Consider the following 57,671-nt stretch of genomic DNA (forward strand, 5'->3'; position numbering starts at 1 on the left):
TTCTTACGCGTTACTCACCCGTCCGCCACTGTCTCCTAAAAGACCGTTCGACTTGCATGTGTTAAGCATACCGCCAGCGTTCATCCTGAGCCAGGATCAAACTCTCCATTTTGTTTGAGTTTGCTTCGGCTCCGAAATTAATTAAAATCTCGAATCCTCTTTCTTAATTATCTTTACGACGAGGATTGGTTTAATCTATTCTTTCAAAGTATTATTTTTTCTCGGTTCAGTTGCCGTGAGTTGTTTTCTCTCCCCGGCACTTATCTAATATATCAATCCTTCCTTTTTCTGTCAAGGGGTTTTTTAAAGTTTTTTTGGGTAGGGGGTGAATACAAACTCTATTTTCGTCTAAAAGCTTTATATAGATAGGGTTTTGATGAATTTGGTTATCATAAATATCATCCATTCCCTAATTCTTGAGAGCGTTCTTTTGAGGCTTTGACGGCTTCAATGATGGCGGAACGAAAACCGGCTTTTTCTAGGGCACTGACACCAGCAATGGTTGTACCTCCGGGACTGGTAACTCTATCTTTAAGTTCGGCTGGGTGAATTTTTGTGTTTTGCAAAAGTGTGGCTGTTCCTAATACTGTTTGTACTGCTAGTTGTTGAGCGATGGATCTTGATAGACCTACAGCGACTCCGCCATCGGCTAGGGCTTCGATCATCAATGCTACATAAGCTGGTCCACTACCAGATAATCCTGTCACTGCATCCATGAGGGTTTCCGGGATTTCGACTACTTCGCCAACGGCGGTAAAAATTTGCTGTGCTATTTGTTGGTGATTAGCATTAGTATACGCGCCTAAAGAAATTGCTGTTATACCTGCGCCTATTGTGGCGGGAGTGTTGGGCATGGCGCGAATTATAGGGATTTGGGGGAAGCTGGCTTCTAATTGTTTTAAAGTTATACCCGCCAGTATAGAAATGATCAAGGGTGAATGCTCTATGGGGAGAATGGCTGCTAATTCTTGCGCGACGGTGGCAAATATTTGGGGTTTGATTGCCAACATTACGGCTGTTTTGGCTTTGCTCAAGACTAGGCTATTGTCTGTTGTGACAGCTACGCTATATTTCTGCTCTAAATGGTTGCGGCGTTCAGCCTGGGGTTCACTGACGATGATTTCTGAGCCTTGATAAGTGCCACTGATAATAAGGCGGGATAATAGGGCTTCTCCCATTACCCCACCGCCAATTAAGCCAAATTTTATATTCATTTTCATTAGTCACTAGTTAGTGGTCAATTAATTATAGGAACTAATGACTAATTTGGTTTACTGTGCCATCCGAGTGGGTTCATTCCCCCAAGTGGCTGCGGCTGCTGCGGGACGAGCGGGACGAGCTTGGCTGATAGGTACTTCGTGGATTAAACCGCCCTGAGTGCTAACTTGCACGCAACTAGGAGTAAACAAGAAGATACTTTCACCAATTCTTTCTTGATGTCCATCTAAGGCATAAGTACCACCGGCTACAAAGTCAACTGCCCGTTGAGCTTGGTCGGGATCCATAATTGTCAAGTTTAATACTACTGATTTACGTTCGCGCAGTGCTTGAATTGCCTGGGGCATTTCTTCAAATGTGCGAGGTTCTAGGACTAGAACTTCAGAGATTCCATTAATTGCGCCTGGCATACCAATAACATTACTCATAGGTTTGGATACTGTTGCAACTGCTTCTTCTGTACTGGTAGGTGGATTTTCCCGCCAACGCCGATTTGCAGGAGTGGTTTCCTGTGGGGCTGGTTGAGGGTTTTCTTGCTGATAGCTATTCTGATAATTATCTGCTGTATCAGCTTCTTCTTCGTAGTATTCGTATTCTACTTGCTCGTTTAAGCCAACAAAGTCTCTAAGTTTGGAAAATATATTACTCATGTTGTATGCTCCCGGATTAAAATTACCCTAATTTTCCTGGCTATCAGTTACATTTAAGTTTCTTCTAGGCAGCAGTGATGACTATATTAGATGTTTGATGTAGCAATTGTACTATTAATTTTCGTTTTTAGCACAAACCATCAATCATTGACAGATATTATTTATGTTAATGCCAGCACATTAATGAATCTGTAACAATGAGATAAAATTGTAGCCTAATGATCATTAAAAATAAAGGTGGTGAGACCCCCTGTTTTGGGATTCAGTATTACTTATGAAACTATTTTATTTTTTGACTATTATCAATAGTTGGTAAAATAAATTCGTGATCTATTATCAATCATGCTGTCTAGCACAATGCCTACAGCTATATCTAAACTCTTTGACCAAATAAAATTGTGCCTAATCGTACCATGGTCGCTCCTGCCTGTACTGCTAGTTGATAATCACCAGACATACCCATTGATAATTGCTGCATTGTAATATTTGCCCAATGTTGCGATTGGATAGTTTGTGCTAATTCATACGTACTATTAAATACAGTTAAAATTTCTCTATCCGCCAATCCTTGCGGCGGAATTGTCATTAAACCTTGAATTTGTAAGTTCTGACATTGATTAAGTGCTTCTAAGTCAGCTAATAATTCTGAAACCATCCAACCATATTTATTCGCGTCGGAGAGAATTTTGACTTGTAAGCATATATTCGGAGTCACTTTTAGTTCTTGCGCTAGAGTGTTTAAACGTTGTGCAAGCGGTAAGTTATCAACGGAGTGAATCCATGAAAATAGTTCTAAGGCTTTTCTGGCCTTGTTGGTTTGTAGATGTCCTATCAAGTGCCAGGTAATATCTGATAGATCTGATAACTCAATTTTTTTGCTGGTGGCTTCCTGGATGTGACTTTCGGCAAAATCACGAATTCCTGCGGTATAAGCTTCCCGCATTAATTCAGTAGATACTTTTTTTGTGACAGCAATCAACCTCACTGTAGATGGGAGTGAGGCGCGAATATTGCTAAGACTATCGCTAATTAAACTGCTCATTGGAATGTACACTGGAAAACATTTTGAAGCAGTTCGTACTCATGGGAGTTACCACTGCGGCGTAAAGTACGTAGGCGATTTTCCAGCACCATTCTGGCTTCAGTCCGGCCAATCGACTGAAATTTCAGGACTTTAAGTTCAGTTGTTACTAGAAAAAATAAGCGTTGGGCGTAGAGTGTGGTAAACAGATCCTGGTTCTCATCAACCATACAGATCCTATAGAGTAAACCCCAAGTTGGATGATTTATGTAAGTTTCTGAGCTTTCTGGATTCATTTCCTAGTCAAGGTTGGGAGTGTATATGGCCGGGGACGGTAACAAGCTTAAAAGCGATGAGGGTATAAGTTTGATGATAACTGGATGTTTTCATGTAACTGACAACCGCTATGGCTTGTTCTGCAACTAATCTTTTGAGGATAGTATACCCTTCCACTAGAATTTTTGTTGACAGTACGAAACTCACAATTGTTCTGGCGGTTTTTTGTGGGAATACTTTTTTGAGTCCGTGGTGTTGCACAGGCTTGTTTCTATCCTGCCACAATTATGTGCTAATGACGCAAAAATGGACATTTATCCGGCCGGCATACAGTAGGAGTTAGGAGGAGGGGTTATAAATAAGTAAAGAGGGATATTTTCCTGCTACCTCCTTGCCTTCTTACCTGTTACCGATTTTTCAGGGAGGGAAAATTTTTACCACCTAGTTCAATTTGTCCGGTTAGGCAACCGTTTTTGAGCCTATTTACTAAATATTCTAAATCTTTAGCAATAAAGTTTGTCCCATGATCTGGTTCTATTAAGCTAATTAAGTTGACATCATTTATGATTTGATTACCTAAATCAGCAATTCCTAGAAAATTGAAAACTCCTGATTCATAAGTTCCACAAGGTACGGAGGGATTATTCATGCCAACGCAGTATTCATTTTCTTGAAACCAATGAAAATCAGGATAGCCATGAAAATGAACAATGGGTGCGCCATTGGCAATTATTTCGGGTGTGTATAAGGCGGTAGCGAGGCTAATAGCTAACATGACATAGATATCATAGGAAGGTTTGATATCTGTTTTGTTTGAGCTACTTCCTAATGGTAATTGCAGATGTAATTTGTCTTGTAAACCAATACGCAGAATATCAGAATCAATATTTAAATTGGTTTTGTTTGCACCAGAACGGGAACTAACTAACCAAATGTCAGGGATTTGTTTAAATCTATTTTCTGCATTAATATTCAGTTTGATATAACGTCTACTTTGTTGATTTTGCCGAAGTTCATAACTACTAAATCCTGCGACAGGTAATAAATTTTCCCATTCATCAATGGTAATTTCTGGTTTACCTACATAATGAGGAGGTTCGATATAAGCGACAAAACCATAAGATACTCCTGTTCTACCATTAACAATGACATCAACTATATCTCGATGGGATTTTCTTTGAATAACTTCATCTAATTTAAATCCATTTGGAAATAAACCTGTTGATTCTAGATCTTGCCCTAATTTAATTAATTTATTGGCATAATTTGACAGATGAGGATTATATTTTCCTAGTTCAAAACGACTAATCAATAGTGGAGTAATTGGGACAAATACTTTAGGTATAAATGATTTTAAGGCAAAGTCTTCAATTTCATTATGAAGAAACTTAGAATCAGATAGATTCATATTCAGAATAGAAAATTCTTCGTTAGATACACCAATGACAATTTCTGAGAAGGTTTTAACTAGTGTATTTATGCCGATACGAATTTTTTCTGTATAGGGTGTAAGTGGACTAACAAATTGATTATCTATGTTAGTCAGAGTTACTACTTGTGTATTAGTAGGATCTTCAACATATTTAGCGGCATGATCTTCAGCCCAGCTACTCAATTTAGCAATTTGAATAACGGACATTTGTTGTTTTTCTTTTAGCCAATTATAAGATAATTTATACCAATTTTCAGCGATAATTATGCCTAATTTTCTTAACCATGAATTTGGTCTTTCTACATCTACAATAGCATCAATATCTGCTCTGACACTTTGGATTTTTAAAGATTTATGCCAGTTTAAAATGGGAATTTTAATGGTATGTTTTAATTCTGTTGTCGCTTCTTTCCAAGGAATTACTGTGACACCATGCTTTTGAAGATAGAAGATTAATTGTTGCCTAAATCTAACAATGACTTGATTATAATAATTATCTGGTAAAGGTCTAAAGCTAATTTTTAAGTTTTCAGCCATGAACTTAGGATTAATAATTGGTGGTTCATATCCTGTGGGTAATTCTCCAGAAAAGCCACCAATTAATTTACCAATAGTTTGTAAACTAATGCCTTGAATTAAAGGTTCTTGGGCATAGTTATTAGTAACATTCATTTCCTGGATTAATGCTAAAATATCTTCTTTATATGTGGCTATTTCTACTTGGATTTCTGGGGTAATTACTCCTTTGGGGGAACGAATATTCAGTTTGCTATTTTCTGACCAAAATAATACACCTTGTTGAGTGAGTTTTGCTAAAATTTCTGCTGCATTCATGACAAAATCTCCTGTGTTTAAAAATAAGAACTTAGGAAAGAGGACACCTAGCTAAATTAGGGTTGTCCCAATCTGGCAAAGTGTCCTAATAATCAAGGAGGAAAAACTGGATTGTCAGTAATTAAACAGAATTTGTAGAGCTTATATCTGGATAATTTCTGACTGAGAATTTTCTAATTCTTCAGATAGTCTGAGAGAAAGTTCTTCAATGGTGGGATAATACCAAAGGTGCATAAGTGATAATTTAAATCCCAAGAACTTTTCGGCTTTCCTAGCGATAATTATGGTTTGTGCTGAGTCTAAACCGTAACTATCGAGGGGTTTACGAATATTTATTTCTTCTGGATTAACTCCCAATAAGGAGGAAATTTCTGAGACTAACCAAGCTTGAATTTTAGTAGTGTTATCTTGGTTATCAGGTTGATAATTAGAAAGATGATTATTCATTTATGTTACCCCAGGTATTAAGCAATTAGGCGAAAATTTCATAATGTAATTGATACAATTATCTACGATTTTTTCCATGGTTTCTCGATGAAGTGAAGGTTGAGAAAATACAAAATTTAGGGTCATTTTTTCCTGAAAAGTAGCAGCATGAACAATAAACATTCCTGCGTATAAAGCATGAGAACCAACAAAACTAATTTCTTCTAGTTCTAATTGACCATAACTATGAGGAATATTAATTTTACCAACATTAGAAATGGAAACTGTAGCGGATACTTGATTAGGAAATAACAAGGAGAAATTTATTAGTTGTTTAGCTATAAGTATCATTTGAAAAATTTCTCCTTGGTTAATTTTTTTATTAAGAGTTTGTTTAACTTTCCGCGCTAATTCCCAAAAACATATATTATTAGTAATTCTATAAAATCCCATCAAAGATGCTGCTAAAACTGTCATATTTTCTTGACTAATTTCTGGTTGCAAATGTCTTCTTAAATCAAGATATGATAAACAACTAACTCGAATATTATCTTCATGGCTTTTAGTCAATTGTTTGGAGACTGTTAACATTAGTGCCGCACATAAAGCACTTTGTACTGTAGTATTTTCTTGTCGGCATTGCTGAATAAACTGCTGTGTTGATTCTTGATTAAGTTGTCTATGAATGATTTCGCAATGACGCTGAGAAATAGGAACATATTTTTCTACTCTTAAGGTTTTTAGTTGATTCCAGTATTTTTGAAAAGCGATATTTAATAATAAATAAATTCTACCTATCTTTCCTTTAAAACTATTTGTCCAAGTTGGTAATAGTTTTTCAATGGGTGGAAGTGCTGCTAAGGTAGTGGCTACTGGAATAGATTTACCTTCAGTAATTCTTTGACAATAGGTTAAAATTTCTGAATGTAGTTTGATGCTTGATAAACCGTCGGTAATAGCATGATGTGTAGTTGTGATCAGATAATTGATATTCCGCTGATTCAATATTTTTACAAGTACAACTCTTAGCAGATATTTACTACTATCAATTAATTGATTCATTTCTGCATTGACGACTGCTTCCCATTCCTGACTTTCTCCAATATTAACAATTTGCAAAGGAAGTTTTCCTGTATCTATAGACTGAAAATAGTAGGAATTTTTAGAATTAATAATGTGAGAATTAAGGGCAGGATGACGATATTGCAGAATATCTAAAGATTGCCTGAGAACTGTTTCTTGAAGATTTCCCTGAATACGGCTAATAGTAACTAAATTCCATGTTTTAGCTCGTTGATTCAGAATTTCCATTGTTTCTTCTAGCTGTCCTAATTTTCTATTTATAGCCATATTTATTACCATTTGCTAAATAAGAATTATTAAAATAGTTGGTAGTGAGGGATAAATCCCTCATTTACGATACTAAGGTGCTAACTATAAACTTGGTTGTTTATTTAAGTTAGATACTGGATGATATTGACTAAATTCCTCTGGCATTTGTAAACCTTGGATTTTTAAATTTTGAACCCGATATAAATAAGCTGCACCTGTCATAATTTGATCGGCTATATCAACTACTCGGCGATTATTAATATCTGCCAAATAAGAGCCACGTACCCAATTATTAAAACTGCCCATTGCTGGTCCACACCAAATTTGATAATCAATTTCTCGACCTTTTTCTCCTGTGTTAGACCACCGAGAAGACAATCCTAAATACCAACGAAATATTAATGCCATTTTTATTTTAGGATTGTTAGTTGCTTTGCTTAATTTTTCTGGGTTGCGTTGGGATAAATAAGTAGATGTTTCTTGCCAAATTTCAGAAATTGTTTTTCGCAGAATTTGTTTTTCTAATTTTTCTATTTCATCTGGAGGAATTTCTGCAATTGAATTATAATTTCTGTATAATTCCCATAGTTTTTGAGCGCGGAGAGGAAAAAGAGTTCCTCTTTTAAGAACTTGTAACTTTACTCCCATTTCAAACATATCAGCCGCTGGTGCCATCATTACATCAGTCATTTCTGCTTCAGATAGGAGCTTTTTTGTATATTCAGAAGTCCCAGCTTCAATGCAGGATTGATTAATAGAACCAGTGACAATATAAGCCGCACCCATCATGAAGGATGCTAGTGCTGATTGCGGTGTAGAAATTCCTCCAGCAACACCGATTCTTACAGGTTTTTCATAATTATATTTGCGTTGAATTTCATCTCTTAATTCTAAGATATAAGGTAATAAACAAACCAAGGGACGATTATCTGTATGTCCTCCTGAATCTGCTTCTATGGTAATATCATCAGCCATAGGAATTTTTGCCGCAAGATTAGCTTGCAATTCGCTAATTAATCCTTGTTCAACTAATTGGGTCAGAATTTTTGTAGGTGCAGGTTGGAGGAATTTAGTGGCAATTTCTCGACGGGAAACTTTAGCGATAATTTTATTGTTGATTTCAATTTGATTGGCTGAATTTAAACTTAATCCAGCAGCCCGATAGTAGACTATATTATCACTCAAATCTAAGAATGCAGAGGCTTCAATTATTCTGACTTGATGCTGTAAATACAAATTAATTAAACGACGTTCGATAGCAGGTTCACTAGGACTATGAAGTAAGTTAAATGCATAGGATTTGTTATGTAAAGCTTGTTGAATTTTATGAATTGCTGATTCCACACGGGCAGGTAATAAACCTCCTGCACCAAAGGAACTTAAAATATTAGCTTTTCCTAGGGCAATTACCATTTCTTCAGATGCAATACCCTGAGCCATTGCCCCAGTCATATATGCATATTTTGTGCCATAAAACTCTAGAAAATTTGGATCGCCTAATTGATGAAATTCGATAGCAGGAACAGTTAAAAGCATTTCTAACTTGTTACTTTTACCATTGGCACTATATGATAAACTACCTTTGTTGCTAATACCAATTTGTCCTTCTTTATTCAGAATATAGCAAGGAAAATTTAAATTCATCAGTTTATTTTTAATATTTTCTGCATCAAAAGAGACGGTATTTAAATCACCTTGCCATGCTTGATAATTATTATTCATTGTAGGGGAAAACTTGAGTTTTTGTTGATGTTTATTTGGCGTAATTTCTGAATTAAACACTTTATTTAACCTCTGATAATTGACTAGAGTATTGTAGGAAGGCAAGATGCCTATCCCATAATTAATTCAAAGAAATTTCTGTTTATTTTTACTTTTCTATTTGCATGATCATTTTTTTGTAAAATTCTAACTGCTGCTGAAGAAAGAGGCTAAGTTGTTGAAGTGATCTTTGTCGAGATTGTAATAAAAAGCTATGTGCTTTAGTCATACGGGCATTATTATTATTTAAACTTTGATAATTAGGGATAGACTTTATTTTCTGTTCATAATTTAGTAAAGAATTATTTTGTAAAAATGACTGATTTTTGCAAGCAATATCTTGATTAATCTTGGTATTAGACGAAGAATATAAAGGTGATAGATCTAACTCAATTCGATGACTAAATAGCTTCGCCAATGCTTTGATAATAGAAGTATGATCATCTACACCTCTTTTATTTAGAGACACTGTTAGATGTTCTTTATCTTTGAGAATTTCACTAATCCAACGACTACAATTACTACCAACACCAACTTCAATAAAGATTCTGATATTATCATTATAGACATGATTAACTAAGCGAGGAAAATCAAGTTGTTGACAAAGGGCTTTAGCGATATTTTTGCCAATTAAATGACTATCAATATTAATGGGTAAATATTCGGCGGCAGAATAGAAAATTGTAGCTGAATTTGCTTGAGTGGGCAATGTATTAACTTTCACTAATTCATCATATTCAGATTGCATTGGTTCACAATGAATTACATGATTAATTGATGTGGAAAAAGCATCACATTTTAAGGTTTCAATGACTCTTTGACAAGCTTGGGTTTCACCAGCAATAACTACTTCTTCGGGTGTATTAATTAAAGGCATATAAACCCAACTTTCATTTTTTAGAACTTCTTGAACTTTGGAAGGTGAGCATATTAAAATGTAATTACTCCAAAATTCTTCACTTTTACCTCCATGAATTAAAGGTAATCCCCAGTGGTGACGAACTGCATTTTTATGTCCAGATAACTGAGTTTTAAATAAAGGTGATGAGTTCAAATAATCGCTGGTACTTTTAAAACTAGTCCAGATGCCTTGGGCTAACATCATACTTGTTTCACCAAGGCTATAGCCAAAAGCATAGGGTGATTGAATTTGAAAATAGTTTTTAAGAATTGCTGTCATTAATCCCGCAATACCAACTTCTGATTCTAGCATGGAAACGGGATCATCTATTAATGTTTGTTCTATGTTTTCTAGTTGTCTTCTTGATAATTTGTTGATGCTTCGAGGATAGAGAATTTTTTCAATGTTGTCGACTCGATTATAAACATTTTTAATGATTACATCATTATGTAGTTGAGGAAAAAGACGAAAAATATTTCTTCCTAGTCCTATATAAGAAGTAAAAGAACCAGGATAAACAAAGGCAATATGACCTTTTTTACCTTGGGGATTAACTGTAAAATAACTACCAAGAGGAGTTTGCCAATCTTTGCCAGTAGCGAAAGCAATTTTTACACCCTGAATTGCCCTTTCAATTTCTCGTTTTAATTCCTCTGGATGTCGTGCAAGAATTGCTAAAGCGTAGGTTGATTTTTGATATTGCTGATATTTTTGGAAATAATCACTAGCAAGTTGTGATAGGGAGGAAATATCTGTAATATTTTGTTGGAGTGCGGTAATTTGTGTTAATAAAGAAGAACTATTATCAGCGGCAATGGCAAATAAATAATAAGGCATTTCTGCTAAATATTGACTATTACGTTCTATTTGGCTAATTTCTTCCGACAAAATTAAATGTCCATAAATATCATCTTCCTCTATCATATTTACCGCAGCAACTCTTTTAGTTGCACCAGGTTCTAAAAACCAAGGTTTTGATTCTACTGCTACATAAAAGGGACTTCCGTACCAAATCTCTGAGTGTTTAGGATTAGACCATTGGGGAACACCGGGAATATAACGATGATATAAACAAAGTGCGGTTTTGATGAGGCTAAATATACCAGCGGTGGCTTCTGTATTGCCAATATTTGCTTTAACACTACCCAAGGCACAACTAAGATTTCTTTTCCCTGTCTGATAAGCCGATATTAAACCTTGGATTTCTGCTTTATCTGCATTGGGATTTCCACTAGCAACAACTTCTAAATAACCAATATCTGAGGCTTTAATATTTGCTATTTGAAAAGCTTGTTGACAAGTTTGGGTAAGAGTTTCTGGGTGATTTAGAGAATGTTTTACAACACTCAAACTATCAATAATTGCATAAATACAATTATTTTGTTGCTTGGCTGTTTCATGCAGTTGTAATACTACTGCGGCTGCACCTGCTGTTTTAATTACATCCTTAGCATTCTCATCATAACTGAAAGTATATAGACCTGTATTAAGTTCTATTGAGTAATTTTTATCTATCCCCACAATTAAAACAGCTTCAACTTGCTGGGTAGTTAATAATTTTTGACTTATATCTAAAGCTGATAAAAGTGACTTTTCTTCAGTAAAAAATGCTAACTCAGCAGGAATATAATTAGCTAATTTTGCAGAATTTTCCGTGGGAGAAATGATGATTAATGCTATTTTTGTGCTTGGTTGAATTTTAGCATCTACCAGTGCCGAATTGATCACTTCTCGACTTAATGGAGTTTGCTGATAATCTGAAGATGTAACTGAATTTTGTTTACCTTCATAAATCAGGCGTTCAAATTGATTTAATGTTGGTGAATTACTCACAAAACAATCCATACCAACAATTGCTAACTTTTGATTTTGTGCGGTTAATTTCATGATCATTCTCCATTTTTTGGAACTGAACCTAATGATGTTTCTTGCAATTTCTCTTAGAGATTATGCAGGGTAAGTAAAAAGGAGCAAAGGCGCAAAGTTTTAGAATTTTAATTTTCCCTGCGCCTCTGCGTCTCTGGGTGAAAAAATATCTAAGCTTTGGCTATTGGTCTCGGTAAAATTGTTCCTTTTGCACCAATCATGCGATTGTAAATTTGTCCTTGGTGGTTATAGGTAATCACATTAGTAATTACTGATGATTCTGTTTTCGATTGCACTTCACAAGTAACATAAAATGTTTCCCCAAAGGGAACTTTTGCAAATTGTTCAAAGTTCTTTATTTCTGATGGTAAACAGCCAACTTGATGAAAGTATTGTGTCCAAATCCAGAGGGAATGAATCTGGACATCTGATATGTAAGGATTGAATGTTTGGAATGTAAATTGTCCCTTTTGTTGTGCTGTTGGTTCTGTTAAGTAACATTCAATCGTGATCTGATTATGACTGATATTTAAAACTGATTTTACACCTTGAAAAGTGATTCCATGAAATAGGCTACAATCATTTACTTGATACAATTCTTGATTAGTTTTTAGAAGTTCTTCATTTTGATTAAAATTCAGACTTCCATAACTGGGAGGTGTGGGAATTTCTCGTTTGAGAATCAGATTGGTACTGAAATGATATCGGATTTTTCCGTCTGATGTCTTACTGCTAATTTTAGCAGCAAATTCTATTTCTTGATTGTGATGTTTCGCAAGTTCTTGAATTTCTAAAACATATTCATTTATTAAACTTTCATCAAAAACTATGCCCTTTAAAACTTTAAAATTCGTAGAACTAAAGGCTGTAAATCCAGGATAGATTTGTTCACAAGCATTAGTCATCCATAATAACCCACAGGTAGCAGGAAGTACGGGACGACCTGCGATTACATGATCCTGCAAAAATGGGTTTTCTGCTAATGTTAATTGGCGTTTAATGCGATAGGTTTTTAACTCATTAGATAAAGTTGTGGGAACATATATTAATGGACTACCAATCACTAATTGAACTGCGTCTTGATTAGCGGTATTTAGTTCATCAATTAATATTTGTGTACCTGTTTCTACAGGAATAACCTCAATTCCTCTTTCCGCAAATGCTTTCTTTAATTCTGGTGATACCATCCCACTTTCCCAAGGTCCCCAGTTAATAGCCATAACATGACAGTTAGGGCAATTATGCTTAATTAAATGGGCAGATTTGTTGAGGATTTCATTGGCTATGGCATAATCAGATTGTCCTACATTCCCATAAAATCCAACTACAGAAGAAAACAAAACCAAGTATTGCAATTGACTTGCTGGTACACACCGCAGGAGATTTTCTAACCCTTTAACTTTGGCTGCATAAACATTTTCAAAATCTTGAATTGATTTTTTTTCAATGCGTTTATCAGCTAAGTTTCCTGCACCATGAATGATGCCAGTTATCACCCCAAAACGTTCAATTACATCTGCCAGTTTTGATTCTAATAATACTGTATCGGTAATATCTACGCTCAGATATTCTGCTTTTCCTCCTGCTTTTTCAATGGCTTTAAGAGTATTTTGAATTTCTCGCTGTGAGGAAATAACCTGATACTTTTTCTGTACCATTATCGGTGTTGGTTTTTCCCCTTGGGCTTGGAAATTTTCTAAGATTCGCTGTTTTAATTCGGCTTCATTTTTGCAGTTTTCCGACCAAACTGGTTCGGGTTCTGCACTCGAACGCCCTAGAATAATAAATTTACATTGATATTCTTGGGCGATTTTAATTACACATTGGGCTGTGATTCCTTTTGCACCACCACTTACTAAAAATACTTGATTTTTGGTAATTTTTCTTTGAGAATTATTAGTTGGTAATGGAGCGAAATCTGCGATTAAGTTAACTCTACCTTTGCGGCTATATCCTACTTCTTGAATTAACAAGTTTGGATCATAAATTTCAGCGAGGATATGTTTTACTGATGTTTCTGGGTCTAAGTCTGGATTTAAGTCAAGAGAACGACAAAATACATTTTCCCATTCTTGATTAATAGTCTTAATAAGTCCAAATAATCCTCCAGCAATTGCACTAAAGTTATGGGTTTCTGCTAATCCAAATTCACCATCTAAATGTGCAACGTTAATAAAACAACTGCGTCCGAATTTTGAGGCTTTGTTCAGTGGTTCTTTTAGATATTTAGCGATTAAGAAGACATGAAGAAGAATAGATTTATCTACATTTAATGGTGTTGCTGGCTGGAGGTGAATAAATGCAGCTACAGTACCATAATTATCTGCAATTTGTTTTAAATGCTGTTCTAAAGTTTCTTCATTCCAATCAGTCAAAACTACTTTATTGATATCTTCATTCACGGTCGAATCGATACCTGGAAAACTTAAAACTACAGTTTTCCAACCCTTAGCTATTAAATTTGTTGCTAATTTATTAGTAATATCAGAACCGTCATCAGTTATTAATGCAATGTGGTTTTCAGAAGGTGAAAATTCTAAACTGTCAGGTGTGGGAAGTTGCTGTAATTTTGCAATACTGCGGCGAATATTTGGCTGGAATTTGGTTGTTGATATCTCTAATATTTCTTCAGTCAATAACTTAGTCACTCCCTGGGCTTGCTGCTGCATATAATTTGCAATTTCCCCCAAAGTTCTTAATTGTCCTAATTCTTCAGGGTTGGGTTTAGGTAAGTCGGGATATATTTCTAATAAACCCCCTAAAATTTCTACTCTTTTGATAGAATCAATTCCTAAATCTGCTTCCATATCCATTGACAGTTCTAGCATTTCTACGGGATAACCTGTTTTTTCACTCACAATTGTCAAAAGAATATGACTTAGATTTTCGGGAATTTCTATTACTGGTTTCTGTTCCTCAATTTCAGGTGGAGATATAATTAATTCTGGTTTGGGAACTTCTATTAATACCTCTGTGGTAGCAATTGCTGTTGATATTTCTACCTGTTGATTTAAGATATCTGGAACTAAAGTTTGCATATATTCTGCAATTTGTTCCAAGGTTCTTAATTGTCCTAATTCTTCGGGGCTGGGTTTAGGTAAATCAGGATATATTTCTAATAAACCTCCTAAAATTTCTACTCGTTTAATAGAATCAATTCCTAAATCTGCTTCCATATCCATTGACAGTTCTAACATTTCTACAGGGTAGCCTGTTTTCTCACTGACAACGTTTAGCAGAGTTTTACTAAGGGTAGTTTTATCTATGTTAATTGGAATTTTGGGAATTATGGTAATGGTCTTTTGATCATTTTCTAATTCCTCTGGAACTTGGGGAGAGAAAATAGGTTCTTTAACTAAAAGATTAGCAGATTCAGGCTGATTTACGTAACTAATACCTCTATTTTCTGAAGTCAGTAAATGAAAATGTTGCTGGAGAAGTTGAAAATAATCATGGCTATATTCATGTTGATATTTAAGATACTGTTCATGAATGCGAAGAGTATCGCCTTGATGATCATGAAACCGCATCATATTACGTTCAGAACTAGAAATTACTAATTGCTGATTTTGAGATTGATCTTCTGTAAGTTCACTATTTCCTAATAATGAATACTGTTGCTGCATTAATTGAGAAAATGTCTTTGTGTATTCTGTTTGATTGTGCAAAGATTGTTCATGAACATTAATAATATCCCGGTGTTGCTGACTAAATTCTGTGATGAAATTTTCTAAGCTGTGAATAACTTTTTCATAATTCTGCGGCTGAATTTTGATTTCTTCTAATTTACTATTAAGTGAATTAGTCGGTGTGTTGTCACCCTGTAATTCTTGTTTTCCATTAAATGAAGTTTGCGGTTTGTCGTTACCCTGTAATTCTTTATTCCCATTAAATGAAGTTGGCGGTTTGTTGTTAACTGTTGGTTGGGGAGATATCACCTCCACATGATGACCATTTTCTAAAGCTTTTGCAAAGGCTTTTTGAGTTTTTTCGGTAATATTGGTACTATTTAACCGGACATTCAAAACTTTTTGTTGGGGAATTTCGGGAATTTTAGTGGCGACTTGATAGGGGTCTAAATTTTCCAAAGATAACCCAGCTACTTGTAATTGAATTATAGCTTCTCGAAGTGTGCAATCACTATTTTTAGTGTGATTTGCATTTAGGGCTATAGCTATGTGGGGTTTATCAGCTAAAATCTCTTTTACCAAATTGGTAAGGATATTTTTAGGACCAAATTCCACAAAACAATAACCACCAGCAGCATAGATATTTTCAATCTCCTGCTGAAATAATACCTGATTTAATAATTGTTCTTTGAGAATCTTCTGGATATCGTGAGGTTCTTGAGGATAACATCCACCTGTCACATTAGTATAAACAGGAATTTTTGCTTCATTGAAATTTACTTTTTCAACAGCTTGAGCAAAAGGTTTTTGAGCATGAGATACTAAGGGTGTATGAAATGCTGCGGAAACTCCTAATAAAAAAGTAGAAAATCCTTGATTTTTGAGAATATCTTGAACTTGACTAATTTCCTTTTTCTTCCCAGCTAATACTATTTGATGCTGAGAATTTCTATTAGCAACTGCTACCAAAGGAAAGTTTTTAATTACTTCTGTTATTTGGTGAATATTCCCTTTAACGGCTAACATTCCCCCTGCATCAAAATCTGAATTTGCAGGTGTAGCCATGGCTTGTCCTCTAGCTTTTACTAAGAACAAATAATCCTCTTCACTTAATACACCCGCAGCCCACAAAGCCGTTAATTCACCAAAACTATGACCAGCGACAAAATCGGGTTTAAAACCAGCTTGTTGCAATATTTTATATAAGCCCGCACTAAATACACCAATTGCCGGTTGTGCATATTCAGTTTTCTGCAATGTTGCTAACTGAATTTGCTTTTGTGCTTGATCAAAAATCGGCTGGGGGAATACTACGGTTGATAAGGGTTGTAACCCGTCTTCACACAATAGGCTATCCATGTGCGTATATGTTTGGCGCAAACAGGGAAAATTTATTACTAACTCTCGTCCCATTTCTAAGTATTGTGAACCTTGTCCAGAAAACAAAGCCACAACTTTACCCCTTGCGTCTATCCCTGCTTGACGGTAGTAAATCCCTTGAGGATGTTCCCATGATTCGGCTTCAGGCTTCTGTTTCAGCCCTTTAATCACAATTTCCAGCAATTCCCCAGCTTGGGCTAAATCATTCGCTACAAAGCCAACTCTGGCATAATTAACGGGAATTTTGCCAATTTGAGACTCAGTAACTAATTGTTGATAGTGTTGTTCTTTACCATCAATCTGTAATTGTTGCTGGATTTGTTGACAACGAGATAACAACTCTGAAGCCGTAGGAGCAAATAGCAGCAACGATTGTGGAGTATGGTGTAAACGGTACGGGTGATGATGTTCATGTTCATATTCTTCCAAAACAACGTGATAATTTGTACCACCAAAGCCAAAGGCACTGACTCCCGCCCTTCTCGGTTGAGTGGGATGACTTATCCAGGGTCTAGTCTCCGTATTTAAGTAAAATGGTGAGTTCTCAATATTCAGTTTAGGATGGGGTTTACTGACATTGATTGTCGGCGGTAAGACTTTGTGATGTAACGCTAAAGCCGCTTTAATTAGACTAGCAGCACCAGCAGCCGCTTTAGTGTGTCCAATTTGGGATTTAACAGTTCCCAAGGCAATATGCTGTTTTTTTGGGTTATTTTCGCCAAAAACGGTGGTAATAGACGTAAATTCTGTAGGATCTCCTACCATCGTTCCTGTACCATGGGCTTCAATCAAACCTATACTGGCAGGTGATATTCCTGCTTCATTATATGCACGATGTAAAGCATTTATTTGTCCTTCGGGACGAGGTGCATAGATACTTTTATACTTACCGTCGCTAGAACTGCCAACACCTTTGATGACTGCATAAATGCGATCGCCATCTCGTTGAGCGTCTTCTAGTCGCTTGAGTACCAGCATTCCCACGCCTTCACCTAACATCATCCCGTCAGCATCAGCATCAAAGGGTTTCACCTTATCCCCTGGAGAAACCGCCGGGGTTTTACTGAAGCACATATAGGCGAAAATTGAGTTATCCGTATCCACACCACCAGTTATCATCATGTCGGCGCGATGTTCCACTAACTCGCTAATAGCCATTCTCAGTGCGCCTAAAGAACTTGCACAAGCTGCATCTACTACGCAATTCATCCCGCCTAAATCTAGGCGATTAGCGATACGTCCAGAAATCACATTAGCTAACATTCCGGGGAAGGCGTTTTCTTCCCATTGCACATATCCACTTTTGATTTTTTCAATAATTTTTTGGCTATCTTCATCTGATAAACCACTATTTTTCAAAACTTTTTTCCAAAGAGGATCTTGCAATCTTGCACCCAAAGGAACAGCCAATTGTCTACCAATTGCTACTCCTAATACTACCCCTGTTCGTTCGTGATTAAATTGGCGAGATACACCATAACCAGCATCTTCTATCGCCTCTTTTGCTACTACTAAACCCAGTAATTGAGAAATATCTGTCACCTCCAAAATATTAGGAGGTAAGCCAAATTTCATGGGATTAAAATCAATATCTGGTAAAAAACCTCCTCGTTTACAATAGGTTTTATCTGGTGCTTTAGGATCGGGATCATAATAATCATCTATATGCCAACGGGAAGCAGGAACATCAGTAATACAATCCACTTTCTGAATAATATTTTCCCAGTATTCCTGTAAATTCTTCGCCTGAGGAAAGATAGAAGCCATACCAATAATTGCTACATTAGTTGTTCGCAGTTTGGCATTAATTTCATTTTTCATCTTTGTGGTATCGGGCATATTTTTTTTCACCGTTATCATCTTGAGTACGGACTTTTCGCAGTTACTAATTTCAGATTGTAACCGTGCAAAATCAACTTCAAATTTAGAAGCAGCCATGATCATATTTCACTTTTTTGATCGGGCAATATGCAAGTTGAAATGAGCTTTTTTAATTCAGTTAATTTCCGAAAATATGACTTTCACTTAGGTATAACCTAAGTAAATTTTTAATTTTCATCCTTAATGGTATTGAAATCTTTTTTTGGCATGAATTATTAATGAATACTGTGGCGGTCAAATATGAAATAGTCTGATTAATCCTGTAGCCTATAAATTAATTTCCGCCTATATTAATCCTAGTCTAATGACAACCCCATGGCAACTCATAAGCAACTCACATCCAATTTTATAAAAATCTTGCAAATGTAAAATTGATGGAGTTATCAAATAAATATCTTACCTTGTCCAATACACTAATTATTATCTAAGTTTTAGCCATTTTGACAAAAGTTGTATAGAGATTGCATATTCTTAATTTCCACTTATTGAAAACTTTATTTTACAATAGCTAAGAATAGAAAATCCTCTGAATACAAATAAATCTTAAATATATAATGATTGTTCATTAGTTTCTAATTCTAAATATTTAATTTTTGCATCTATCTCCAGAAATATTTTTTTGCTTTTGTAAAATTAGTCACTATTAAATATATCTAAGGAATTAAAAATATATTTTTTATCAATTTATCTCCTAAGTTTGAGATAATACAAAATTAGTAATCCTTGATCTATTTAAGGAATTGAGAATTTGATGCTTACAATTTTTGCGAATCCAAGATAGTACCATAAATAAGGTTTTATGAAACAATTCGTTGCATATAGGTTGAAATTCCTAAAAAATAAGTTTAATCTAAATTATTAAATCAGGGGAAATTTAGACTGAAAATTTAAAACAGTCATTGAGCGTAAAATTAGTCAATTAAACGTTATTGCATTATCTGGCTTCTGCAATATTGGAATTACAAAAACTACAAGGAATTGCTGGCATGAGACTATCTGAATTAGATCCACTCATCCCGCTGAATGAGTTACGAGAAGACCTCCTTAAATTACCAAAAGGTTATTCATTTTATGAAGATGAATTAGTAGATTTTCTATCACGGAGAAGATGGCCTGAAAGCAATCGCCGCATTGATAGAACAACATTCTGGCGGTGGCGTAATGATAACGCTATTGAACATCAAAAAATATTTAGTCGCTTAGACCTTCTCAAACTTTGCCAAATTTGTGATCATTACCGAGTAGACGGAACCCGCAGCGAATACTTGGCAATTATGCGGAAGAAGAAAGAGAAAGAGGTTGTACTAAATAAATAATTTTTTGATATTGGTAATCGGTAATAGTCATTAACTAATTGCCAATTACCTATCAAAATTTTAGTATTTGAGCATTTTATGTAATTTCCTGTTAATTAACCTCAGTAAATAATTTTTGTCATCAGAAATTTAAGTGTAGGTTTGAATAATCAAGTTTTCAAAACTAACAAAATTTTTGATAAATAGTATTTTTTTGGATATTGGATATTTATTATATCAGAGATAAGGTTATCAAGAGATGCTATCAAGTGTTATGGCTTTTCTGTCTCGTATTTAGAGTCAGTTATATTGTCATATTTCCTAATTTAAAAGACAAAATTATGGTACACAAAGAAAAGCACTCATTAATAAAACCTATAAGTTTATTGCCGATAATGTTAGCAAGTGCTGGGGTTATAGCCACTAGTATACTATCTATTGATAGCCTTTTACATTTTTGGAAACCTTCTAAATCAGCCTCTCAAATATCTCCTATTCTCCCCAGTTTAGCACCTACAATTAATGCTGTTGCGGCTTTAGGACGTTTAGAACCTCAAGGAGAGGTGATTCGTCTTTCTGCACCTAATTCACAAACAGGAATCAGAGTTAATCAACTTTTGGTGAAAAAAGGAGACAAAATTCGTCAAGGACAAATAGTAGCAGTTCTTGATAGTTATATCCCTAATCTTGCAGTTTTAGAAAAAGCAAAACGACAAGTAGAAGTGAGTCAAGCGAACCTTGAGCAAGTAAAAGCAGGTGCGAAAGAAGGTGATATTTCGGCTCAAAAAGCCACAATTTCTCGTTTAGAAGCTGAATTACGAGGGTCAATTTCTACTCAAAAAGCTACAATTTCTCGTTTAGAAGCTGAACTAAAAAATTCAGAAACCGAAAATACACGATATCAGAAATTATATCAAGATGGTGCTATTTCTGCTTCTGATACAGATACTAAAAAATTACGCAGGGATACTGTTCAAGAACAACTTAATGAAGCTAATGCTAATCTAAAACGAACTGTAGAAACTTTAGAAAAACAGTTAAGTGAGTCTCAAGCTAGACTTACTAGTATTGCAGAAATTCGTCCTACAGATTTGCAACTAGCACAAGCAAATGTCAAAAGTGCCATAGCATCTGTTCAACAAGCTCAAGCAGAACTAAATTTAAGTTCTATCCTTGCACCTATTAATGGTCAAGTGCTAAAAATTAATACTTGGCCAGGAGAAATAATTGGCAATAAGGGCATATTAGAATTAGGACAAACTCAACAAATGTATGTAGTTGCAGAAGTCTATGAAACTGATATTAAAAAAGTTCGTTTAGGTCAATCAGTAACTATCACTGGTGAAGCTTTTACAGGAACATTAAAAGGGACAGTTACAGATATTGGTTTACAAGTTGGTAGACAAAACATCTTCAATACTAATCCTGGTTCAGACACAGATAACAAAATAGTTAATGTAAAAATTCGCATTGATAACCCCGCAGATAATCAACGAGTTTCAAGCTTAACAAATTTACAGGTACAGGTACTTATTAAGATATAAAACTGAACTATAATTTCGATGATTAATAAGATGTATTTAAAAAATTTAGTGCTTATATAACCACAAGGAAAAAACATGATTTTAAATATACCTTTGCCTTGGCTACAATTGGTAAAACAAAAAGTACGCTTTTTTGTAGCATTAGCTGGTATTGCTTTTATTTCTGTTTTAATGTTTATGCAAATTGGGTTTCAAGATGCTCTTTATGCTAGTGCTACTCAAGTCCATAAACACCTGCGAGGTGATTTGTTTTTAATTAGCTCCCAATACAAATCTTTAACTTCTACTCAAAGCTTTCCTCGCAGTCGTTTACATCAAATATTAGGTTTTAACGGCACAGAATCTGTTGAACCTTTATATGTCCAATTTGCTAAACTCAAAAATCCCATTAATGGCCGCAAATATCCTATTTACATTCTAGGATTTGATCCGGTAAAATCTATCTTTAAATTACCAGAAGTAGATCAAAATTTTCAATTACTAAAAATTCCTGATCAAGTATTTTTTGACCGCGCAGCCCGGCCAGAATTTGGACCAATTGCTGAATATTTTCAAAAAAATCAACCTATAGGTATGGAAATATTTAGTTATTTGGGAACTATTGGTTATAAGGTTAAAGTTAGTGGTTTATTTACTCTTGGACCTTCCTTTGGTGTGGATGGTAATTTAATAGTTAGTTCTTCTACTTTTTTTAATATCTTTCCAGAACATAGATCAAATCAAATAGATATAGGCTTAATTCATCTAAAACCTAATGTTAACCCCCAAGCAATTCTCACAACTTTATCTAATAGTTTACCAAAGGATGTCACGGTAATGACACGCCAAGAATTTATTGACTTTGAAAAAAGCTATTGGACATTAAGAACACCAATTGGATTTGTATTTAATTTAATGGTAATGATGGGTTTTGTTGTCGGTGTAATTGTCGTTTATCAAATCCTTTATAGTAATATATCAACTCATATTGTCCAATTTGCTACACTCAAAGCTATGGGATTTAGGAATAAATATCTTTTAAATGTCGTATTTCAACAAGCTGTAATTTTAGCTATTTTGGGTTACATTCCCGGTTTTGCTATCTCTTTAGGACTATATGATATTGCTAAAAATGCAACTAAATTACCAATTGTTATGGATCTAAATAAGGGATTATTAGTATTTATTTCTGTGATTGTTATGTGCTTAACTTCTGGTTTCTTTTCTACCAATAAACTACGTAAGGTAGATCCAGCGGAAATATTTAATTAACTCATGATCCAATATTTACCTTCTCCTAATATTTTAGAAATCACAAATCTTAATCATTACTTTGGTCATAGTAAATTACTTACTCAGACTTTATTTGAGATTAATTTGACTATCAAACCTGGAGAAATTGTGATTATGACTGGACCATCTGGTTCAGGAAAAACTACTTTATTAACATTAATTGGAGGTTTACGTTCTGTACAAGAGGGAAGTTTACAATTTAATGGACAGGAATTATTCGGCGCTAGTCGGGAAGAATTAGTACAGGTTCGTCGTCAAATTGGCTATATTTTTCAAGCGCATAATTTATTAGATTTCCTCACAGCTATGCAAAATGTTCAAATGTCTTTGGAATTACAAAATGATATTTCTTCATGGGAATCTTATATCCAATCAGAAACAATGCTCAATGCTGTAAAATTAGGAGATAGAATTAATTATTATCCTTCTGATCTTTCTGGAGGACAAAAACAACGGGTAGCTATTGCTCGCGCTCTAGTGAGTCATCCTAAGTTAGTATTAGCTGATGAACCTACGGCTGCTTTAGATAGTAAATCAGGACGAGATGTGGTTAATTTAATGCAGCAATTAGCAAAAGAACAAAATTGTACTATTTTAATTGTCACCCACGATAACCGGATTTTAGATATTGCTGACAGAATCATTACTATGGAAGATGGTCGTTTAATGCAGCAACTCACATAGAGATATCTGACTGATCAAAAAAGTCAGATACCTTCCTATGTCTAGTTATTTAATAAGTTAATAAACTAGCTGAATTAGCATCTAAAAATAAAGTAGCTTGGGGTTGTTGACGTAAAATAGAAGCTGGACAATTAGTAGTAATATCTCCCGTCAACATAGTTTTAACTACCTCAGCTTTTCTGTTTGTTGGTGCTAAACAAATTATTTTTTTAGCACTGCAAATCATGGGAATAGTTACAGTAAATGCGTATTGGGGAACATCTAGTAAATTAGCAAAATATCCTGTATTTACTTGTTGTTGACGGTTGACATTATCCAATTTAACAAGTTTAATTTTAGAGATGTCCTGAAAATTTGCCACTGCTGGATCATTAAATGCCAAATGTCCATTTTCTCCAATACCTAAACAACATAAGTCTATCGGTTGATTTTCTAAAAGTTGAGCATAGCGATCGCACTCAGCTATTGGTTGTAATGTATCCCCTGTTATATAATAAAATCTGTGAGGACATACCTTTTCTTCTACCCGTTCCCGTAAATAACGACGAAAACTCCCAGGATGATCTGATGCAATTCCCAAATATTCATCTAAATGAAATAAAATTATCCGTGACCAATCTATTTCCCCTAACTCAATTAAAGCATCTAAAAATCGAATTTGGGAATTACCTGTAGCTAATAAAATTGCCACTTTATCCTGTTTATTGAGCAGATTTTGTAAATACTGATGTGTGATTTTAGCCACACTTTCCGACATTTCCGCTTCTGAATTGTAAATCTCCACCAACAAACGATCAACATTAACAGACCTTCTAGATTTTATCATTTGTTACTCCCAATTACCCATATCAATCACCAATTACCAATTATAAAAAAAGACAGGCAAAAAGCCTGTCAAATAACTGATAATTTAGCAAAGAATTTGCTTTAGAAATTCATTTCCGCAGCTTGGACTTTTTCTACTTGTTTCTTCTTGAGAACTAGCATTACTTGTGCCAACATTACTAAACAGATAAAAGCAACTAACCATGCAACTCGAGAAGAGTCTTGTAAAACGATTTCTGCGTCTTTTTGACCAAAACCGCCAACATTGGGGTTATTAGTCAAAGCATCACCAATTACTACTGCTTGTCCTTCAGTTACAACTAATTCAGGTCCCACAGGAACTGTATCAGTAACAACATCACCAGTTGCAGTTGTGATGCTAATCAGATTCTTCACATTACCGTCTTCATCTTCTGATTGAGCAATTTTGCTAATTGTACCGGCAACAGAAGCGTTGAATAGGTTATTATTGCTTTTTTCACCTGTGGGGTAAACTTGTCCACGTCCGCGATTACCGCCTACATGAACAGAGTATTTGCCAAAGTGGATATTTTTGTCTGTAGCGGGGTTAGGAGAAAGAACCGGGAAGACAATTTCTTGATATTCCTCACCGGGTAATGGACCAACAATAAAAACATTATCTGTTTCATCATTGTAAGGAGTGAATGTCATATCACCCACTTCTTTCTTCATTTCTTCAGAAATACGGTCTTCTGGGGCAATCTTGAAGCCTTCGGGCAACATTAATACAGCACCAACATTTAAGCCCACCTTAGAACCATCAGCGCCCACTTGTTCCACACTAGGATCATAAGGAATTTTGACAACGGCTTTAAATACAGTATCAGGTAGCACAGATTGAGGAACTTCCAATTCTGTGGGTTTAGCCGCTAGGTGACAGTTAGCGCAAACAATTCGGCCTGTAGCCTCGCGGGGGGTTGCAGGAGCGGTTTCCTGAGCCCAGAATGGATAGGCGGCAGCAGTTTGTGGTACGACTATATCGCTAGTGAAGAAAAAGGTAACAGTAGCGATCGCTATTAGCAATGTTTTGAACGTTGCTTTAGCAGTACGAGTTAACCTCGTAGGTGTAAGGGCATTTCTCATCTCTATAAAGTCATTTGTCAGTGGTTATTGGTCAGTTGTCATTGGTCAGTTGTCAGTAGTCAAGAGTTGATTAAAAGCCCTAGATTGTTGACTTGAGACTAATAACTTTTGCACTATTTAAGCCCACCAAGCGGCATCCCCAGTGCGGAAATCGGTTTCTGTCCAAGGTGTTAACAGAATTTTGTCGTCTGTCACTTTTGCATGAGCCAGAGGTAAGGATTTGGGTGCAGGACCGCGAATTACTTTACCAGTAGCGTCATATTGTGAACCATGACAAGGGCATTTAAACTTATTTTCAGCCACATTCCAAGGAACAACACAACCTAAGTGGGTACAAATAGCATTAATCCCGTAATCAGCGATCGCTTCTTTACTTTCCACTACAATATACGTAGGATCTCCCTTGAGTCCTTGCACCAAAGTGCGATCGCCTACATTATGGCCATCCAGAAATTGACTAACACTAACATCATTACCCAATTCGTTTTTGGCTACTGTACCGCCACCAGCACCAACGGCCGCAGGAGGGATAAAGTAGTTAACAACAGGGTACAATGCACCCAAAGCCACTCCGGTAACAGTCCCAAAAGTGAGCAGGTTCATAAACTGACGACGACCCATATCGGGAACGTCTGCTGATTCAGAAAATTGAGCCATAATCTCCGCGCTGTTTGTGTAATTTATTAATCATTTTGATAAGAGTACCAGCACTTGAGTAACTCTTATCTGAATCGAAACAATAACGCTCACAGCGATGCCATACTTCTTAGTTGCAAGACATAGTGAGCATCTTTTCTGTTAGCATTACATTTCTTTATATCCTTATCATACTGGAGTCACGGAACTTAATATCATAACTAAATGTAAAATCTAGATAAGCCCAGGGAATAGGGAATAGGAGGAAACTTCTTAACAACGGACAATGGACAACTGACAACGGACTAAAATTGCTATGACCGGAAGGGAATTACGTCAACTGTTGATTAATAAATGGGGACAAGCTTATGATCTCCAGTTTCGTCGCACCCAGGGGAAAATATTCCTACAAATCATGTGGAAATATTTTGGACAAGTTTCTTTCCCCTTGAGTGAGACAGATTACCAAGATCATCTCGACAGCATTGCTAATTATTTAAACGCTTTAGGAGGAACACAACAAGTACAAACTTTTATTACCGAAACTAAAGAACGTCCACGTCTTGGCAAAGCAGTTAGCATCCCCCTGGATTTGGGTGAACGAGCATCAGAATGGATTGTTTAAGAATTAGGCAATCGGCAATAGGTAACAGGTAATCAAATTTTACTCCTGACTCCCAACTGCCGATTTAGCGACCTGAAACTCAAGATATAAAAACATTAACGGTAAAAAATCAGATTTCCGTTACTATTTACACTTATTGTACTAGGTCAACACGGTATTAATCAGGCTATGATTATGAGACGGTTTTAGAAGCCTAGAACAGTCCGGGTAAATTATGTTAATTTTTACGATAAGCTACGATAACACAGTGCAGGGGACGTAAGCTGTGCGAATTCCGCTCGATTATTACCGAATTCTAGGATTACCGTTGGCGGCCAATGAGGAACAATTGCGACAGGCATACAGCGATCGCATTGCCCAATTGCCACGACGGGAATATTCGATTACATCTATATCCTCTCGTAAGAGGCTGATTGAAGAAGCTTATATGGTCTTATTAGACACCGAAAAGCGCAAGTCCTATGATCAGCTTTATCTAGCTCACGTTTATACTCCTAATACAACTGCTGATCAAGTTCCACCGGAAACCCTACCAGATAGTAACTCCAAGGATCAAGATGCTCAAAGTCTCAGCATTGAAATCACCCCGGAGCAATTTATTGGCTCTTTGTTAATTCTCCAAGAGCTAGGAGAATATGAATTAGTATTAAAACTGGGTCGCCCGTACTTGGTTAATAAATCTAGTCCAGTTAACCTGAAAACAGATCATTCTGTTACCCGGTCACAAATTCCCGATCACCCAGACTTACCAGATATTATCCTCACTGTCTCCCTAGCTTGTCTAGAACTAGGACGGGAAGAATGGCAGCAAGGTCACTATGAAAATGCAGCAGTATCTTTAGAAACGGGTGAAGAACTATTAGCGCGGGAAGGATTATTTCCCAGTGTCCGCGCCGAAATGACTGCTGATCTTTACAAACTTCGCCCCTATCGCATTTTGGAACTATTGGCACTACCGCAAATAGAGATTCCCAAACGTCGGCAGGGGTTAGAACTATTACAGAGTATCTTGGAAGACCGTGGTGGAATTGATGGAACTGGTAATGATCAATCTGGGTTGAATATAGATGATTTTTTACGATTTATCCAACAAATTCGCCATTATTTAACAGTAGCGGAACAACATAAGCTCTTTGAATTAGAAAGTAAACGACCTTCGCCAGTTGCGATATATTTAGCAGTATACTCCTTAATTGCCAGAGGTTTTGCTCAACGCCAACCAGCTTTAATTCGCCAAGCCAAGCAAATGTTAATGCAATTAGGTAAACGCCAAGATGTGCACTTGGAACAATCCCTTTGTGCTTTGCTTATGGGACAAACGGAAGAATCTACCCGGGTTTTAGAACTAAGTCAAGAATATGAGGCCTTAGCTTTTATTCGGGAAAAATCCCAAGATTCACCAGATCTATTACCCGGACTGTGTTTATATAGTGAACAATGGTTACAGCAAGAAGTATTCCCCCATTTTCGGGATTTGGCCAAACAGCAAGCCTCTTTAAGAGATTACTTTGCTGATAGACAAGTACAAGCTTATCTAGAATCTTTGCCCACTGATGCCCAAATCACTAATGAATGGGCTGCAATTAATCATCAATCCTTTCTCCAATCAGATCTTCATCATTTCCACTACCATACTAGTAACACCACACAAAAACAGGAACATGATCACCAACCAGCTAATCCTGAGTTACCAGTAACCCATTCTAGTCCTGAATCTGAATCTACCCAAGATTCCATACCCCGCTGGAATCGTCAACCAGCAAATAGAAGTGCGGGAAATCAAGCATCACAAATACCACCAACGGTAACAACCCCCCACAAAAGACCACAGCCAAGCAATGGTCATTCAAGCCCCGCAACAAACCACCAGCCCCCTCGTAGAAGGCGCAAACCCCTTGCTAATAATCTTTTCCGGCGGTTTATAAGGTCTCAAACTAATTTTCTCAGTCGCCTAGATCCAAAGACACGCTTAGTATGGCTGGTTTTCTTTTTATTGGGAGGGGTATTAATTTTTTCCCTACTAGTGTCAACAACTTTTAGCTTGGTAAAAAATATCTTCTTTCCCAGTCCATCATTAAGGGGACAACAGTTAGCAATAGAACTAAGTCAACCACCAATTCCTATTCCTGATCCTAATACTCAGGAGGAATTAAGCGACAAAGAACTGACAAAGGAGACAGCAAAGAAAGTAATTGAAACTTGGTTATCAGCAAAAACCGCAGCTTTAGGGCCAAATCATGACATTGATGCTTTAAATGAAATTTTAACGGGTAAGGTTTTATCCCAATGGCTTTCAGTAGCCCAGCAGGAACAAGAAAGTAACCGCTATCGTCATTATAAGCATAATGTAGAAATAGTAGCTATCTCTAAAAAAGGCATAGATGAAGATAATATATCAATAGACGCTAAAGTACAAGAAGTTACCAAGTTCTATCAAAATAGTCAGCAGAAAAAGTCCTCTGATGAAACATTGCGTGTTCGCTATGATTTGATTCATAAAGAAGGTAAATGGCTAATTCTGCGAATGTCGGTAATTCACACATTTTTATGATTGGTCTAGTGGTCAGTTGTTGGTTGTTAAATCTATTCCTATTTCTTATTTCTGACGATAAATGTCATCAAATCTTGACACGAATTCCCTATTCAAAACCGTTATATTAAGATTTCATGACAAAACGATCCCCGCAACCCTGATAACTACGTAAAATAGAGTAAAACCTATCTTTAGACCCCTTGATCCCTAGATAGTTTTACTGGTTAATATTTACTTAACAACCCCTCGCAATCCTCAAAGTAGGAATTGAGAGAGGTTGAGATATCAATAAAAAAAACAGACAGTAAACAAATTTAAAACTGGGTTTTGTCTAGGAGTCAGTAATAAAAAAATCTGGGTAGATGATATTTAATCAAACTCTTTTTAACCCGGGAAAAATAATTTACCTTGTAAACTACTGGAGTCCAAATTCATGGCAAAAGAACGCCCACCACTAGAAGAGATGACCCTAAGGCAATTACGCAAAGTTGCCAGTGAGTATTCCATATCTCGCTATAGCAGAATGCGTAAATCGCAGTTATTAGCATCAATTGAAGACGTTCAAAATAGTAAATTCTCGCTCAGTTCATCCCCTAATTTGGAGGCACAAAAAACAGTGGAAGCAGCAAAATTTGAATTAGGTCAAGAAGATCTAACTGGTGGTTCTCTAGCTGATGTTGATGAAGCACTAACGGATTTACCTGCAGGTTATGGTGATAGTCGGATTGTTCTATTACCCCGTGACCCTCAATGGGCTTATACTTATTGGGATATTCCTAACGACCATAAAGAAGCAATTCGTCGTCAAGGTGGACAAACCCTAGCATTGCGGATTTATGATGTTACCGACATTGATCTAGAATACCAAAGCCCCCACAGTATTCAAGAATACCCTGCGGATGAACTAGCCAGAGAATGGTACTTGCCAATTCCCGTGAGCGATCGTGATTATGTGATAGATATCGGTTATCGCACCGCTAATGGTGGTTGGCTAGTATTAGCGCGTTCCGCTAGGGTGCATATTCCCCCTGTTTATCCTTCTGATTGGATTGAAGATGTCTTTATCACTGTAGATTTTGAAGAAGACCTACGTGCTAAGACCTACTATGAACTAGTTCCTCCAGCCAAAAAATTATCAATTATCGCTGCTGCGGCTGCTGGTGATGGGAACCCCATTTATGAACAAATCTTTGATCTAGCGGAATCCGCTGAAGCTCAACGGGTAGCAGGTTCTCTATTCGGTTCTATGCAGCACGTTCCTGGTTCTGCTGCTCCTGAACAAGCTATCAGTTCCTATGTTTTCCCATCCGGTGTGGGTATGTGGGCTATTCCTACTGTATCTGGTTTAACTATGTCCGGTGTGGGAATGTCTGGTTTCTCTGCTTCCGCTGTTCCCACGCGTCCTCGCAAATTCTGGTTAGTTGCTGATGCTGAATTGATTGTTTACGGTGCAACTGAACCTGATGCCAATGTGACTATTGGTGGTCGTCCCATTAAACTTAATTCTGATGGTACATTCCGCTTCCAAATGTCTTTCCAAGATGGTTTGATTGACTATCCAATTGTAGCTGTTGCGGCTGATGGTGAACAATCTCGTTCTATTCACATGAAGTTTGAGCGAGAAACCCCTTCACGTCATACTAATACTAAAGATGAAGCTGTTCTGGAATGGTTTGCATAATTGCTCTATCTGAAGATTAACTATAACTGCAACTGTTATTTTACCCGCTATAGTATTGCTGTAGTGGGTTTTTTATTGAAAAAACAAACAACTTTAACAAACTTTATAAATTTTGGTATGGTGTAATTGGGGCTTTTATTTCGCGCAAAAATAGAAAATGTGCGGTTTTAAATTTGCACCAGTTTGTACTTTAATTCAGAAACTCGGCAATTCTCTCTACAGCGGTTTTTAATATTTCTGGTTTTTGTACTAATGCGAAGCGAACGTATCCTTCTCCGAATTTACCAAAGCCGATACCTGGAGAAGCTGCTACACCTGTTTTTTTAACTAATTCAGTGCAAAATTCCCTGGAATTATGACTCCATTCTGTAGGTAATTTTGCCCAAATATACATTGTCGCTTCTGGTGCGGGAACGTTCCAGCCTATACTATGTAAGGCTTTTACAAAAGTGTCACGTCGTTGACGAAAAATGTTTAAAGATGATTTTATACCTTCTTGAGATCCGGTGAGGGCAGCGATCGCTCCGTTCAAAATTCCCAAATATTGATTAAAATCAATGCAGGCCTTGATTTGTTTGAGGGCTTGAATTAATTGTGGATTCCCAATTGCATAACCAATGCGGAAGCCACCCATATTATAAGACTTAGACAGGGTAAAAAATTCAATAGAAACGCTTTTTTCGGGGTCAGCTTGCAAAATCGAGGGGACTGGAGATTTTAGATTTGCGGTTTCCGTGAAAACTAAATCTACGTAGGGGAAATCATGGACAAGAACTATGTTATTTTTTTGACAAAAGGCTACAGCTTCTTGAAAAAAGGATAAAGGTGCGATCGCACTGGTAGGATTATGAGGATAACTTAAAACCATCAACCGTGACTGAGCTAAAACAGTGACGGGAATATCACTAAAAACTGGTAAAAAATTATTCTCTGGTTTTAATGGCATAGGATAAATCTGACCATTAGCCAAGTATACCCCACCTGCATGAGAAGGATATCCAGGATCTAATAATAACGCAAAATCGCCGGGATTCAGCACGGCTAGGGGTAAATGGGCTGTTCCCTCTTGAGAACCAATTAGGGGTAAAACTTCCGTTTCTGGGTTAACTGAGATACCAAATTTTTGTTCATACCATTGGGCCGCAGCTTGACGAAAATTTTGAGTACCACGAAATAATAAATAACCATGGGTGCTAGGATCATGGAGAGATTGAGCAATCGCTTCAATGACGTGATTCTCGACCGGTAAATCTGAAGAACCCAAGGACAAATCAATTAATTCTCTTCCAGCAGCCAAAGCTATGGTCTTGGCTGTATCCATGTCCGCAAATACATTAGATTTTAAAGGTTGTAACCGATTCGCAAATTGCATTTTAATGATTATTTATTGGTCGTTGGTCACGAGTGAGTAATCAAAAATTATGGAGTTTTGATTACTCACTGGTAACTAGTTATTGATTAAATGCTTTCCTAAAAGACCGAGTAATTTATCTTTAGAAATTGCTCCTTCCGTAGATTCTAATACTTTTCCCCCTTTTAGCAACCTCAGAGCGGGAAGACCTTCTACTTGATATTGCTTAACAGTGACCGGATTAGGATCAGCTTCCATCTTAACAATTTTTAAATCGCTATAAGCTGTCGCAGCCGATTTAATCACGGGTGACATCAATTGACAAGGACCACACCAGGAAGCCCAAAAATATACTAATACAGGCTTCTCGGCTTTTAAAACTTCTGTTTCAAATTCAGCATCAGTGATAATAATTACACCATTTTCCATTGTATTCTCCATAAATTAGTATAAATTGCTGTTGATAAAGAAAGTATGAATTTATCGAGCTTCGCTAACACGCAGAGTCTCTCCAGGTGCGGAGAGTAAGAGTTAGACAAATCAATTTTTTGATGTTCATACTCCGATTGTGCAACAGACACAAATTAATCAAGTTGGTTTATAAAATACTTTATCCCAATCTGAGAGTCAGTTGTGATCTGATTTGGGATTTTAGATTGTTAAATATTGACTAATACACTTTTTGTCAAAATTAAGCAGAATCCCACAATTTTATATGTGGGATGATCTGAATTAATTTGTCTGTAAAAACTACATATTATCTAATTGTTTCCTAAGTGCTTCTAATTCAGCATCAACTGGTTGAATCGCTTTAGCTGTATTAGTTGGTTGTGCTGGAGTTGTAGTGCTTGGTTGTGCTGGAGGTAGTGTATTTTGTTTAGATCCTTCTATCAACATAGCTAATTCATCATCAATATCACTACTAGATTCTAATCTTGCAAATTGGCTATTTAAATCTGTACTGACTAACTCGGATACAGCCTGAGATTTAGCTTCTTGCATTAATACTTTTTCTTCCATGCGCTCAAAAGCGGACATAGCACTGTTGGTACTCATTCCGCTCACCATATTTCCCAATTGTTCTTGGGCTTTGGCTGCGGTAATTCGAGCTTTGAGCATTTCTTTCTTAGTTTTAGCTTCAGAAATTTTGCTCTCCAACTGTATTAAATTCTTTTTCAGACCTTCTACCTGAACGTTTTGTTGTTCTAGACTAGTTTTTAAAACTACACTTGTATCATTATAAGTTTTTTTGCGTTCTAAGGCTTGACGCGCTAGACTCTCATCACCTTTTTGAATAGCGAGTTGGGCGTTACGCTGCCATTTATTGACTTCATTCACAGCGTCTTGGTACTGTTTTTCAGTCCGTTTTTGAGATGCTATGGCTTGGGCTGCGCCTTGACGCAATTTTACCATGTCCTCTTGCATTTCCAAGAGGGCTTGTTCGAGCATTTTTTCTGGATCTTCGGCTTTACTGACTAAATCGTTGAGATTAGCACCAACTACCCGTTTAAGACGATCAAATAATCCCATAAATTTATTTTTCCTTTTGAGGTTTACACTCTTGGTTAGATAGTTAGCTTTCCTACTACTTAATAGCTACCGATGCTAATGTAGTTTTTCCTGGCTGAACTAGTATTTTTTTCTATTGTGAATCATCAACCTATCAATTAGCTATATTAACTAAGTAAACTTATAGTTCGGATGTTTTGGGTAAATTCTGATCTGGTTGAGAATGTTTTCCTTGATCTAGCATATAATTTTTCATTGTTACCAGTTCTGTATCAATATCACTATGAGAATCTAAAGATGCAAATCGTTTTTCCAGATCATCACTACCCATTATACCAATAACTTCTGATTTTGCTTCTATCTGTAAAACTTTTTCCTCCATTCGTTCTAATGCACCCGAACTAGATATAGTAGAATTACCAGTCAAGATTTCTTGCAGCAAATAAGCAGCTTCTGCTGAACGGGCACGGGCAATATACATATCTTTTTTAGTTTTTACCTCAGCCAATTTTAACTCTAATATCTGCATATCTTGCTTCAATTTGGTGACTACATTTTTTTGCTGCTGAATTTGGTTGATTAAGGTTTTAGTGGTTTCTTGGTAGAATTTGCGTTTGCTGAGGGCTTCCCGTGCGAGTGATTCATTACCCTGCTGGAGGGCTAATTCAGCCTGACGATAATATTCTTGAGATTTAGACTCTCCGGCTGCTGCTTGGCGTTCTGTGCGCTTTTGGGTGGCAATGGCTTGAGCTACCCCCTGACGTAATTGTACCAAGTTATCTTGCATTTCTATGAAAGCTTTTTCCAGAATTGTTTCTGGGTCTTCTGCATTGGTGACTAAATTATTGAAATTAGCGCGAATCACCCGCAGAATACGGTTAATCAGTTCCATTTTGGTTCTACCTTGACCATTTACCGGACTTTGAGGATTGCTTGATTGCTATCTTACAGCACTTCCCGGTGTTATGATGTACATATCTAGCGGGCAAGATGCCCGCCCCACAAGAGTTTCATGATTCAATTTTGTACCTTATCTTTAGGTTTTTTGATCAGGGCTGCTGTAAGCGAGCTTTGATTCCTTTTGCCTGTAGTTCTTGCAATCTCCGCTTAATATCATCCTTGGTTTTCAGGGCACCTAGATAAATAAATTTTTTGTTTGGTGATAAATAAGCATCAGGAACTAGTTGCTTTGCTGCTTTAAAAGCGTTATTACCTTGATTATCAGCAATAATGTAATAGTACCCATTGGCTGAGGGTTTAACATCTTCTGGAAGGGCTGACGGAATGGTTGTAGACTTTGGTAAAGGTGTGGAAAGAGTAGGAAGAGGGTAAAAGTTCGATAATGGAGTTATAGCTGGTTGAATAGCTGGAGGAGTTGGTATAATTTGGGAGGTAGGTTTAGCTTTAGGTGTTAAATCTACGACATCTTTAGGATCTCTGACTTCTCGAAATTCTTGGGTTGCTAAATTAGGATATTTGGCTATGGGAGTATTTTGTACTTGGCTATTTGGTTGAGAATTTTTTTCTGTTACTTCCGTATTTTCCGCAGTTTTTGAGGAATTACTATTAATTAATTTATCAAAATTTAACTTAGGGAAATTTTGGGGATTGAAGACTACATAGCCTAAGGTTAAACTTGACAGTAATAACAACAATATTGAACCAATACCCATAGGTGATAAGATTCTATCATGGGATTCGGGAGAACTAGGAGTTTGAGTTTGTGATGTTTCTGGTGTCAAACTCCGTAATAGTGCTTCACTAGATTCTAAATAATCATCTGGTGGTTTAGTGGAGTCATTTGCGGTGAAGAGGGTTTGATTTTCAAGGGGTTGAATTGTGGTGGGAACTATACTGCTACTGGATTTTTCTAAATTTACAGGGATAGGGGTTTCTTCTGTGGTCTCCGTGGTCAATAAGGGATTTTCTGGAGAAATAACTATGGGAGGAACTGTTGGTAGTTGAATATTCAACAGGTCTGTTTTCATCTGTTTAGCGTAATTTTTTACGCTTTCTGATGGTTGTTTTCTAGGATTTTTGCGTGTGCGTCTATATCTGGTTAATTCTTGCTCTAATTGTACTTCTAAACTGGCCAGTGCTTGAGTCAAGACAGGGTTTAGGCCTCCTGTTGGGGAGGATTTTGCAGAATCTACAAGGGAATTTTGATTCATTGTTTAAGAGGGTGTCAGGGTAGATGATTAAATTATTTTTTAATGTAATATTAGACTAGCAAAAATTGTTTGTGAGTGTTCAGCTATTTTACTTAAGTTATTAGTTAGAAGTATAGCTGATAACAGGCCTTTTTTGTCTTAAAAGAGAACACGACAAAAATACTCAAATATGTCTTTTAAATCAATTAATCAGGTTTTAGGAAATATTCAACGTTCAGAAATATGGCAAGAACAAGTATTTCCCCGGTTACTGAAGTGTTGGGTAGAGGTGGTGGGAACTCCGGTTGCTGATCAAACGCGTCCTTTATCAATTCAACGTGATGTAGTGTGGGTAGCAACTTCTAGCGCTGCTTGGTCACAAAATTTGACTTTTGCACGGAAAAATATACTGAAGAAATTAAACAACCACTTATCTACGTCTTTGGTGGATATTCGATTTTCGACAGCGGAGTGGAAAAATTCATCAAGAACGGAAACACAACCAACAGTTTCGGCCTCGGAACATCCTAGTTATGTAGCGGATGATCTGGCCCCTGAGAAGTTGGTAATACCTAATTTAGATAATGCTCTGGGTACGTTTGAGAATTGGGCTAAGATGATGCAAATGCGATCACATTATCTGCCTTTATGTCCCCAATGTCAATGTCCTACCCCACCGGGTGAACTTGAACGCTGGAATGTTTGTTCCCTTTGTGTGACTAAGCTGTTGGTTTAGATAATCGGCCGTTAGTTCGGATGTTTAATTATTTAATACATTTGGACATTAGGGACTGATTTTAAATCTATCCAAAGGATGATTTTTTAAGATTAGTAAATCTAAAGTAAATCTAAAATAAAACTTTTAATCTTGATCCCCAATAGGTTTTAGACAATATCAAGTATGTGGACACTCCGATAATCATTTACAAATATAACAAGAATCTAAAGACATAATAAAGTTTATTTAGGGCTAATAATTGCTAGAACCTATATCCAATCATGATTTTTTGCCTTTCATGCCTATTTTAGACGACAAGCCAGAAATATAAAATATATAGGTGTGATAACTGGTCCTATGGTACTGGAAATGAAGGCTATGAAACTAATCAAGAGTTTAACATCTACCTGTCGTTGTTGTCGTTATTACCAACCACAAGGTCGCCGTGGTGGTATGTGTGAAAAATTGAGCGCACCAGTACAAGGGGTTTGGAAGGCCTGTCCTTTTGCATTAGCAGCTTTTGTAACTTCTTGGGAAACTTTAGAAGGTTCTTATAATGCTTCACCAGTAGCTAGACCTGTTTTTGCAGCTAGTCAAACTATCCCATCTCAACCAATGTAGATCCTTTTGCGATTAGTTGGTTTTAATAGTTTTTAATAACGATTGCCATTCGATACTATCAGTAATAATTTGCCAAGTATTTTTGAAGCAAGCATGAAGAGATATAGCACAATCTAAACAAAAAAATCTTATAAAGCTTGCTAAATATAAGAAATAAGGCTTATGTTTGAGTATCATGGCAAAATATTCAATATTCCCCTGTTCTCTAAAGCTAAAAAACTTTTTACCTCACGAGCAGGGGAACTGCTATAGCAGGGAACAGGGAACAGGGTTGAAAGTCTTTTGGTGTATGGTTTTTTAGGTAAATATCGAGATAAACAAATAACATTTGCACTTAGAGATTCAAATTGATATTTTGTCCTAAATATCTGTTGTATTATTTTCTCTCGGAAATCGATTGAATATGCTTTCATAAAAAAATAATATTTTTATCTTTAGTATGCCTTCGGGAAGTGCTTTATATCGCTTAAATTATGAAAACAAAAACAAATCGCAAATATACGTAATTAGATCCCCAATCTTTTGAAGAAGTCGGGGGTCTGTTATATTTAGATCACTTCCCGGTGTTATGAGGTACATATCCAGCGGGCAATATGCTTGCACCACAAGAGTTTGATGATTCAAATTTGTACCTCATCTTCAGCGGAAAACGCTGTATGTTTGTTAAACGAACTCTTCCAACTGTTCCAACTTTAACCAGATATTTGGTGTTGGTACTTGTCCAAATTTCACCAAAGCATAATTACCCTTAATATCTACAATTTCCCCCTGAGTTTCAAACAAATAACTAGGGAAACGAGAATCACTAGCTTGAGCTTCCAGGCTATTTTCTAGCTTCTCCCGAATAGCTCGCACCATATTTCCTTTTTTCATGGCCATAAATTCCCCTTATTCCATAATAAACGCTTTTACTGAAAATTTTATCTTGTCCGCAGACACAAAGGCATAATTTTTCCTCAAAAAACATAACCGCTTACGTTTGTGGTCAGCGGTTCCGGAGAAAATTCTGATAAATCACTTCCCGGTGTTATGAGGTACATATATAGCGGACAAAGCGGGTAAGATGCCCGCACCACAAGAGTTTGATGATTTAATTTTGTACCTTATCAGTGTGGAAAACGCTGTATTATGTTATTATTGCTTAGTTCTTCCTTATCAGCTTCAACATAACACATCCCGAAGCAATTGTCAACCCCCTAATTCTCATATCACCAGAAAAAGTTTTCCCACAATCTCATTTAAAATATCATAGCAATCTTCAATTAATTATGAAAAATAAGGAATATCCCCGACTTATCTAAGAAATCGGGGATCTAAATATATCATTTATCTATTCATTAATATTGCCATAAATCTTAAACCAAACTCCTCTTCAAAAACTCCTTTTTTGTAATCTAAACTCCACATTTCCAAAGCACATTCATCATCAATTAATGATGGAAATATGAACATCTTAAATTCCTTAAAATTGGGTAAATATTCACATTTAACATGAGAAATAGCACCTATTCGTCTTCTATCTAAAGCAACAGCTAACCTTAAAATAGCACTAAGTTGATTAACCATTTGCCGATGTTCCTTGTGAAGTAAATTGCGATAGTTATCATGTTTTTTCTTCGGTGCAGATTTACGATGATAACGCGCTATGTTTGCAATAATTTCGATCTCTGTTTCATTATAACCAAGTAATTCCCCATTTCTAATCAAGTAGTATGAATGTTTATGGTGCGATGAATGGCTAACATAGTGACCACAATTATGTAAAATTGCCGCAGCCCATAATAACTTACGTTGATCTGTATTCCAATAGTGTAATTTTCCCTGAGTTTGGTCAAATATATTTAGCGCGAAAGCGGTAATACGCTCACTGTGTTCTAAGTTACTGTAGTATTTTTTGGCAGTTTTTAATACACTACGTTCTCTAACGGAAGTTTGAAACCGTAATCTGTTATCAATGAAGCCATGAGCCAGCATCCAGTCTACGATTATTCCTTCTCGAAGCGCTCGCTCACAAACTGTTAAGGATTCCACCCCTAACAAGGTCATAGCTTCCTGTAAAATTACTGCTCCTGCAAGTATCACTTCCGACCTTTTTTCCGGCATTCCTGGAATAGTGGCCCGTTCCACATTGGTCATCTTCCGTAAGCGAGTTACCCATATACGTAAATCTTGGAGGCTGAATTGATACCCATTCAGAGTAGAAGGAACAAGACCTAATTTTTCCCGAGCGTGAATAGTAGCAATGGTTTCTATTGTGCCAGATGTGCCGATTAACCGGGGAAATTCGCCGATTTTGAGTTTTTCTTGCACTTCTTCTACAGACCGCTCTAACATTCCCCTAGCGTAAGCCTGTAGGTACTTAAATTCAGTTTCGGTGATAGGATCAGAGTTGACCAGTTCTCCCGTTAAGCGGACTGCGCCAATTTTTGTACTGGTAAGACTCCGGGGTTCTTCACTGTCCCCTAAAATCAATTCTGTTGAACCACCACCAATGTCAATAATGATGTGTGGTTGGTGATTAAATTCCATCCCCGATAATACACCTAAATAGATGCGACGGGCTTCTTCTGGTCCAGAAATCAAGTCAACGCTTAAACCAAGTTCGGTTTCGATTTGGTGGAGAAATTCTTTACCATTGGGAGATTCACGGACGGCACTAGTAGCAACAGCGACAATACTATTTACTTCTAAGCTGTGGGCAAGAGTTTTGAATCTGCCTAAACAAGCGATCGCTTTAAGCATCACTTCGGGTTTTAATTCACCAGTAATTAAATTGCGATCGCCTAATCGTACGGTTTCTTTTTCCCGCGCAATCATGGTAAAAGATGGTAAAGCGGCTTCAATTTTGACTATTACCATGTGTAAAGAATTTGTACCAATATCAATGGCTGCAATCATCTGGTTTTCCCGCACTGGTTGATTAAGTGGGTTTCTGTTGTCAACAGGGATTAAATTCAGCATCTGGATTATTGCTCGAAAGATAGACAAAAATACGGTCTTGAGGTCTCCCCATTTTCAAAATATATTAATTACATTGATGGAGACCATAAATTAGCTAACTGTTACAAATTTCACAAAAATTCTGTCCAATCCGTATTTTTAATTGTTAACTATAGAAAAAACTCAATCCCATTGGGAATATTAACCTAACGATGATCATGTTCTGATTTATTTTCAATATACCCGATTGTTAGTGGCTAATGAAATTATGGTGTAATCAAGGTATTATTTACAACTATTGAATATGTTTAAACCGAAAAAAACTAATCAATAACCATTATGGCTGACAATTATCCGACTGTTGCGATGGAATAAACCCGAAGGTAGATTAATTCTCATCATTCCCGCATTGTGGTCCGTATTTTTGGCTGCTGCAGGTAAACCACCATTACCCCTGGTAGTATCGCTACTAGTGCGGCTGGGTGTTAAGTCATGAATTTGCTGATACTTTAAATAAAATGATTTGTGAGGATTATACAAAACGCTTTCAAAACGCCAAGGAAGCCTTACAAGCATTAACAAGAAATCAACTAACTCCACCTCCAGCACCTTTAATTCCCTGGAAATTAATTCTTGGCACCATTTCAGGAATCATCATTATTATCGGTGTAGTTATGGCTGTCATGCCCATATTACCCAAATCTAATGATCAACTAATAGCTGATGGTAAAGCCAAATCAGGACATTAGCCAGCCAATAAAGCCAGGGAATAAATTCCTTGTCTAAAAACTAAAGTCGGTTGAAAGCGACTGAATGGAAGAATGTTTTAGTCCGTTTTAACGGACTTCTGCTATTAGCCGGGGAATTGATTCCCTGACGGGTTATGAAACCAACCGAAAATTAACCAATTACCAAATTATCAAATACCAGGAGTACCATCTATGAAATTACACAAATTATCCCATTTATTATTCTTCTTTATCCTCTTATTTCCCGCTTCTGGGATTATTATCATTGGTTGTAGTTCTTCCGTATTCGCACGCAAACCAGGGACTTTATCAGAATCAAAATTAAATGATATTCAACAGGGGATGAGTGGAGGAGCAATTATTAATGAAAAAGGTTATTTAGTGGGGATAAATAGTAAAATTGCTCACCCGGTTTTACAAACTGATTTTCGCTATTTACAAAGTGAACAACCTAATGAGAAAACATTAAAGGAATGGGGTAATTATAGTTGGGGTATTGCGATTAATTTAGGAGATAAAGCTGGTGCGATTAAACATTATACTCAAGCTATCCCCATTAATCCTCAAGATGCCGAAGCCTACTACAACCGGGGAAATGCTAAATCTAAATCAGGAGATAAAGCTGGTGCGATTAAAGATTTAGAAACTGCAAAACAACTATTTCAACAACAAGGTAATACACAAAATGCTCAACAAGTACAAGAAATATTGAATAAATTGTAGCTAAACTCCATCCATCTTGAAAACTTGAGTTTGCGCCATAGAAAAACTATAGGTTTCAACTTGGACGGGGTTTACCATTATCTTTATTTTACTTTCTATCCTCTACCCATACATTAACCAGCCCTAATCAAAAACAATCAAACTAACACCACAACAAATTACCCTATCTGCTAACCGAGAACCAATGGATAAACTAGAAAAATACCAGAATATTATCAAAAAAATATTGACTGAATATTACGAAATGACGAATAATCAAACTTCAAAAAAATGTGAATTTGAAGTTAGTGAACGTTTAGCTATTGATGAAACCAGAGATCAATATATTTGGTTTCGTTTTGGTTGGGAAGATAAAAAGCAAATACAGCATATTATCATTTATCTTACCATTAAAAACGGCAAAATTTGGGTAGAAGAAGATGCAACAGATTTATGTATAGTCGATGATTTACTATCAGCAGGAATACCACAGAATGATATTGTTTTGGGTTTCCATCATCCCAGTAAAAGAGTTTTCACAGAATTTGCTACAACTTGAAATAATGAGAATATTGTAGGGGTTTAGCAATGCTAAACCCTTATTTTTATGTTATATTAGTTTAATATTCAAATTGAAAAAACCTATGCGTAAACAAACCATTGAATATACATCACCATTAGATACCTTAGTTGCCGTTACCAAACGACCAAGTATATATGAAAATCAACAAAAAATGGATTCTGAAGAATTTTTCCATTAATATAACTGTGAACATCTCTTATTTTCCTACCTCTGTGTCCTCTGTGCCTCCGTGGTTCGTTTTTATTTTTAAAATACCCGATTGTTTGTAGCCAATGAAATTATGGTCTAATCAAGGTATTATTTACAATCATCGGATATGTTTAAAACACCAAAAACCAACCGACAACCATTATGGCTAATAATTATCCGACTATTGCGGTGGAATAAACCCGAAGGTAGATTAATTCTCATGATTCCCGCATTGTGGGCCGTGTTTTTGGCTGCTGCGGGTAAACCACCATTACCCCTAGTGGGAGTGATTATTGTCGGTAGTATCGCTACCAGTGCGGCAGGGTGCGTAGTTAATGATTTATGGGATAGAGATATTGATCCACAAGTAGAGAGGACACGCGATCGCCCGCTTGCATCTCGCGCCCTTTCCGTTCAAATTGGTATAGTGGTGGGGATAGTCGCCCTAGTCTGTGCTGCTGTAATGGCCTTTTATCTTAACCGGTTAAGCTTCTGGTTGTCAGTGGCCGCAGTTCCCGTTATCGTCCTGTATCCCGGCGCAAAACGGGTATTTCCTGTACCTCAATTGGTACTTTCCATAGCTTGGGGTTTTGCGGTGTTAATCAGTTGGAGTGCAGTTACCGCTAATATTACAGCACCCACTTGGTTACTTTGGGGCGCGACTGTACTATGGACCTTAGGATTTGATACTATCTATGCAATGAGCGATCGCCAAGATGATCAACGCATTGGTATTAATTCTAGCGCGTTGTTTTTTGGTAAATATGCTCCTACAGCGATCGCTATATTCTTCATTGGTACTATTATACTTCTAGCTGGAGTAGGGTTATTAGTTAATTTAAATACCGCTTTTTGGATAACTTTAATACTGGCTAGTATGGGCTGGATTTGGCAAATTATCCGCTTACAAAAGCCAGAAATACCTAATTCTGCTTATGGGGAAATGTTTCGTCAAAATGTCTGGATTGGTTTTGTAATTTTAGCAGGAATGATTATTGGTTCTTAGTGAATTTGTAGTTAATTTCACAAAATCAAAATTTTCTTGTCAATCTAACCAAAGCTAGATTCAAAACTATCAGGACTACTGTTTTAAAGGTTGGGATATTAATCTACAAGCTAGATGCAACCAACCTCATGAAGCGATCTATTTTTGTTAAACTCGCTACAATAATTTTACTGTCTTTTGGTAGTTTTGGTCTAGTGATTGGTGGTTTTTGGATTAGTAAAGCTACTAGTAATAACAAACAATTACAGTTAATTACTGATATATCACAATATCCAGAAATCCGTAATCATAAATGGACTGATATTCAACAAATCCAACATTTTCCCGGACAAATTTCTAGTGATTCTCAAGTTTTACAAATGGCTTATGCTTCGGGAGTAATTCCGGGAAGTAGTTCTTTACAAATTCGGATCAAAGAACCACAAGTAAAGATTAAAAACCTCCTCAAGCAATACCAAAAAATTTCTCAACATCAATACCAGGGAGGAAATACAAATAATCATATTAATCAACCCAACGGCGTACCAACAACGTTTTTTTATACTAGCGATTCAGAAATAGAAACCTTTCCTAGCAGTTATGAAATATTAGTATTAAAAGCCGAAGATAAAAGCCAACCTGGTTCTAAATGGAATCATGGTAATAGTCATGGAGTAGCCATTGATATTGCATCTTCAGAGATTGTTTATTGGGCAGAAAAATGGTAAGTAGAGCTAACGAAAATTAAAAGAATCTAATCATCTTGAAAGTCCATCTAAATATCTAAATATTAAGTTCAAATTAGATCACTATTTCCTGACTGCAAATGCTTTAATGTCCTGTGCAAAAACTTACCCCATTCTGCTGCTAGGGGAACTTCTGTAAAGGGAACAAGAATTGATTTAGGAGTAGTTAATAAAAACTCTAATTCGATTTTTCGACCTTGTAGGGGTGGATTTTCTATATCTACAGAATTACCATTTACTAAAAAGCGGATTTCTTGAACATCTAATAAAGAAAAAGTTTCTAGTTCAATTGGTCCTTTCGTTGTAGGTTTTCCCCAAGTAATATCATCACCTTTTTGAGCTAATACTGCATAAATATCATATTTAGCTCGTTCAAATTGTGCTGCCCAAATCTGATAAGCTTCAAGTTTTTGATATTCCTGTGAACCTTGCCACGCTAACCAGAAAAATGCGAATAACAAAGGCAACCATAAAAGACCACGTTCCATAATAATTCGTCATTCCTCTTTTAGAAGAGCTTTGTTAACTTAATTAAAAAACAGGCAAAAAGATAGAATTTGCTCTAAAATCTACCAAATACCATTTTATAATATACAACATGAATATAAAACGTAAGCAAAGCTACAAAATTTAATGTATTATAATGTCCATAGATTCAGTAATTTGCAGCAATTCAACTACTTAATAGACAAATACCAAGTAATCCAGGGGAAAGAAACACAATGAGTTTATACCACTTAATTTACAGTAGCTATGGAAAACCTGATTTAGGGTATCATGAACTTAAAGATATCATGGAAAAATCCTAGAAGAATAACCAATTAGAGGGAATTACAGGACTACTTTGCTATGGTGATTCTGTCCAAGGCACAGAGAATGCGGTTAGTATATTAATCAAGTGTAACTTTCACAAGGTATTAAAACTAACTAGAAACATGAACTACGAAATAGCACGTAAACTACTTATAGACCAAACCAACAGCCCAGATAATCCAGATACCCTGTTAAATCGTTTACAGCAAGGTAAACCCCCTGTTCCTGGTCAAATTACTTCAACCCTGTTAGCGTTAAAAGTAGTATTTGAAGCCTCAAAAACAGATACCAGCTTAGACAGAGAACTCGCTTTTGCTTTATATCAATTGGCCGTAAAAGCCCAAAGGTTTTTTGCAGCGGGAAGAAAAGTAGGTGTAGACTGGCCACCTCTGCTTAATCAGGATTTAGTACGTATTTCCCTGGCGGCTGAAAGTATTTTTTCAGGAACGTGGCAGAAGTTATAATGGAACATGAATTAACGAGTCCTTAATTCAGCTTCTAATTTATTGGCATCAGCTTTGAGTAAAACTGTTATATTACCAATAATGGCTTTTCCTTGTTTCGGTTGGGCGATTTCTAGCCAATAAGCGTAACGCTCTCCTACTCGCAGTTCTCCCTGTATAGCTTCCCTAAGTGGTATTTTAGCTAACCGATCTGTATTAATCTCACTCTGGCTAGGATATTGATAGATAATTTGAGCCTCATCATAATCTTGATACACATCTAGATTATAAATTATCCGCAAAGATTCTTGCAAACGCTTTGCTGTAATGCCATTAACAGCATCAAATATGGTTAGGCTTTCTGTGCGAATTGTCACCTTATCTTCAGTAAATACTATCCTACCGGGAGGTAATATGGAGGCTTCAAAGGTAAATCTTTGAGCCGCTGTATCACTTTTTCTGACAGATAATCGTTCTCCTTGTTTTGGCTGTAGAGTCGGATGTGATCGAATCCATGATACCACATTTTTTGTACTTTCTCCAGGTAAGGCCTTTGCAGGAGAATCTATAAGTATTTCTACTGATACAAAAGGTATTAGAGAACAAGATAAAATTAATAATTTCAGTAAAGATTGTTTAAGCATTTTTCAATTATACATCGCTACCTTAATTACTTTACGCGCCTTCATATCCATAAATACCTGTTCTAAGTCCTGCAAAGGCCGCTGTTCACTAATGAGTAAGTCAAAAGGAATCTTACCACTAGCGATGAGTGATAAAGCCGCTCTTACAAATTCTGGTGTATTATGAAATACTCCTTTGAGCGTAATTTCACTGTAATGCAATTGCTCAGTACAAACCGTAATTGTGGTATCTTTTGGACAACCGCCAAATAAATTGATAGTTGCACCAGGACGACCGCAAGCGATCGCAGTTTCCCAAACACTCGGTACACCAGTAGCTTCTATAACCACATCCGCGCCCCAGCCGTCTGTTAATTCCTTAACTAGGTTGGGAATATCCGTCAGTTGATGATAATTGAAAGTCTTTGCTGCGCCCAGCTTTTTACCAATTTCTAGCCGCTGGTTATTTCCACCCCATAAAATCACCTCAGTATATTCCGATAAAACAGCTACAAACATTAAGCCGATAGCCCCATCACCCAAAACTACTACTCGATCATGAGGTTTAACGCCAGAACGGGCTACACCATGGAGCACACAAGCCAGAGGTTCAGTCATCGCCGCTAATACCGAGGGTAAAGAATCAGGAATTGGTAATAGATTATACTGAACAATGGGGGCAGGAATTGGTATATATTCCGCAAATGTACCGTTATTCCATGTCAAATGAGGACATAAAGAATATTCTCGACGTTGACAAAAAAAACATTTCATGCAGGGAGCAGAATTATTTGCTACCACGCGATCGCCAACGTGCCAATTAGTCACCCCCTTACCGACAGCAACAATCCGTCCCGCACCTTCGTGACCAAACAGTGTTGGTGGTGTCAACATTTTAGCATGGCCACCACGTCGCCACACCTTCAAATCCGTACCACAAGTAGTGGCCGCTTCTACCTGAATCACCACCTCACCGGGTTCGGGAGTGGGGTCAGGGACTTGTTCTAGACGTAAATCCTCTTGTCCGTAAAGTAGTGCTGCTAACAAAACTTTTCACCCATAAAAAAGAAGTAGGGGCGCAAAATACGCACCTGTGAATATAGCTTAAATCATGCTATCAAATTAAACAAGATTGTATACCATAGTATCATAATATAGCAATTCCTAGGCCAGTGATGTACAATAAGTTGGAATCAAACGCAGATGAACGCAGATGAACACAGATAATTTTATACCTCATTAGAATAGATATATTTTGGATTGAAAATTGGCCATGCCTAATTTTAACTAAATTTTGGGTATTTAGAAACTGGACAAAAATATTTGTAAATAGGGAGTTACTGTTAAGAACTCAAAGCAGTTTGGGGTAAAACTTCTTGATTACGGTTTTCTAACTGAGATAGTGAGTTAGATACATCATTTATACTTAAAAGTGGTACTTCCTGTCTACAGGAAACACAAAACCAATATACTTCATGGTGACGAACATGACGCAGAATCGAACCACCGCAACAGGGACAGGTGTTAACTATGATACTCATATAATATCCTCCTTCCAAAAAATTAAAAACGATTATGTTAAAATTGATCTGGCTATTAAACCTATTAAAATTCCAGATTTATGCTTTAGTTAATGATGATCATTTTCTCTAGTTTTTGTTCCCCTATTTGCGATTCTCCAATTTAGAGAATTTGGTGGTGAAAAAACTATCAACAAATGTTAAATTCATGAGATCTTTAGACATTTATACAATTGGATTTTTCTATGAAAACAATCAAAACTCATAAGAACATGATTAAACTATAAACTAGTATATACTAGTGTATATCTTATTCATCTATCTTAGGGATCATAAATATCTAATTTTTATGAGATAATTAATTTACCTTTATTTAACAATTGTGTTGATAATTAACTAATGAAAATTGCTACTTGGAATGTTAATTCTGTTCGGACACGTTTAGAACAGATTATTAATTGGTTAACGGAAAATTATGTTGATGTTTTGTGTTTACAAGAAACTAAGGTTATAGATCATGATTTTCCTCGTATTGCGTTTGAAAGTTTAGGCTATTATCCGTATATTTCTGGACAAAAATCTTATAATGGGGTGGCTTTAATTAGTCGTCAACCTTTGACAGATGTAAATATAGGTTTTGGTTCTATTTTACCAGATTTAGCATCATCATGGGATGAACAAAAACGGGTTATTTCTGGTATTTTTGAAGGGGTAAGAATTGTTAATCTTTATGTTCCTAATGGTTCATCTATTGGTAGCGAAAAGTATGAATATAAGTTAAGCTGGTTAAAAATCTTGAGGGAATATTTACAGACGTTACTATTATTAAATCCTGACATTTCTCTGTGTGGTGATTTTAATATTGCTTTGGAAGATATAGATATTAATAGTCAAGTGAAGATAGCTAATCATATTATGGCATCTGAACAAGAACGTCAAGCTTTAAAAGATGTGATAAGTTTAGGTTTCGCAGATGCTTTTCGTAAATTTAACAGCGCGGGGGAAAATTATAGTTGGTGGGATTATCGCACCGCTGCTTTTAAACGTAATCTGGGTTGGAGAATAGATCATCATTATCTCACACCAAGTCTATATGAACGCGCTCAAAGTTGTATTATTGATATTGAACCCCGGAAATTAGTTCAACCAAGTGATCATACACCAGTAATTGTAGAATTTTAACAAATTTTAGATCCCCTACTCTTCTAAGAAGTCGGGGATATTATTTTTCAATTATCTACCTAATAATAAACCCCTGAAGAAGTAAACCACATTTATTAATATCTGTTCTATCCATAATATAATCTGATCTAACCACTCAAGAATTTGCTCTAATGGGTGTTTTTCATAACCTAATGATGTAGCAGAAATATCAATCCAATCAGGCTGAAAATTAAATTCTTGGCTAGTTTGACTATCTATTTCTAGAAATTCTTCATTTTCAGAAATTGGCGGTTTCTGACCTATTTTCCGAAGAATTACAGGTAATCCCCATTTTAGTTGAATTTGGGGTAATTTACTAACATCATGATCATCAAATAATTCCCCGGTATTGGTTTGATTATCACTAAATAAATCATTCCATGTTAACCAATTATCTTCTAAGGAATCACTAACATCTAAGGAATTATTTGACGATTGTGGTTGTTCTCCAACAAAGTTTGATTTAATTTGATAATTATTTTTTCCTCCCAAAAAGTAATTTATCACCGCTGTCATTAAATCAGAAATCTGTAGTTTTTGGGATTTTAAATCATCGTGATTTACTCCTAACTCCTGAAACTGACTTTGGAAATTATTGATAATTTTCTGACTGCGTTCTTGTGCGGGGACTAAAGCTGTATTTTCTAAGTCAGCAACTAATTTATCTAGAAATCCAAAAGGTTTAATAGGATGAAGATAAGATTTTTGTGCTATCATGGAATCCTCACTAGTCAACTTATTCAAAAGATGATCAATTTTCGGCAATAATTCTTTTTGCTGATGAGAAATTACTCGTAAAGAATACTGATATTCGCTAACTTCGCTATTAATTCTATCTGCTAATTTGGCGTTTTGCTGGGGAGTGAAAATATCAAAAATGCGATTATCAGCACTGACTAATACTAAATTACGGGTTTGCAATTCTATAGCAATTCCTTGTACTTTTGGTATATACTGTTGAAGAGTATTTTCTGAAGTTGGAAAATCCCGCTTAAGAAAAATTTTCTCCCACAAAAATCCTAAAAATGTCAAAGGATTTGTTTTTTGAGAAATCGGTAAGTCAGCATCTCCAGGAGGAAGATTTTTGACTATATTTAAAATAACTTGAATTGGTCCATCACTAGCAGGAGGCGTTATTGAATGTAATTGTTTTCCCGTTTCATTTTGTGGCAATAATTGGTACAGTGGATAAAGTAGAGAACCTATACCCAACTGAGTAACAACTTGCAAATTTTTGATGGTGTTTTCCAATGTTCTTGTCAACCACCGAGAATGCTGGTAGACAAAGTTAAAGAGTTTGCTTTGATAACGATTTGAAGAATCGGAAGACATGGTAATTATGTGTAAGTTGTCGCTTTAGTTGTTGAGACTCCCAGCAAATTGCTAAATTTCGTCAGTGTCAATTATTTATATTATTTTATCGGAAATATGACTCTTCCTGTACCCTCATTCAATACCAAATCTATATCCACAGCAATTGCTAATTTACGCAGTTGTTGTCAAGTTGATATCCAGTCAAACTGGCAATATCAGGAAACCGACGGGGTAATTAGTGATTTTATCCCATTAAGTGTCACCAATTGGCCACCTGTGCAGCTAAATGAAAAAGCCCATATTTCTTGGCAAGGGGGAAATCAGGTATTATGGTTAGGGCAGAAATTTTCCGTACCTGAGAATTTACACAATTTTCCTGTCACAGGTTTGTCCTTGCGCTTGGCTTTGGTATGGTGGGCAGACTTGGCAGAAGTATATATTAATGGTAAGCTAGTGTTAACCGGTGATTTGTTTGACTCTTCACCGCGAGTCTTGCTAAGTCCAAGGGTCAGACCTGGTGAAGATTTTACCATAGTTTTGCGGTTAGTGAGTCCAGGACATGATCAAGGGGCATTAATGCAATCAGTGGCAATTTTTGAATCAATAGATTATAATAGTCCTGACCCTGGTTTTATTGCCGATGAATTAGCGGTTGTGGAAATTCTTTTAGAAAACTTCGCACCAGAGAAATTACCAGATTTAGCTGGGGAAGTTGAGAAAGTTACAAATCACAACGCGAAAAATCAAGACTGGAAAACCTATCTGCTTAATTTCCGACAAACCTATCTGGGTTTATCTGAATTTATCAGAGACCAAAAATATAAAATCCATTTATTAGGTCATGCACATTTAGATCTAGCATGGTTATGGCCTGTGGAGGAAACTTGGAAAGCAGCACAGAACACCTTTGAGTCAGTTTTAAAACTTCAACAAGATTTTCCCGAATTGATTTTCTGTCACACCACTCCAGCGTTATATGCTTGGGTAGAAGAAAATCGTCCTGACCTGTTTCGAGCAATTCAAAATCAAGTAAAAGCCGGAAAATGGGAAGTTTTAGGCGGTTTTTGGGTCGAACCGGATTTAAATTTAATTGCTGGTGAGTCTATAGTTCGTCAATTATTATATGGACAAAGGTATTTTCTCCACAAGTTTGGGAAAATATCTACTGTGGTTTGGGTTCCCGATACCTTTGGTTTTTGTGCGACCTTACCTCAATTTTTCGTAAATGCGGGAATTGAGTTTTTTGTCACCCAAAAGCTGCGCTGGAATGATACAACCAAATTTGATTATAGCTTATTTTTTTGGAGATCGCTTGATGGTAGTCAAATATTAAGTTTTATGTCTGCACCTATCGGCGAAACCATTGAACCTGTTAGAATGGCCAAGTGCGCCTGTGAGTGGAAAAATCAAACAGGGTTACAAAATTCTCTTTGGCTTCCTGGTGTTGGTGATCATGGTGGTGGTCCAACTCGTGATATGCTAGAAACTGGAAGACGTTGGGAAAGTTCACCAATTTTTCCCAAGTTAGAATTTACAACTGCGGAAAAATATCTCCAGCAGATAAAGTCCCCAAGTCAAAATTTACCAGTTTGGGAAGACGAACTTTATTTAGAATTTCACCGAGGATGTTATACTACCCACGGAGACCAAAAACGCTGGAATAGACAATCTGAACATTTATTATATAGTGCTGAATTATTTGCAACATTAGCAAATATCCTTTCTGGTGCAGAATTTCCCCAAATAGAAATAGAAACCGCGTGGAAAAAAGTTTTATTTAACCAGTTTCACGATATTTTACCTGGTTCTTCCATTACCCAAGTTTACGAAGACGCAAGACCCGAATGGGAAACAGTGGAAAAAATAGGCAGGAAAATATTAGAAGATTCATTAACAGCGATCGCATCTAAGATCAGTTTACCACAAATTCCCAATTTTGAGAATATCCCCATCATAATTTTTAACTCTCTCAACTGGGAACGTTCGCAAGTTGTCACCATTGACCTAGGAAAAATCATCACAGAAGATTATCCCTTATGGAAAATTACTGATAGTGCAGGTAGAGAGATTATATCACAAAACTGTGAAAATTCAACTTTATTATTTTTCGCAACCGTCCCATCTGTAGGTTACAGTATTTTTTGGCTTTCTCCGTCTTCTTCCCCAGGAAAAAAATTCCCGAAAAATTGGACTTTAGAAAATGAATATTTGCAAATACAAGTTAACCCAGAAACCGGAGATTTAACCAGTGTTTTTGACAAAATCCAGCAACGAGAAATTTTAAACGGTGCGGGAAACCAACTCCAAGCTTTTACCGACAGCGGCCAATATTGGGACGCTTGGAATATTGACCCCAATTATAACACAAAACCTCTACCTGCAACCATATTAAAATTAATTGCCTGGCAAGAATATGGAGAAATTCAACAACGTTTGCGGGTAGTGCGTCAACTGGGAAAATCGGAATTTTGTCAAGATTACATTTTGGAAGTTGGTTCACCAATATTGAAAATAGCTAATACTGTAAATTGGCAAGAAAATCAAGTATTAGTTAAAACAGCCTTTCCTCTCAATCTTCAAGGAGAATTTGCTACTTATGAAATTCCCTGCGGTGCTATTCGTCGTCCAACAAACCCCCAAACTCCCGCAGAAAAGGCAAAATGGGAAGTTCCCGCTTTACATTGGGCAGATTTAACCACAGATACAGACATCGGAAAATACGGAGTTAGCCTTCTCAATGATTGTAAATATGGTTACGATGCCCAACCCAGTCAATTACGTCTGACTTTACTGAGAAGTTCCCACTGGCCAGACTCCCAAGCTGATAGAGGAATACAGGAATTTACCTATAGCTTATATCCTCATTTGGGTAGTTGGGAAGAAGCAGAAACTGTGAAACGGGGTTATGAGTTAAATGTACCTTTACAAATATTAATAAATCCCGCAAATTATCAATCTAATTTGTCTGGTTGTGAAAGTGAAAGTTTTCTAGATTTATCAGCAGATAATTTGATTTTAATGGCGCTCAAACCTAGTGAAGATAGTCCAGAAAAATATATTCTTCGCTTTTATGAATGTCATGGAAAGACAACAATTTTATCTTTAGAAAGTCAGGTTTTAAGTTTAGGAGAACCATTGGATTTATTAGAGAATCGTATTCAATTAGAGAAAAATATTCAACCTTGGAAAATTGCTACATTTGCAGTTTTTCCGCGCAGGTAATTTCTCTTAATTTACAGCACTTACCAGTGTTATTAGTTACATATCTAGCGGGCAAGATGCCCGCACCACAAGAGTTTTATGGTTCAACTTTATACCTTATTGGAGGGGAAAACTCTGTATATCGTTTCCCAGTCTGATAAAGTACACACCAATTTATTCCCTACTATAAAACCAATCTGTATAAAGAAAAGTAAAATTGCCTTTTTCCTCTTGCCTTTTACTTCTTGTCTTGCTATAATGGCAATTATTAAGGCTAACCTACTTATCTTCCCAATTTATTAGGGATTCCTTCACAACCACCGGGAATTGTTTGTCTAGTCTTTTCTCCACACCAAGCACAGCAATAGTAACGGGTAGAGTCAGACATTCTTTGAGCGTTAGTAAAATCGGCATTTTCAATTACTGCTCCGGTGTGTTTTCCTGTTTGATAGTTGGGAGGTTCAGTGCGACTGCGGGGAGAAGCCTGTTCTAGTAAACCATAAAAAAAGCGCGCTCCGTTTAAATCAGCATTGCTCAGATTAGCATCATATAAGATTGTTCGGGAAAGGTTGGCCTTGACTAAATCACAACTGCTAAGATTAGCACGAATGAGATTGGCTTCACTTAAATCCGTCCACCGCAAATCATTATCGGCTAAATCTGCACCTGCTAACATTACACCTAAATCAATAACCCGTACTCCTTCTAAAAGATCTTCAGCATAACCACCACTACCATCTAGTATAGCTCTTCCTAGTCGCCGATCGCGTTGCAGGGGAGAAAGTAATTTAGAACGGGAGAGAAATCGCAGAATTTTGGCTTTACCACTACCATCTACACTACTAAATATAGCAGCAGTACGTCCTTCAGCGATCGCTCTTTCCTGTGGCCAATCTTCCAATAACCCTTCTTCATCTAATACTAGGTCGGAAATTCCCTGAAAGTAAGAATCTATGGTTTGTTGTTGGGTAATAATATTTTGCTGTACAGTCAGTGAGTTTTGTTGAATAGTCAGATCTTTAGAAATTACATATTGTCGCCAGGCCACATAAACGGCGATAATGGCAATGGCAATTTGTCCTAATGCTCCAAACCATTCTGCTAATGTACCAGAAGCATCCCAGTTAATTCTCATTCCCCAACGCAGTAAAGCACTACCCAAATTAGTAAATCTAAATAGACCAATTATGGCTACTATTATTCCTATTAAACCAATAAATACGTTTCTATCTTGGGGTGAAAACCACTCTTGAATAATATCTCGTAACCACGGAAACAGGATAAACAGTGATAATACTAAGGTGGACACAGTTCCCACAATTCCCAGAAATGAGTTATTTATGACAATACCCGCTACAGTTGCGATAATCGCTAAACTCGTAAATAATAAAATTCTTGGGGTGATAGCAGTTTTTAGTCTGGAATTGCTCTCCACAATCAAAGCAGTCCCTTTAATTATATTTGTCGTCAGGGACAATTGCTCAAGTATTTGTTTTTTTCCCAGTCCTTCCGTCAGCAATAATTGATCATTACCACTAATTACCAATTTATCTTCCTGATTTATTTCTGAGTTAGATGAGTCAGGTGTAATAGTCATAGTTTTTTTATTCTTATCCCCCCATCTTATAAGCTCAATAGCTGTAAAAAACATTTATATTAACAGCATTATTATAGTTCTCACCTCCCGTAAATGGGTTGGTAAGAAAATTTTCTGCCTCTAGAAGCAACAGGCAAACAATTGTACCACAGATCATTTAGAATTTTTATGTGGCATATTATCAACTTTGATCCACATACAAGTTTATACTTAGGAATCATTGATTTATTGAGTATGGGTATGGTATAATTTCCTCAACTTATGAAAACCCTATCCCAATCTTCATCTTTAGTTCACACAATCAAAAAACGATTAATACTAATTTAGTTGATTTTGATACGACTTTGAACGTTCCATCAGTTTTAGGATACTTATATGATTTTTGTAGGTGCAGTATGGTAGTTTGGCGACAATTAATTGCCTCTAGTTTAATCAGTTTTTTAGTGGTTGGCTGTAGTGATTTGGCAAATTCTGCGTCAGATAATTCCCAACAGGTCATTCAAGAAAGCAATGTTAATCAACTGATGACAGAAGTACAAGATAGTCAAAAAGCCGAAAATTTATTATTGCAAGGTAATGGTTTATTAGATACCCATCATTATCAAGAAGCTTTAAACGTATACAATCAAGCCATAGCTCTTAAAACCGATAATGCTGAAACCTGGGTAAATCGAGGTAACGCTTTGATCGCTTTACAAAAATATCCAGAAGCTGTAGAATCTTATGACAAAGCCATTGCTATTCGTCCAAATAAAGATGAAGCTTGGTATAATCGTGGAAATGCTTTAACAGCTTTACAAAAGTACAAAGAAGCTATAAGATCCTATGATGAGTCCATCGCTATTCACTCAAATAAACATGAAGCTTGGATTAACCGAGGAATTGCATTAACAAAATTACAACTCTATAAAGAGGCTTTAGCATCTTACAATCAAGCAATTACTATTCATCCTAATTTGGATAAAGCATATTATAACAAAGCTTGTAATTATGCTTTGCAAAATAATTTAGAATTAGCAATTGATAACCTCAAAAAAGCTATTGAGTTTGTACCTCAGAAATATCAAAATCTAGCGAAAACTGACCCGGATTTTGATAAAATTCGTGGTGAAAAGCGGTTTCAAGAATTATTACAATAATGTCAATTGCTTGAGGCAATTTTGTCAGAATTATCCCCCTTCTACTTCCCGCTCCCTCCTCTATGTCACAACTTCAACGCATTACTATTCATACCCATCAAATCCAAGCAACTCAACTTTTATTAACATCCCAACAACAACATTATTTGTTGCGGGTGTTGCGGTTACGAGATGGTGATCAATTTATTGCTATGGATGGTATGGGAGAATGGTTATTAGCGCAATTACAAGGGGAACAAGGAAAGATATTAGGATCACTTGCAGTCAAAATGGAATTACCCGTATCTATTACCTTAATGATGGCCTTACCAAAAGGAAATGGATTTGATGAAGTTGTCCGGTGTTGTACGGAATTAGGGGTAACTTGTATTGCACCTGTTTTGAGCGATCGCAGCTTATTAAATCCCAGTTCTCAAAAGCTAGAACGCTGGCGGCGCATAGCTTCAGAAGCCGCTGAACAATCAGAGCGTACCTTTGTTCCTACCATCTTAGATCCAGTTACTTTTAATACATTTTTAAATAAAGCTGTTGCCACTCACCGTTATATCTGCGAAGCCCGTGGTAATTATCCTCATTTAAAACAGGTAATAAACAACACCACAAATGATATAATTATTGCCATTGGACCAGAGGGAGGGTGGACAAATCAAGAAATAGAAATGGCTGTAAAATTAGAATTTCAGCCCATTTCCTTGGGTCGTCGCATTCTCCGCGCAGTCACAGCCCCCATAGTGGCCATATCCTTAATAGGAGCAAATTTTGAATGACCTCCGGGAAACCATTAAAACAACATCTGATTATTTTTACCCGCTACCCAGAACCAGGGAAAACAAAAACCCGGTTAATACCTGCTTTGGGTGAAGTTGAGGCGGCGAATTTGCAACAGCAAATGACTGAATATACGATTTTTCAAGTTAAGGAACTGCAAAAAATAACTACAGTATCCGTAGAAGTACGGTTTACGGGTGGTGATTTGGAAAAAATGCAAAATTGGTTAGGAAATGATTTAAGATATCAACTTCAAGGTGAGGGAGATTTAGGTACAAGAATGAAGCGATCGCTAATTAATGCGTTTAGTCAAGGAGCGGAAAAAATTATAATTATTGGTACAGATTGTCCCGATCTAAATCCGCAAATTTTAACAACCGCTTTTGAACAATTAAATGTTTTTAATCTTGTCCTTGGTCCAGCCCTTGACGGTGGTTATTATTTAATTGGGTTACAACAACCAATAGCAAAATTATTTGCGAATATCCCCTGGGGAACTGCTCAAGTATTCTCAAAAACAGTAGAAATTGCTCAGAAATTAAATTTATCAATTGGCTATCTGCAACCCTTAGCAGATATTGATTGTCCAAAGGATCTTGAAAACCGGGACTTTTCCAATATAGGACAAAATTTATGTACATTTAAATAAATGAATATTATAAAATTTGATAGACTAACTGTCATCAGGCATTGTTCTAAATTTAATTGTCAAGAGACTATGTTGAAATTCCCTCAAAAATTTTTCGTATTAGGTTTACCAGTTCATATTCTCGAAAATTACCCAAACTGGTTGTTAGATTGTCTGAAACAAAGCCAAGGGACTCATGTAGTCACCCTCAACGCAGAAATGACCATGCAAGCGGAGCGGAATTTTCCCCTAGCTAAGATCATCAAAAACGCTGAATTAGTTATTCCCGATGGAGCAGGAGTTGCTTTATATTTAAAATATTTATTAGGGGAAAAAGTAAAACGTTTTCCGGGAATTGAATTAGCAGAAACCC

Annotated in this window: 47 protein-coding genes, 1 rRNA gene and 2 pseudogenes (1 of these 50 running past the window's edge); 23 read left to right on the plus strand and 27 right to left on the minus strand. The window is 36.4% G+C overall.

Annotated elements, in window-relative coordinates:
- The 11 genes from H6G44_RS12480 to H6G44_RS12530 form a co-directional block, all read right to left on the minus strand.
- Nucleotides 1-112 (minus strand): 16S ribosomal RNA (locus tag H6G44_RS12480); the annotation flags it as partial.
- Nucleotides 113-398: 286 nt separating this feature from the next.
- Entirely contained in the window at nucleotides 399-1,214 is an 816-nt protein-coding gene (gene proC, locus H6G44_RS12485) for a pyrroline-5-carboxylate reductase (protein WP_190386917.1), read from the minus strand.
- Nucleotides 1,215-1,271: 57 nt separating this feature from the next.
- Complete coding sequence (locus tag H6G44_RS12490; protein ID WP_190386913.1) at nucleotides 1,272-1,868, minus strand: cell division protein SepF; 597 nt, start codon at nucleotides 1,866-1,868, stop codon at nucleotides 1,272-1,274.
- A 373-nt stretch (nucleotides 1,869-2,241) separates the two neighbouring features.
- The gene (locus H6G44_RS12495) at nucleotides 2,242-2,910 is read right to left on the minus strand and encodes a YggS family pyridoxal phosphate-dependent enzyme (protein WP_190386912.1); all 669 of its coding nucleotides are present in this window, start codon (nucleotides 2,908-2,910) and stop codon (nucleotides 2,242-2,244) included.
- A complete protein-coding gene (gene pipX / locus H6G44_RS12500; protein ID WP_190386911.1) occupies nucleotides 2,907-3,185 on the minus strand; it encodes a transcriptional coactivator PipX in 279 nt (92 codons plus the stop codon). Before pipX ends, H6G44_RS12495 begins: the two co-directional genes overlap by 4 nt.
- A 386-nt stretch (nucleotides 3,186-3,571) precedes the next feature.
- Nucleotides 3,572-5,431 (minus strand): TubC N-terminal docking domain-related protein, encoded by a 1,860-nt coding sequence (locus H6G44_RS12505; protein ID WP_190386910.1) that lies wholly within the window; start codon nucleotides 5,429-5,431, stop codon nucleotides 3,572-3,574.
- Between the two features lie 141 nt (nucleotides 5,432-5,572).
- Entirely contained in the window at nucleotides 5,573-5,878 is a 306-nt protein-coding gene (locus H6G44_RS12510; RefSeq protein ID WP_190386909.1) for an acyl carrier protein, read from the minus strand.
- The gene (locus tag H6G44_RS12515; RefSeq protein ID WP_190386908.1) at nucleotides 5,879-7,207 is read right to left on the minus strand and encodes a phthiocerol/phthiodiolone dimycocerosyl transferase family protein; all 1,329 of its coding nucleotides are present in this window, start codon (nucleotides 7,205-7,207) and stop codon (nucleotides 5,879-5,881) included. It lies immediately after the preceding gene.
- Nucleotides 7,208-7,291: 84 nt separating this feature from the next.
- Complete coding sequence (locus H6G44_RS12520; RefSeq protein WP_190386916.1) at nucleotides 7,292-8,911, minus strand: PfaD family polyunsaturated fatty acid/polyketide biosynthesis protein; 1,620 nt, start codon at nucleotides 8,909-8,911, stop codon at nucleotides 7,292-7,294.
- A gap of 148 nt (nucleotides 8,912-9,059) precedes the next feature.
- On the minus strand, nucleotides 9,060-11,744 hold the full coding sequence (locus tag H6G44_RS12525) for a PfaB family protein (protein WP_420867526.1): 2,685 nt from the start codon (nucleotides 11,742-11,744) through the stop codon (nucleotides 9,060-9,062).
- A gap of 143 nt (nucleotides 11,745-11,887) precedes the next feature.
- Nucleotides 11,888-18,664 carry a type I polyketide synthase gene (locus tag H6G44_RS12530; protein ID WP_190386906.1) on the minus strand — a complete coding sequence of 2,259 codons (6,777 nt, stop codon included), beginning with the start codon at nucleotides 18,662-18,664 and terminating at the stop codon, nucleotides 11,888-11,890.
- A gap of 929 nt (nucleotides 18,665-19,593) precedes the next feature.
- On the opposite strand from H6G44_RS12530, the gene H6G44_RS12535 reads away from it, so the two are divergent.
- The 4 genes from H6G44_RS12535 to H6G44_RS12550 all read left to right on the plus strand — a co-directional run bounded on the left by H6G44_RS12535 (nucleotide 19,594) and on the right by H6G44_RS12550 (nucleotide 23,402).
- Entirely contained in the window at nucleotides 19,594-19,923 is a 330-nt protein-coding gene (locus H6G44_RS12535; RefSeq protein WP_028082946.1) for a hypothetical protein, read from the plus strand.
- A 320-nt stretch (nucleotides 19,924-20,243) separates the two neighbouring features.
- Entirely contained in the window at nucleotides 20,244-21,446 is a 1,203-nt protein-coding gene (locus H6G44_RS12540) for an ABC exporter membrane fusion protein (protein ID WP_190386905.1), read from the plus strand.
- A gap of 75 nt (nucleotides 21,447-21,521) precedes the next feature.
- Complete coding sequence (devC, locus tag H6G44_RS12545) at nucleotides 21,522-22,697, plus strand: ABC transporter permease DevC (protein ID WP_190386904.1); 1,176 nt, start codon at nucleotides 21,522-21,524, stop codon at nucleotides 22,695-22,697.
- 3 nt (nucleotides 22,698-22,700) lie between these two features.
- Nucleotides 22,701-23,402 carry a DevA family ABC transporter ATP-binding protein gene (locus tag H6G44_RS12550; RefSeq protein ID WP_190386903.1) on the plus strand — a complete coding sequence of 234 codons (702 nt, stop codon included), beginning with the start codon at nucleotides 22,701-22,703 and terminating at the stop codon, nucleotides 23,400-23,402.
- Nucleotides 23,403-23,451: 49 nt separating this feature from the next.
- On the opposite strand, the gene H6G44_RS12555 is transcribed toward H6G44_RS12550, so the two are convergent.
- The 3 genes from H6G44_RS12555 to petC form a co-directional block, all read right to left on the minus strand.
- Nucleotides 23,452-24,228, minus strand: a complete 777-nt coding sequence (locus H6G44_RS12555; protein WP_190386902.1) for a glucosamine-6-phosphate deaminase — start codon at nucleotides 24,226-24,228, stop codon at nucleotides 23,452-23,454.
- A 101-nt stretch (nucleotides 24,229-24,329) separates the two neighbouring features.
- Entirely contained in the window at nucleotides 24,330-25,331 is a 1,002-nt protein-coding gene (gene petA, locus H6G44_RS12560; RefSeq protein ID WP_190386901.1) for a cytochrome f, read from the minus strand.
- Between the two features lie 117 nt (nucleotides 25,332-25,448).
- A complete protein-coding gene (petC, locus tag H6G44_RS12565; RefSeq protein WP_190386900.1) occupies nucleotides 25,449-25,988 on the minus strand; it encodes a cytochrome b6-f complex iron-sulfur subunit in 540 nt (179 codons plus the stop codon).
- Nucleotides 25,989-26,283: 295 nt separating this feature from the next.
- Here petC and H6G44_RS12570 point away from each other — a divergent pair, with 295 nt between their 5' ends.
- The 3 genes from H6G44_RS12570 to H6G44_RS12580 all read left to right on the plus strand — a co-directional run bounded on the left by H6G44_RS12570 (nucleotide 26,284) and on the right by H6G44_RS12580 (nucleotide 30,806).
- The gene (locus H6G44_RS12570) at nucleotides 26,284-26,592 is read left to right on the plus strand and encodes a DUF3067 family protein (protein WP_190386899.1); all 309 of its coding nucleotides are present in this window, start codon (nucleotides 26,284-26,286) and stop codon (nucleotides 26,590-26,592) included.
- Between the two features lie 265 nt (nucleotides 26,593-26,857).
- Nucleotides 26,858-29,143 carry an IMS domain-containing protein gene (locus tag H6G44_RS12575; RefSeq protein WP_190386898.1) on the plus strand — a complete coding sequence of 762 codons (2,286 nt, stop codon included), beginning with the start codon at nucleotides 26,858-26,860 and terminating at the stop codon, nucleotides 29,141-29,143.
- A 415-nt stretch (nucleotides 29,144-29,558) separates the two neighbouring features.
- On the plus strand, nucleotides 29,559-30,806 hold the full coding sequence (locus H6G44_RS12580) for a DUF4912 domain-containing protein (protein WP_190386897.1): 1,248 nt from the start codon (nucleotides 29,559-29,561) through the stop codon (nucleotides 30,804-30,806).
- Nucleotides 30,807-30,996: 190 nt separating this feature from the next.
- Here the strand turns inward: H6G44_RS12580 and H6G44_RS12585 are convergent, their stop codons facing one another.
- The 5 genes from H6G44_RS12585 to H6G44_RS12605 all read right to left on the minus strand — a co-directional run bounded on the left by H6G44_RS12585 (nucleotide 30,997) and on the right by H6G44_RS12605 (nucleotide 35,837).
- On the minus strand, nucleotides 30,997-32,178 hold the full coding sequence (locus H6G44_RS12585) for an LL-diaminopimelate aminotransferase (protein ID WP_190386896.1): 1,182 nt from the start codon (nucleotides 32,176-32,178) through the stop codon (nucleotides 30,997-30,999).
- Nucleotides 32,179-32,253: 75 nt separating this feature from the next.
- Nucleotides 32,254-32,586 (minus strand): thioredoxin family protein, encoded by a 333-nt coding sequence (locus H6G44_RS12590; RefSeq protein WP_190386895.1) that lies wholly within the window; start codon nucleotides 32,584-32,586, stop codon nucleotides 32,254-32,256.
- Between the two features lie 321 nt (nucleotides 32,587-32,907).
- Nucleotides 32,908-33,687, minus strand: coding sequence for a PspA/IM30 family protein (locus H6G44_RS12595; protein WP_190386894.1), 780 nt, complete (start codon nucleotides 33,685-33,687; stop codon nucleotides 32,908-32,910).
- A gap of 160 nt (nucleotides 33,688-33,847) precedes the next feature.
- Complete coding sequence (locus H6G44_RS12600; RefSeq protein WP_190386893.1) at nucleotides 33,848-34,558, minus strand: PspA/IM30 family protein; 711 nt, start codon at nucleotides 34,556-34,558, stop codon at nucleotides 33,848-33,850.
- Between the two features lie 157 nt (nucleotides 34,559-34,715).
- Nucleotides 34,716-35,837: a hypothetical protein gene (locus tag H6G44_RS12605; protein WP_190386892.1), complete on the minus strand. Its 1,122-nt coding sequence runs from the start codon at nucleotides 35,835-35,837 to the stop codon at nucleotides 34,716-34,718.
- A gap of 169 nt (nucleotides 35,838-36,006) precedes the next feature.
- On the opposite strand from H6G44_RS12605, the gene H6G44_RS12610 reads away from it, so the two are divergent.
- Together H6G44_RS12610 and H6G44_RS12615 are read left to right on the plus strand one after the other, a co-directional pair.
- Entirely contained in the window at nucleotides 36,007-36,552 is a 546-nt protein-coding gene (locus tag H6G44_RS12610) for a DUF721 domain-containing protein (protein ID WP_190386891.1), read from the plus strand.
- Between the two features lie 360 nt (nucleotides 36,553-36,912).
- Nucleotides 36,913-37,155 (plus strand): hypothetical protein, encoded by a 243-nt coding sequence (locus H6G44_RS12615; RefSeq protein WP_190386890.1) that lies wholly within the window; start codon nucleotides 36,913-36,915, stop codon nucleotides 37,153-37,155.
- Nucleotides 37,156-37,818: 663 nt separating this feature from the next.
- Here H6G44_RS12615 and ndhO read toward each other — a convergent pair.
- Together ndhO and H6G44_RS12625 are read right to left on the minus strand one after the other, a co-directional pair.
- The gene (gene ndhO, locus H6G44_RS12620) at nucleotides 37,819-38,034 is read right to left on the minus strand and encodes an NAD(P)H-quinone oxidoreductase subunit O (protein WP_190386889.1); all 216 of its coding nucleotides are present in this window, start codon (nucleotides 38,032-38,034) and stop codon (nucleotides 37,819-37,821) included.
- 447 nt (nucleotides 38,035-38,481) lie between these two features.
- The gene (locus H6G44_RS12625; RefSeq protein WP_190386888.1) at nucleotides 38,482-40,116 is read right to left on the minus strand and encodes a Ppx/GppA phosphatase family protein; all 1,635 of its coding nucleotides are present in this window, start codon (nucleotides 40,114-40,116) and stop codon (nucleotides 38,482-38,484) included.
- 322 nt (nucleotides 40,117-40,438) lie between these two features.
- On the opposite strand from H6G44_RS12625, the pseudogene ubiA reads away from it, so the two are divergent.
- From ubiA to H6G44_RS12655, 7 genes and pseudogenes are all read left to right on the plus strand, one after another.
- Nucleotides 40,439-40,555: pseudogene (gene ubiA / locus H6G44_RS12630) on the plus strand (4-hydroxybenzoate solanesyltransferase); the annotation flags it as partial.
- A 22-nt stretch (nucleotides 40,556-40,577) separates the two neighbouring features.
- The gene (locus tag H6G44_RS12635; protein ID WP_190386887.1) at nucleotides 40,578-40,844 is read left to right on the plus strand and encodes a hypothetical protein; all 267 of its coding nucleotides are present in this window, start codon (nucleotides 40,578-40,580) and stop codon (nucleotides 40,842-40,844) included.
- A 192-nt stretch (nucleotides 40,845-41,036) separates the two neighbouring features.
- Entirely contained in the window at nucleotides 41,037-41,567 is a 531-nt protein-coding gene (locus H6G44_RS12640) for a tetratricopeptide repeat protein (RefSeq protein WP_190386886.1), read from the plus strand.
- 184 nt (nucleotides 41,568-41,751) lie between these two features.
- On the plus strand, nucleotides 41,752-42,105 hold the full coding sequence (locus H6G44_RS12645; RefSeq protein ID WP_190386885.1) for a XisI protein: 354 nt from the start codon (nucleotides 41,752-41,754) through the stop codon (nucleotides 42,103-42,105).
- 85 nt (nucleotides 42,106-42,190) lie between these two features.
- Nucleotides 42,191-42,304: pseudogene (locus tag H6G44_RS20810) on the plus strand (antitoxin TumA); the annotation flags it as partial.
- Nucleotides 42,305-42,445: 141 nt separating this feature from the next.
- Nucleotides 42,446-43,324 (plus strand): 4-hydroxybenzoate solanesyltransferase, encoded by an 879-nt coding sequence (locus tag H6G44_RS12650; protein ID WP_190386884.1) that lies wholly within the window; start codon nucleotides 42,446-42,448, stop codon nucleotides 43,322-43,324.
- 128 nt (nucleotides 43,325-43,452) lie between these two features.
- A complete protein-coding gene (locus H6G44_RS12655) occupies nucleotides 43,453-44,031 on the plus strand; it encodes a hypothetical protein (RefSeq protein ID WP_190386883.1) in 579 nt (192 codons plus the stop codon).
- 68 nt (nucleotides 44,032-44,099) lie between these two features.
- Here the strand turns inward: H6G44_RS12655 and H6G44_RS12660 are convergent, their stop codons facing one another.
- Nucleotides 44,100-44,537 carry a hypothetical protein gene (locus H6G44_RS12660; protein ID WP_190386882.1) on the minus strand — a complete coding sequence of 146 codons (438 nt, stop codon included), beginning with the start codon at nucleotides 44,535-44,537 and terminating at the stop codon, nucleotides 44,100-44,102.
- A gap of 447 nt (nucleotides 44,538-44,984) precedes the next feature.
- Here H6G44_RS12660 and H6G44_RS12665 point away from each other — a divergent pair, with 447 nt between their 5' ends.
- Nucleotides 44,985-45,326 (plus strand): Dethiobiotin synthetase, encoded by a 342-nt coding sequence (locus tag H6G44_RS12665; RefSeq protein WP_190386881.1) that lies wholly within the window; start codon nucleotides 44,985-44,987, stop codon nucleotides 45,324-45,326.
- A gap of 11 nt (nucleotides 45,327-45,337) precedes the next feature.
- Here H6G44_RS12665 and H6G44_RS12670 read toward each other — a convergent pair whose 3' ends face one another.
- From H6G44_RS12670 to H6G44_RS12680, 3 genes are all read right to left on the minus strand, one after another.
- Nucleotides 45,338-45,949 carry a hypothetical protein gene (locus H6G44_RS12670; RefSeq protein ID WP_190386880.1) on the minus strand — a complete coding sequence of 204 codons (612 nt, stop codon included), beginning with the start codon at nucleotides 45,947-45,949 and terminating at the stop codon, nucleotides 45,338-45,340.
- 3 nt (nucleotides 45,950-45,952) lie between these two features.
- Entirely contained in the window at nucleotides 45,953-46,975 is a 1,023-nt protein-coding gene (locus H6G44_RS12675) for a zinc-dependent alcohol dehydrogenase (protein ID WP_190386879.1), read from the minus strand.
- A gap of 296 nt (nucleotides 46,976-47,271) precedes the next feature.
- On the minus strand, nucleotides 47,272-47,469 hold the full coding sequence (locus tag H6G44_RS12680) for a hypothetical protein (RefSeq protein ID WP_190386878.1): 198 nt from the start codon (nucleotides 47,467-47,469) through the stop codon (nucleotides 47,272-47,274).
- Between the two features lie 378 nt (nucleotides 47,470-47,847).
- On the opposite strand from H6G44_RS12680, the gene xth reads away from it, so the two are divergent.
- On the plus strand, nucleotides 47,848-48,630 hold the full coding sequence (xth, locus tag H6G44_RS12685) for an exodeoxyribonuclease III (RefSeq protein WP_190386877.1): 783 nt from the start codon (nucleotides 47,848-47,850) through the stop codon (nucleotides 48,628-48,630).
- A 51-nt stretch (nucleotides 48,631-48,681) separates the two neighbouring features.
- Here the strand turns inward: xth and H6G44_RS12690 are convergent, their stop codons facing one another.
- Complete coding sequence (locus tag H6G44_RS12690; protein ID WP_190386876.1) at nucleotides 48,682-49,983, minus strand: hypothetical protein; 1,302 nt, start codon at nucleotides 49,981-49,983, stop codon at nucleotides 48,682-48,684.
- A gap of 96 nt (nucleotides 49,984-50,079) precedes the next feature.
- Between H6G44_RS12690 and H6G44_RS12695 the strand changes: the two genes are divergently transcribed.
- Nucleotides 50,080-53,187: an alpha-mannosidase gene (locus H6G44_RS12695; protein WP_190386875.1), complete on the plus strand. Its 3,108-nt coding sequence runs from the start codon at nucleotides 50,080-50,082 to the stop codon at nucleotides 53,185-53,187.
- Between the two features lie 262 nt (nucleotides 53,188-53,449).
- Here H6G44_RS12695 and H6G44_RS12700 read toward each other — a convergent pair whose 3' ends face one another.
- Nucleotides 53,450-54,763 (minus strand): pentapeptide repeat-containing protein, encoded by a 1,314-nt coding sequence (locus H6G44_RS12700; RefSeq protein ID WP_190386874.1) that lies wholly within the window; start codon nucleotides 54,761-54,763, stop codon nucleotides 53,450-53,452.
- A 395-nt stretch (nucleotides 54,764-55,158) separates the two neighbouring features.
- Here H6G44_RS12700 and H6G44_RS12705 point away from each other — a divergent pair, with 395 nt between their 5' ends.
- The 4 genes from H6G44_RS12705 to H6G44_RS12720 all read left to right on the plus strand — a co-directional run.
- Nucleotides 55,159-55,902 carry a tetratricopeptide repeat protein gene (locus H6G44_RS12705; RefSeq protein WP_190386873.1) on the plus strand — a complete coding sequence of 248 codons (744 nt, stop codon included), beginning with the start codon at nucleotides 55,159-55,161 and terminating at the stop codon, nucleotides 55,900-55,902.
- A gap of 62 nt (nucleotides 55,903-55,964) precedes the next feature.
- Nucleotides 55,965-56,669, plus strand: coding sequence for a 16S rRNA (uracil(1498)-N(3))-methyltransferase (locus H6G44_RS12710; protein WP_190386872.1), 705 nt, complete (start codon nucleotides 55,965-55,967; stop codon nucleotides 56,667-56,669).
- Nucleotides 56,666-57,319: a TIGR04282 family arsenosugar biosynthesis glycosyltransferase gene (locus H6G44_RS12715; protein WP_190386871.1), complete on the plus strand. Its 654-nt coding sequence runs from the start codon at nucleotides 56,666-56,668 to the stop codon at nucleotides 57,317-57,319. Before H6G44_RS12710 ends, H6G44_RS12715 begins: the two co-directional genes overlap by 4 nt.
- 69 nt (nucleotides 57,320-57,388) lie before the next feature.
- Nucleotides 57,389-57,671, plus strand: the start of a protein-coding gene (locus tag H6G44_RS12720; protein WP_190386870.1) for a WecB/TagA/CpsF family glycosyltransferase. 479 nt of this gene lie beyond the right edge of the window; 283 of the gene's 762 nt are visible here — the first part of the coding sequence; it begins with the start codon at nucleotides 57,389-57,391; the stop codon falls past the right edge of the window.

It is taken from the genome of Aphanizomenon flos-aquae FACHB-1287, assembly GCF_014698755.1.
In the GTDB taxonomy this organism is placed as follows: Bacteria; Cyanobacteriota; Cyanobacteriia; order Cyanobacteriales; family Nostocaceae; genus Dolichospermum; species Dolichospermum flosaquae.

Coding starts and splice junctions, on each gene's coding strand:
- pipX (WP_190386911.1), bottom strand. CDS start 3,185: ATGAATCCAGAAAGCTCAGAAACTTACATAAATCATCCAACTTGGGGT.
- H6G44_RS12540 (WP_190386905.1), top strand. CDS start 20,244: ATGGTACACAAAGAAAAGCACTCATTAATAAAACCTATAAGTTTATTG.
- H6G44_RS12605 (WP_190386892.1), bottom strand. CDS start 35,837: ATGAATCAAAATTCCCTTGTAGATTCTGCAAAATCCTCCCCAACAGGA.
- H6G44_RS12530 (WP_190386906.1), bottom strand. CDS start 18,664: ATGGCTGCTTCTAAATTTGAAGTTGATTTTGCACGGTTACAATCTGAA.
- H6G44_RS12550 (WP_190386903.1), top strand. CDS start 22,701: ATGATCCAATATTTACCTTCTCCTAATATTTTAGAAATCACAAATCTT.
- H6G44_RS12700 (WP_190386874.1), bottom strand. CDS start 54,763: ATGACTATTACACCTGACTCATCTAACTCAGAAATAAATCAGGAAGAT.
- H6G44_RS12510 (WP_190386909.1), bottom strand. CDS start 5,878: ATGAATAATCATCTTTCTAATTATCAACCTGATAACCAAGATAACACT.
- H6G44_RS12610 (WP_190386891.1), top strand. CDS start 36,007: ATGTCTTTTAAATCAATTAATCAGGTTTTAGGAAATATTCAACGTTCA.
- H6G44_RS12715 (WP_190386871.1), top strand. CDS start 56,666: ATGACCTCCGGGAAACCATTAAAACAACATCTGATTATTTTTACCCGC.
- proC (WP_190386917.1), bottom strand. CDS start 1,214: ATGAATATAAAATTTGGCTTAATTGGCGGTGGGGTAATGGGAGAAGCC.
- H6G44_RS12710 (WP_190386872.1), top strand. CDS start 55,965: ATGTCACAACTTCAACGCATTACTATTCATACCCATCAAATCCAAGCA.
- H6G44_RS12680 (WP_190386878.1), bottom strand. CDS start 47,469: ATGAGTATCATAGTTAACACCTGTCCCTGTTGCGGTGGTTCGATTCTG.
- H6G44_RS12495 (WP_190386912.1), bottom strand. CDS start 2,910: ATGAGCAGTTTAATTAGCGATAGTCTTAGCAATATTCGCGCCTCACTC.
- H6G44_RS12705 (WP_190386873.1), top strand. CDS start 55,159: ATGGTAGTTTGGCGACAATTAATTGCCTCTAGTTTAATCAGTTTTTTA.
- H6G44_RS12695 (WP_190386875.1), top strand. CDS start 50,080: ATGACTCTTCCTGTACCCTCATTCAATACCAAATCTATATCCACAGCA.
- H6G44_RS12580 (WP_190386897.1), top strand. CDS start 29,559: ATGGCAAAAGAACGCCCACCACTAGAAGAGATGACCCTAAGGCAATTA.
- H6G44_RS12555 (WP_190386902.1), bottom strand. CDS start 24,228: ATGATAAAATCTAGAAGGTCTGTTAATGTTGATCGTTTGTTGGTGGAG.
- H6G44_RS12570 (WP_190386899.1), top strand. CDS start 26,284: ATGACCGGAAGGGAATTACGTCAACTGTTGATTAATAAATGGGGACAA.
- H6G44_RS12595 (WP_190386894.1), bottom strand. CDS start 33,687: ATGGGATTATTTGATCGTCTTAAACGGGTAGTTGGTGCTAATCTCAAC.
- H6G44_RS12650 (WP_190386884.1), top strand. CDS start 42,446: ATGTTTAAAACACCAAAAACCAACCGACAACCATTATGGCTAATAATT.
- H6G44_RS12490 (WP_190386913.1), bottom strand. CDS start 1,868: ATGAGTAATATATTTTCCAAACTTAGAGACTTTGTTGGCTTAAACGAG.
- H6G44_RS12515 (WP_190386908.1), bottom strand. CDS start 7,207: ATGGCTATAAATAGAAAATTAGGACAGCTAGAAGAAACAATGGAAATT.
- H6G44_RS12520 (WP_190386916.1), bottom strand. CDS start 8,911: ATGAATAATAATTATCAAGCATGGCAAGGTGATTTAAATACCGTCTCT.
- H6G44_RS12660 (WP_190386882.1), bottom strand. CDS start 44,537: ATGGAACGTGGTCTTTTATGGTTGCCTTTGTTATTCGCATTTTTCTGG.
- H6G44_RS12505 (WP_190386910.1), bottom strand. CDS start 5,431: ATGAATGCAGCAGAAATTTTAGCAAAACTCACTCAACAAGGTGTATTA.
- H6G44_RS12690 (WP_190386876.1), bottom strand. CDS start 49,983: ATGTCTTCCGATTCTTCAAATCGTTATCAAAGCAAACTCTTTAACTTT.
- xth (WP_190386877.1), top strand. CDS start 47,848: ATGAAAATTGCTACTTGGAATGTTAATTCTGTTCGGACACGTTTAGAA.
- H6G44_RS12600 (WP_190386893.1), bottom strand. CDS start 34,558: ATGGAACTGATTAACCGTATTCTGCGGGTGATTCGCGCTAATTTCAAT.
- H6G44_RS12640 (WP_190386886.1), top strand. CDS start 41,037: ATGAAATTACACAAATTATCCCATTTATTATTCTTCTTTATCCTCTTA.
- petC (WP_190386900.1), bottom strand. CDS start 25,988: ATGGCTCAATTTTCTGAATCAGCAGACGTTCCCGATATGGGTCGTCGT.
- H6G44_RS12645 (WP_190386885.1), top strand. CDS start 41,752: ATGGATAAACTAGAAAAATACCAGAATATTATCAAAAAAATATTGACT.
- H6G44_RS12590 (WP_190386895.1), bottom strand. CDS start 32,586: ATGGAAAATGGTGTAATTATTATCACTGATGCTGAATTTGAAACAGAA.
- H6G44_RS12655 (WP_190386883.1), top strand. CDS start 43,453: ATGAAGCGATCTATTTTTGTTAAACTCGCTACAATAATTTTACTGTCT.
- petA (WP_190386901.1), bottom strand. CDS start 25,331: ATGAGAAATGCCCTTACACCTACGAGGTTAACTCGTACTGCTAAAGCA.
- ndhO (WP_190386889.1), bottom strand. CDS start 38,034: ATGGCCATGAAAAAAGGAAATATGGTGCGAGCTATTCGGGAGAAGCTA.
- H6G44_RS12625 (WP_190386888.1), bottom strand. CDS start 40,116: ATGCTGAATTTAATCCCTGTTGACAACAGAAACCCACTTAATCAACCA.
- H6G44_RS12525 (WP_420867526.1), bottom strand. CDS start 11,744: ATGATCATGAAATTAACCGCACAAAATCAAAAGTTAGCAATTGTTGGT.
- H6G44_RS12615 (WP_190386890.1), top strand. CDS start 36,913: ATGAAACTAATCAAGAGTTTAACATCTACCTGTCGTTGTTGTCGTTAT.
- H6G44_RS12670 (WP_190386880.1), bottom strand. CDS start 45,949: ATGCTTAAACAATCTTTACTGAAATTATTAATTTTATCTTGTTCTCTA.
- devC (WP_190386904.1), top strand. CDS start 21,522: ATGATTTTAAATATACCTTTGCCTTGGCTACAATTGGTAAAACAAAAA.
- H6G44_RS12665 (WP_190386881.1), top strand. CDS start 44,985: ATGAACTACGAAATAGCACGTAAACTACTTATAGACCAAACCAACAGC.
- H6G44_RS12535 (WP_028082946.1), top strand. CDS start 19,594: ATGAGACTATCTGAATTAGATCCACTCATCCCGCTGAATGAGTTACGA.
- H6G44_RS12585 (WP_190386896.1), bottom strand. CDS start 32,178: ATGCAATTTGCGAATCGGTTACAACCTTTAAAATCTAATGTATTTGCG.